Annotated in this window: 49 protein-coding genes (2 of these 49 only partly in view); 11 read left to right on the top strand and 38 right to left on the bottom strand. The window is 62.4% G+C overall.

Translation table 11 applies throughout. From position 1 onward, the window contains the following. On the bottom strand, positions 1-832 hold the 5' portion of the coding sequence (hemE, locus tag HDG39_RS03045) for a uroporphyrinogen decarboxylase (protein ID WP_184003099.1). Its footprint begins 269 nt before the window's first position; the window shows 832 of its 1101 coding nt (coding positions 1-832); its start codon is at positions 830-832; its stop codon lies beyond the left edge, outside the window. Positions 833-1123: 291 nt separating this feature from the next. Between hemE and HDG39_RS03040 the strand changes: the two genes are divergently transcribed. Then, positions 1124-1915: a transporter substrate-binding domain-containing protein gene (locus HDG39_RS03040; RefSeq protein ID WP_184003097.1), complete on the top strand. Its 792-nt coding sequence runs from the start codon at positions 1124-1126 to the stop codon at positions 1913-1915. Positions 1916-2727: 812 nt separating this feature from the next. On the opposite strand, the gene HDG39_RS03035 is transcribed toward HDG39_RS03040, so the two are convergent. From HDG39_RS03035 to HDG39_RS02910, 26 genes are all read right to left on the bottom strand, one after another. Then, a complete protein-coding gene (locus HDG39_RS03035; protein WP_184003095.1) occupies positions 2728-4458 on the bottom strand; it encodes an AMP-binding protein in 1731 nt (576 codons plus the stop codon). A gap of 226 nt (positions 4459-4684) precedes the next feature. Then, positions 4685-5110 carry a F0F1 ATP synthase subunit epsilon gene (locus HDG39_RS03030; protein ID WP_008917918.1) on the bottom strand — a complete coding sequence of 142 codons (426 nt, stop codon included), beginning with the start codon at positions 5108-5110 and terminating at the stop codon, positions 4685-4687. Positions 5111-5268: 158 nt separating this feature from the next. Beyond that, complete coding sequence (atpD, locus tag HDG39_RS03025; RefSeq protein ID WP_026225520.1) at positions 5269-6663, bottom strand: F0F1 ATP synthase subunit beta; 1395 nt, start codon at positions 6661-6663, stop codon at positions 5269-5271. A gap of 100 nt (positions 6664-6763) precedes the next feature. After that, positions 6764-7648 (bottom strand): F0F1 ATP synthase subunit gamma, encoded by an 885-nt coding sequence (atpG, locus tag HDG39_RS03020; protein WP_026225521.1) that lies wholly within the window; start codon positions 7646-7648, stop codon positions 6764-6766. Positions 7649-7788: 140 nt separating this feature from the next. Continuing rightward, on the bottom strand, positions 7789-9330 hold the full coding sequence (gene atpA / locus HDG39_RS03015) for a F0F1 ATP synthase subunit alpha (RefSeq protein ID WP_184003093.1): 1542 nt from the start codon (positions 9328-9330) through the stop codon (positions 7789-7791). Positions 9331-9386: 56 nt separating this feature from the next. Beyond that, complete coding sequence (locus HDG39_RS03010) at positions 9387-9926, bottom strand: F0F1 ATP synthase subunit delta (protein WP_184003091.1); 540 nt, start codon at positions 9924-9926, stop codon at positions 9387-9389. 2 nt (positions 9927-9928) lie between these two features. Next, positions 9929-10399: a F0F1 ATP synthase subunit B gene (locus HDG39_RS03005; protein WP_018418855.1), complete on the bottom strand. Its 471-nt coding sequence runs from the start codon at positions 10397-10399 to the stop codon at positions 9929-9931. Positions 10400-10535: 136 nt separating this feature from the next. Then, a complete protein-coding gene (atpE, locus tag HDG39_RS03000; protein ID WP_007180033.1) occupies positions 10536-10805 on the bottom strand; it encodes a F0F1 ATP synthase subunit C in 270 nt (89 codons plus the stop codon). An 81-nt stretch (positions 10806-10886) separates the two neighbouring features. Then, on the bottom strand, positions 10887-11738 hold the full coding sequence (gene atpB, locus HDG39_RS02995) for a F0F1 ATP synthase subunit A (RefSeq protein ID WP_026225522.1): 852 nt from the start codon (positions 11736-11738) through the stop codon (positions 10887-10889). A 165-nt stretch (positions 11739-11903) separates the two neighbouring features. Next, positions 11904-12449, bottom strand: a complete 546-nt coding sequence (locus HDG39_RS02990; RefSeq protein WP_184003089.1) for an ATP synthase subunit I — start codon at positions 12447-12449, stop codon at positions 11904-11906. A 575-nt stretch (positions 12450-13024) separates the two neighbouring features. Next, positions 13025-13912: a ParB/RepB/Spo0J family partition protein gene (locus HDG39_RS02985; protein ID WP_018418858.1), complete on the bottom strand. Its 888-nt coding sequence runs from the start codon at positions 13910-13912 to the stop codon at positions 13025-13027. Between the two features lie 18 nt (positions 13913-13930). After that, the gene (locus tag HDG39_RS02980) at positions 13931-14722 is read right to left on the bottom strand and encodes a ParA family protein (protein ID WP_090802387.1); all 792 of its coding nucleotides are present in this window, start codon (positions 14720-14722) and stop codon (positions 13931-13933) included. A 71-nt stretch (positions 14723-14793) separates the two neighbouring features. Continuing rightward, positions 14794-15477 carry a 16S rRNA (guanine(527)-N(7))-methyltransferase RsmG gene (gene rsmG, locus HDG39_RS02975; protein WP_184003087.1) on the bottom strand — a complete coding sequence of 228 codons (684 nt, stop codon included), beginning with the start codon at positions 15475-15477 and terminating at the stop codon, positions 14794-14796. Continuing rightward, positions 15474-17432 (bottom strand): tRNA uridine-5-carboxymethylaminomethyl(34) synthesis enzyme MnmG, encoded by a 1959-nt coding sequence (mnmG, locus tag HDG39_RS02970; protein WP_184003085.1) that lies wholly within the window; start codon positions 17430-17432, stop codon positions 15474-15476. Before mnmG ends, rsmG begins: the two co-directional genes overlap by 4 nt. Positions 17433-17605: 173 nt before the next feature. After that, a complete protein-coding gene (locus HDG39_RS02965; protein ID WP_184003083.1) occupies positions 17606-18382 on the bottom strand; it encodes an ABC transporter ATP-binding protein in 777 nt (258 codons plus the stop codon). After that, positions 18382-20166 (bottom strand): branched-chain amino acid ABC transporter ATP-binding protein/permease, encoded by a 1785-nt coding sequence (locus HDG39_RS02960; protein ID WP_184003081.1) that lies wholly within the window; start codon positions 20164-20166, stop codon positions 18382-18384. The genes HDG39_RS02965 and HDG39_RS02960 overlap by 1 nt, the downstream gene beginning before the upstream one ends. 4 nt (positions 20167-20170) lie before the next feature. After that, complete coding sequence (locus tag HDG39_RS02955; RefSeq protein ID WP_184003080.1) at positions 20171-21226, bottom strand: branched-chain amino acid ABC transporter permease; 1056 nt, start codon at positions 21224-21226, stop codon at positions 20171-20173. A 220-nt stretch (positions 21227-21446) separates the two neighbouring features. Next, positions 21447-22607 (bottom strand): ABC transporter substrate-binding protein, encoded by a 1161-nt coding sequence (locus tag HDG39_RS02950; RefSeq protein ID WP_184003078.1) that lies wholly within the window; start codon positions 22605-22607, stop codon positions 21447-21449. Positions 22608-23028: 421 nt separating this feature from the next. After that, complete coding sequence (locus HDG39_RS02945) at positions 23029-24195, bottom strand: ABC transporter substrate-binding protein (protein ID WP_184003076.1); 1167 nt, start codon at positions 24193-24195, stop codon at positions 23029-23031. A 557-nt stretch (positions 24196-24752) separates the two neighbouring features. After that, complete coding sequence (locus tag HDG39_RS02940) at positions 24753-25724, bottom strand: branched-chain amino acid ABC transporter permease (protein WP_018418868.1); 972 nt, start codon at positions 25722-25724, stop codon at positions 24753-24755. Then, complete coding sequence (locus HDG39_RS02935) at positions 25724-26608, bottom strand: branched-chain amino acid ABC transporter permease (RefSeq protein ID WP_184003074.1); 885 nt, start codon at positions 26606-26608, stop codon at positions 25724-25726. The genes HDG39_RS02940 and HDG39_RS02935 overlap by 1 nt, the downstream gene beginning before the upstream one ends. Before the next feature lie 189 nt (positions 26609-26797). Then, complete coding sequence (locus HDG39_RS02930) at positions 26798-28012, bottom strand: ABC transporter substrate-binding protein (protein ID WP_184003072.1); 1215 nt, start codon at positions 28010-28012, stop codon at positions 26798-26800. A gap of 62 nt (positions 28013-28074) precedes the next feature. Continuing rightward, entirely contained in the window at positions 28075-28833 is a 759-nt protein-coding gene (locus HDG39_RS02925) for an ABC transporter ATP-binding protein (protein ID WP_184003070.1), read from the bottom strand. Continuing rightward, positions 28830-29609 carry an ABC transporter ATP-binding protein gene (locus tag HDG39_RS02920; RefSeq protein WP_184003068.1) on the bottom strand — a complete coding sequence of 260 codons (780 nt, stop codon included), beginning with the start codon at positions 29607-29609 and terminating at the stop codon, positions 28830-28832. Before HDG39_RS02920 ends, HDG39_RS02925 begins: the two co-directional genes overlap by 4 nt. Before the next feature lie 289 nt (positions 29610-29898). After that, positions 29899-31614: a GMC family oxidoreductase gene (locus tag HDG39_RS02915; protein WP_184003066.1), complete on the bottom strand. Its 1716-nt coding sequence runs from the start codon at positions 31612-31614 to the stop codon at positions 29899-29901. Between the two features lie 139 nt (positions 31615-31753). Then, on the bottom strand, positions 31754-33307 hold the full coding sequence (locus HDG39_RS02910) for a CoA-acylating methylmalonate-semialdehyde dehydrogenase (RefSeq protein ID WP_260327492.1): 1554 nt from the start codon (positions 33305-33307) through the stop codon (positions 31754-31756). 145 nt (positions 33308-33452) lie between these two features. Between HDG39_RS02910 and HDG39_RS02905 the strand changes: the two genes are divergently transcribed. Beyond that, entirely contained in the window at positions 33453-34352 is a 900-nt protein-coding gene (locus HDG39_RS02905) for a LysR family transcriptional regulator (RefSeq protein ID WP_184003064.1), read from the top strand. A gap of 236 nt (positions 34353-34588) precedes the next feature. Then, complete coding sequence (locus HDG39_RS02900) at positions 34589-35125, top strand: class IV adenylate cyclase (RefSeq protein WP_018418876.1); 537 nt, start codon at positions 34589-34591, stop codon at positions 35123-35125. An 86-nt stretch (positions 35126-35211) separates the two neighbouring features. Here the strand turns inward: HDG39_RS02900 and HDG39_RS02895 are convergent, their stop codons facing one another. Beyond that, positions 35212-35703 (bottom strand): Lrp/AsnC family transcriptional regulator, encoded by a 492-nt coding sequence (locus tag HDG39_RS02895; RefSeq protein ID WP_090805519.1) that lies wholly within the window; start codon positions 35701-35703, stop codon positions 35212-35214. Positions 35704-35853: 150 nt separating this feature from the next. Here HDG39_RS02895 and phhA point away from each other — a divergent pair, with 150 nt between their 5' ends. Both phhA and HDG39_RS02885 read left to right on the top strand, forming a co-directional pair. Continuing rightward, positions 35854-36744, top strand: a complete 891-nt coding sequence (gene phhA, locus HDG39_RS02890; RefSeq protein ID WP_184003062.1) for a phenylalanine 4-monooxygenase — start codon at positions 35854-35856, stop codon at positions 36742-36744. 116 nt (positions 36745-36860) lie between these two features. Continuing rightward, positions 36861-37151: a 4a-hydroxytetrahydrobiopterin dehydratase gene (locus HDG39_RS02885; protein WP_184003060.1), complete on the top strand. Its 291-nt coding sequence runs from the start codon at positions 36861-36863 to the stop codon at positions 37149-37151. A gap of 104 nt (positions 37152-37255) precedes the next feature. Here HDG39_RS02885 and HDG39_RS02880 read toward each other — a convergent pair whose 3' ends face one another. After that, complete coding sequence (locus HDG39_RS02880) at positions 37256-37480, bottom strand: DUF3717 domain-containing protein (protein ID WP_018418880.1); 225 nt, start codon at positions 37478-37480, stop codon at positions 37256-37258. Positions 37481-37629: 149 nt separating this feature from the next. Between HDG39_RS02880 and HDG39_RS02875 the strand changes: the two genes are divergently transcribed. Then, complete coding sequence (locus HDG39_RS02875; RefSeq protein WP_184003058.1) at positions 37630-38316, top strand: response regulator; 687 nt, start codon at positions 37630-37632, stop codon at positions 38314-38316. Positions 38317-38483: 167 nt separating this feature from the next. Then, complete coding sequence (locus tag HDG39_RS02870) at positions 38484-39998, top strand: sensor histidine kinase (protein WP_184003056.1); 1515 nt, start codon at positions 38484-38486, stop codon at positions 39996-39998. Positions 39999-40088: 90 nt separating this feature from the next. On the opposite strand, the gene HDG39_RS02865 is transcribed toward HDG39_RS02870, so the two are convergent. The 7 genes from HDG39_RS02865 to mnmC all read right to left on the bottom strand — a co-directional run bounded on the left by HDG39_RS02865 (position 40089) and on the right by mnmC (position 49452). Continuing rightward, positions 40089-40622 carry an SET domain-containing protein gene (locus HDG39_RS02865; protein WP_184003054.1) on the bottom strand — a complete coding sequence of 178 codons (534 nt, stop codon included), beginning with the start codon at positions 40620-40622 and terminating at the stop codon, positions 40089-40091. 213 nt (positions 40623-40835) lie between these two features. Continuing rightward, on the bottom strand, positions 40836-41948 hold the full coding sequence (locus HDG39_RS02860) for an NADH:flavin oxidoreductase/NADH oxidase (RefSeq protein ID WP_184003052.1): 1113 nt from the start codon (positions 41946-41948) through the stop codon (positions 40836-40838). Between the two features lie 109 nt (positions 41949-42057). Then, positions 42058-42771, bottom strand: a complete 714-nt coding sequence (locus HDG39_RS02855) for a glutamine amidotransferase (protein ID WP_184003050.1) — start codon at positions 42769-42771, stop codon at positions 42058-42060. 142 nt (positions 42772-42913) lie between these two features. Then, on the bottom strand, positions 42914-43552 hold the full coding sequence (locus tag HDG39_RS02850; RefSeq protein WP_026225525.1) for a MarR family winged helix-turn-helix transcriptional regulator: 639 nt from the start codon (positions 43550-43552) through the stop codon (positions 42914-42916). A gap of 571 nt (positions 43553-44123) precedes the next feature. Beyond that, positions 44124-45239 carry a YbdK family carboxylate-amine ligase gene (locus HDG39_RS02845; RefSeq protein ID WP_184003048.1) on the bottom strand — a complete coding sequence of 372 codons (1116 nt, stop codon included), beginning with the start codon at positions 45237-45239 and terminating at the stop codon, positions 44124-44126. A gap of 87 nt (positions 45240-45326) precedes the next feature. After that, positions 45327-46532: a cation:proton antiporter gene (locus tag HDG39_RS02840; RefSeq protein WP_184003046.1), complete on the bottom strand. Its 1206-nt coding sequence runs from the start codon at positions 46530-46532 to the stop codon at positions 45327-45329. 952 nt (positions 46533-47484) lie between these two features. Continuing rightward, positions 47485-49452, bottom strand: coding sequence for a bifunctional tRNA (5-methylaminomethyl-2-thiouridine)(34)-methyltransferase MnmC2/FAD-dependent 5-carboxymethylaminomethyl-2-thiouridine(34) oxidoreductase MnmC1 (gene mnmC, locus HDG39_RS02835; protein ID WP_184003044.1), 1968 nt, complete (start codon positions 49450-49452; stop codon positions 47485-47487). 447 nt (positions 49453-49899) lie between these two features. Here mnmC and HDG39_RS02830 point away from each other — a divergent pair, with 447 nt between their 5' ends. Next, positions 49900-50178: an HU family DNA-binding protein gene (locus tag HDG39_RS02830; RefSeq protein WP_018418891.1), complete on the top strand. Its 279-nt coding sequence runs from the start codon at positions 49900-49902 to the stop codon at positions 50176-50178. 99 nt (positions 50179-50277) lie between these two features. Here the strand turns inward: HDG39_RS02830 and HDG39_RS02825 are convergent, their stop codons facing one another. Both HDG39_RS02825 and HDG39_RS02820 read right to left on the bottom strand, forming a co-directional pair. Beyond that, positions 50278-51648 (bottom strand): GTP-binding protein, encoded by a 1371-nt coding sequence (locus tag HDG39_RS02825; RefSeq protein ID WP_184003042.1) that lies wholly within the window; start codon positions 51646-51648, stop codon positions 50278-50280. 145 nt (positions 51649-51793) lie between these two features. Next, positions 51794-52237: a lytic transglycosylase domain-containing protein gene (locus HDG39_RS02820; protein ID WP_090802338.1), complete on the bottom strand. Its 444-nt coding sequence runs from the start codon at positions 52235-52237 to the stop codon at positions 51794-51796. 496 nt (positions 52238-52733) lie between these two features. Here HDG39_RS02820 and gspD point away from each other — a divergent pair, with 496 nt between their 5' ends. The 3 genes in view from gspD to gspF are tightly spaced (at most 4 nt apart) and all read left to right on the top strand, a layout consistent with a single transcriptional unit that may run on beyond the window. Further along, entirely contained in the window at positions 52734-55127 is a 2394-nt protein-coding gene (gene gspD / locus HDG39_RS02815; protein ID WP_184003040.1) for a type II secretion system secretin GspD, read from the top strand. Further along, positions 55124-56644, top strand: a complete 1521-nt coding sequence (gene gspE, locus HDG39_RS02810; RefSeq protein ID WP_184003038.1) for a type II secretion system ATPase GspE — start codon at positions 55124-55126, stop codon at positions 56642-56644. The genes gspD and gspE overlap by 4 nt, the downstream gene beginning before the upstream one ends. A 4-nt stretch (positions 56645-56648) precedes the next feature. Then, positions 56649-57671 carry the 5' portion of a type II secretion system inner membrane protein GspF gene (gspF, locus tag HDG39_RS02805; RefSeq protein WP_184003034.1) on the top strand. Its footprint extends 195 nt past the window's final position, so 1023 of the gene's 1218 nt are visible here — the first part of the coding sequence; the start codon lies at positions 56649-56651; its stop codon lies off the right edge, out of view.

Below are 57671 nucleotides of genomic sequence, written 5' to 3'. Positions count from 1 at the left end.
TCCAGTCGAGGCCCACCGCGTCGACGCCGCTCGCGGCGATGTCGTCGAGCCACAGGCCGCCACCCTTCGTGAATGCGATTACGGGCACTTTTTCGCCGTCGTGTTCGCGCTTCAGCTGACTGACCACCTGCTCGATGTAGCGCAGCGAAAAGCGCTGATAGATGCCATCGGCGAGCGCTCCGCCCCATGTGTCGAAAATCATCACCGCTTGCGCGCCGGCTTCGATCTGCGCGTTCAGATATGCCGCGACCGAGCGCGCGTTGACCTCGAGAATCCGTTGCAGCAGATCGGGACGCGCGTACAGCATCGATTTGACGGTGCGAAAGTCCGCCGATCCGCCGCCTTCTACCATGTAGCACGCGAGCGTCCACGGGCTGCCTGAGAAGCCGATCAGAGGCACGCGCTGGCGGCCTTGAGCGTCCTTCAGCGCCGAACGGATTTCACGCACGGCGTCGGTCACGTAGCGCAGTGTCGCGTCGATGTCGGGCACCGCGAGGCGCGCGACATCGTCTTCGGTGCGCACTGGACGGGCAAATCTCGGCCCTTCGCCGTTGACGAACTCGAGACCGAGGCCCATCGCGTCGGGCACGGTCAGGATGTCGGAGAACAGGATCGCGGCGTCGAGCGGATAGCGATCGAGGGGCTGCAAGGTGACTTCCGTCGCGAAAGCCGGGTTCTTCGCGAGACCGAGGAAACTGCCCGCGCGGCCGCGCGTGGCGTTGTATTCCGGCAGATAGCGGCCAGCCTGCCGCATCAGCCAGACTGGCGTGTAGTCGGTGGGCTGGCGCAGCAACGCGCGCAGAAAAGTGTCGTTCAGGAGTTGATGGGCCACGTTGCGTGCGACTGAAGAGCTGAGGGCAAAGGAGCATTTTACCGGAGGCGGCTCCGGACATCGCGCGTCGCGGCGTAATCAATGTTGCGACGGCGCGTCGTGGGAAGCGGGCGGGAAGCAGCTCGGACGCACCTCGATCAGCTACCGGCCGCCACTGCGCGCACTGGTCAGGGTCGCTGCTTTCCGCTGCCCGGGTCGCCCTGGCTGAACGGCCGATGTTCAAGCCCGCGCTGCCAAGCTACTATCCGACAGCTTTACCGATGAATTACACACTACACACCGGGAGACTCGATGAAGAAGGCAGCACTCGCAATGCTCGGCGCGCTCGCCGGCGTCCTGATGCACGTCGGCGTAGCCAGCGCGCAAAACGCCACGCCCGCGCCGTCCAGGCTCGACGACATCATCAGCCGCGGCACGCTGCGCGCTTGCACTACCGGCGACTACAAGCCGTATTCGTTCTACAGGGGCGATGGCCACTTCGAGGGCATCGATATCGACATGGCGGAATCGCTCGCGAAGTCGCTCGGCGTGCAGGTCGAGTTCGTCAAGACGTCGTGGTCGAACCTGATGAACGACTTCGTCGCAAAGTGCGACATCGGCATTGGCGGTGTGTCGCCGACGCTCGAGCGCCAGAAGCATGCGTTCTTCACACAGGCTTACATGATCGACGGCAAAACGCCGATCGTCCGTTGCGACGAGGTCAACAAATATCAGACGGTCGCGCAGATCGATCAACCGTCCACACGAGTGATCGTCAATCCGGGGGGCACCAACGAGAAGTTCGCGAAGCAATACTTCACGCACGCGAACGTCACCGTTTATCCGGACAACGTGACGATCTTCAAGCAGATCCTCGCGGGCAAGGCGGACGTGATGGTGACGGATGCGTCGGAAACGCTGCTGCAGCAGAAACTCAATCCCGGCCTCTGCTCGGTGCATCCGGACAAGCCGTTCCAGTACGGCGAGAAGGCCTGGTTGCTACCGCGCGGGGATGTCGCGTTCCAGCAATACGTCGATCAGTGGCTGCATCTCGCTCGAGCGACCGGCGAGTATCAGGCTATCTCGGACAAGTGGTTGAAGTAAGCCGACCGTGTCCGTTGGAGGCCGTCAGCTGCCGACTGATCGCAGGGGCGGCCTGCGCAGGCCTGGAAATTGGTGCCGGCGATGATGTAACGAGGGGCGACGTCGTCGGGTTAATAACTGTCCGGATCAGGTCGAGGGTGCAGCGATGCGCCCCTTTCCAATACGCCGCACGTGCGGATTCGCCTTGCTGCATTGCATCACAGGTTTTTCATCGGATTGCGACGTATTTCGGGGCAGGGTCACAGCGCTGGTTCCGCAGGAAATTCGTCGCTCGAACGCTGCAGACGCAACCATTTCACGCTGATGAGTGACCCAATTTCTGCTGCACCAGGCGTCATGAATGGTATCAATCATGCGTATTAAATTGCGGCGTAGTCATCGGTAATAACTACGATTTAACGGTCTCATTTTGGCAATAAATCCCGCAGCGCCTTATCTGGCGGGCGTTACAACCTGAAACACTTTGTTACCGCGTTCATAGGGTAATTCGCCCACAATGCCCTCAACGGTTTCAACACGGATGTGGCTGTGTGCGTGGTGTGAGCGGATACGATGCACTTGCCGGTCGGCGCTTGCCGAAGCCCTGTGAAGGGGCATCCCTGCTGGGGCCGTCATCGACGCAGGGTCGTCGTGACAACCGTCCCATCTTTGGTCTCCTCGCGCTAACCCCGTAGCGTGTGGTTTTTAGCGGGCTCCAGGCCCGCTTTTTTTTCGCCTGCTCAAACGTTTGCGCGCGACGAATCCTCGCCGCGCAACTCCTGTTCTATCGCACCTATTTGGCATATTTGGCTGCGCAGTGCGCTGCGGCAGCGTCATGCCGTCTTGTCCTCTCTGAGTTTCAACTCGCCGATCATCCGTTCGCGCATCACGAATTTTTGCACCTTGCCGGTCACGGTCATCGGCAGTTCATCGACGAAGCGGATATATCGCGGCACCTTGTAGTGCGCAATCTGTCCCTGGCAGAACTGCTGGATTTCTTCTGCGGTCGCCTGTTCGCCGGTCCGCAGCACGATCCACGCGCATACTTCTTCGCCATACCTGGTATCGGGCACGCCGAACACCTGCACGCTCTGGATCTTCGGGTGGCGGAACAGAAACTCCTCGATCTCGCGCGGATAGATGTTTTCGCCGCCGCGAATCAGCATGTCCTTCAGCCGGCCAACGATGTTGCAATAGCCTTCGGCGTCGAGCGTCGCCAGGTCGCCCGTGTGCATCCAGCCGTCGACGATACTTTCGTGCGTCTTCGCGTCGTCCCCCCAGTAACCGAGCATCACCGAGTAGCCGCGCGTGCATAGCTCGCCCGTTTCGCCGACCGGCGCGATATTGCCGAGCGGATCGACGATTTTCACTTCGAGATGCGGCTGGATGCGCCCGACTGTCGTCGTACGCTTGTCGAGCGGATCGGTCGTCGAGCTCTGGAACGACACTGGGCTGGTTTCCGTCATGCCGTAGGCGATCGTGATCTCGCTCAGGTGCATCTTCGAGACGACCTTCTTCATCGTCTCGATCGGGCACGGCGAGCCCGCCATGATGCCGGTGCGCAGCCGCGAGAAGTCGTATGAGGCGAAGGTCGGATGGTCGAGTTCTGCGATGAACATCGTCGGGACGCCGTGCAGGGCGGTGCACTTCTCCTCCGCGGTCGCGGTGAGTGTCGCGGCCGGATCGAAGCCCTCGCCCGGAAACACCATGTTCGCGCCGACCGACACGCACGCGAGCACCGCCAGCACCATCCCGAAGCAGTGGTACAGCGGCACTGGAATGCACAGGCCGTCCTGCTCGCTGAGCCGCATCGCCATCGCGATATAGCGCGCGTTGTTCACGACGTTGCGATGCGTCAGCGTCGCGCCCTTCGGATTGCCCGTCGTGCCGCTCGTGAACTGGATGTTGATCGGCTCCCGGCACGACAGCGTCGCGCCGATCGCATCGAGCCGAGTGGCGTCGAACGACGCACGGCCACGCTCGATCACGTCGGAAAAGCTCAGCATGCCTGGCGTCTCCGTGTCGCACATGCGGATCACGTAGCGCAGTTCCGGCAGCCGCGCGGCATGCAGTTCGCCCGGCGGCTGCGTCGCCAATTCGGGCGCGAGTTCCTGCAGCATCTCGAGGTACATCGACGTCTTGAAGCGCTCGGCGGTGACGATCGCCTTGCAACCGACCTTGTTCAGCGCGTATTCGAGTTCCGCGAGCCGGTAGGCAGGATTGATGTTGACGAGGATTGCGCCGATGCGCGCGGTCGCGAACTGCGTCAGCAGCCACTCGACGCGGTTCGGCGACCATATGCCGACGCGATCGCCCTTCGCGATGCCGAGTGCAAGCAGCCCGGACGCAAGCACATCCACTTCCTGTGCGAATTCGCTCCATGTCCAGCGGATGCGCTGCTCCCGAAACACCACGGCCGGCCGATCGGGAAAGCGCGCCGCGGTGTCGCGCAGAAGCTCGCCGACGGTCGCTTCGCTCAACGGATTTTCAGTCGACCCGCGCACATACGACAGTCCATCCGCGGGTTCGACGAGCGCACCTTCTCCTGGGCTATGCGTTGCCATGGTGTTGTCTCCGTGAGCGCAAGCGCGCTCGATTGAAATGAATTTGAAATCGATTGTGCACCGGCGCGTATCCGGCCGGCATTAAGTCTTACCCGCACCGCGTCGCATCGACCGCCACGACCGTCCGCATCTCCATCCTCTGGATTTTGCCGACCTTTACGTAAACGTCAACTAGATATCAAAAAAAAGCAGCCGCGCGGGCTGCTTTCTTCTACTACGAGCTGCTTTAGTGCTGGCCGCGCAGCTTGCGCAGACGCTGGATTGCCGCGAGTTGCGCCGTCGCGTACGCGAGTTCCGCCTGTGCGGTCGCGTACTCGAGGTTCGAGCCCGTGTTCTGCAGCGCCTCTTCCGCACGCTTGCGTGCGTCTTCGGCCTTGGCTTCGTCGAGATCCTTGCCGCGGATCGCGGTGTCGGCGAGAACCGTCACTGCACCCGGCTGGACTTCGAGGATGCCGCCGGCGACGAACACAAACTCTTCTTCGCCGTTTTCAACTTCGATGCGCACCGCACCCGGACGGATCCGCGTGATGAGCGGCGTGTGGCCCGGCAGAATGCCGAGTTCACCCGCTTCGCCTGGCAGCGCGACGAACTTCGCCTGGCCTGAGAAGATTTCCTCTTCCGCGCTGACGACGTCTACTTTAATGGTTGCCATATGTGTCGACTCCTGTCGACGAGAGTTAGCGCTTTAGTGCTGACTCCCGTCCCATGCAAGGCGGGTTGAGCGTAATGAGAGACGCTGGCTTTGCGCAACACGACCGTTTTGGCGGCCGTGATGCGCGAGGTCGGCGCCCGCTTCGTTACACCCGACCTTTACTGGATCTTCTTGGCTTTTTCGAAGGCTTCGTCGATCGTGCCGACCATGTAGAACGCTTGCTCCGGCAGGTGGTCGCACTCGCCTTCGACGATCATCTTGAAGCCACGGATCGTTTCCTTCAGCGGCACGTACTTGCCCGGCGAACCCGTGAACACTTCGGCGACGTGGAACGGCTGCGACAGGAAACGCTGAATCTTACGAGCGCGCGCGACGGCGAGCTTGTCTTCCGGCGCGAGTTCGTCCATGCCCAGAATCGCGATAATGTCGCGCAGTTCCTTGTAGCGCTGCAGCGTTTGCTGCACGCCGCGCGTGATCGAGTAGTGCTCTTCGCCGATCACGTGCGGGTCGATCTGACGCGAGGTCGAATCGAGCGGATCCACCGCGGGGTAGATACCGAGCGAGGCGATGTCACGCGACAGCACGACGGTTGCGTCGAGGTGGCCGAAGGTCGTAGCCGGCGACGGGTCGGTCAAGTCGTCTGCAGGGACGTACACGGCCTGCACCGACGTGATCGAGCCAGTCTTGGTCGACGTAATACGCTCTTGCAACTTACCCATTTCTTCAGCCAGCGTCGGCTGATAGCCCACTGCCGACGGCATACGGCCGAGCAGTGCCGACACTTCGGTACCGGCCAGCGTGAAACGGTAGATGTTGTCGACGAAGAACAGCACGTCGAGGCCTTCGTCACGGAAGTGCTCGGCCATCGTCAGGCCGGTCAGCGCGACGCGCAGACGGTTGCCCGGCGGCTCGTTCATCTGGCCGTACACCAGCGCGACCTTGTCGAGAACGTTGGAGTCCTTCATTTCATGATAGAAGTCGTTCCCTTCGCGGGTACGCTCGCCCACACCGGCGAACACGGAGTAACCGCCGTGTTCCTTCGCGATGTTGTTGATCAGTTCCATCATGTTCACGGTCTTGCCCACGCCGGCGCCACCGAACAGACCCACCTTACCGCCCTTCGCGAACGGGCAGATCAGGTCGATAACCTTGATGCCGGTTTCGAGCAGTTCGGTCGACGGCGACAGTTGGTCGAACGCCGGAGCCTTCTGGTGGATCGCACGCGTGGTGTCGCTCGAGATCGGGCCGGCTTCGTCGATCGGACGGCCAAGCACGTCCATGATACGGCCGAGGGTCGGCTTGCCGACCGGCACGCTGATCGGGTTGCCCGTGTTCTTGACGATCGTGCCGCGGCGCAGACCATCCGAAGCACCCAGACAGATGGTACGGACCACGCCGTCGCCCAGCTGCTGCTGGACTTCGAGCGTCAGTTCCGAACCTTCCAGAATGAGCGCGTCGTAGATCTTCGGCATGGTTTCACGCGGAAATTCCACGTCGATCACCGCGCCGATGCACTGTACGATCTTGCCTTCTACCAAAGCAGTAGTACTCATCGCTTTTCCTTTAGATACCCAATTCTTCACTCGCGCAAAGGCGCAGTTTCTCCGATGGGTGCGCCGCTCGGGCGCACACGCAACGACCTGCCGACCGGGGTCAGACGGCCGCCGCTCCACCGACGATTTCCGACAGTTCTTTCGTGATCGCGGCCTGACGGCTCTTGTTGTAGACCAACTGCAGATCGTTGATGACCGTCTTCGCGTTGTCCGAAGCGGCTTTCATCGCGACCATGCGGGCCGACTGCTCCGATGCCATGTTTTCCGCGACGGCCTGATAGACCAGCGCTTCGACATAACGCACCAGCAGTTCGTCAACCACTGCCTGCGCATCCGGCTCGTAGATGTAGTCCCACTGCGTGCTCGGCGTCGTACCGTCTTCTTCCGTGCGCTCGAACTGGTCCGCCGACAATGGCAGCAGTTGCTCGATCACCGGCTCCTGCTTCATCGTGTTGACGAAGCGCGTGTACGCGAGGTACACCGCCGAAATCTTCCCTTCCGAGTACAGGTCGAGTTGCACCTTCACAGCGCCGATCAGTTTTTCCAGATGCGGCGTATCGCCCAGTTGCACGACGTTCGACACGACTTTCGCCTGCAGTCGGTTCAGGAAGCCCAAGCCCCTGCTGCCGATCGCGGTTGCCTCGATCGTCTTGCCCTGGCCTTCCAGTTCCTTGAACTTCTGCACCGACGCACGCAGCACGTTGGTGTTCATCCCGCCGCACAGACCTTTATCAGTCGTGACGAGGATGACGCCGGCCGCCTTCGCGCCTTCGTTCGACACCATGAACGGGTGACGATACTCCGGGTTCGCACGGCTCATGTGCGCGGCGATATCGCGGACCTTGTCGGCATACGGGCGAGCAGCGCGCATGCGCTCCTGAGCGCGGCGCATCTTCGATGCGGCCACCATCTCCATCGCTTTCGTGATCTTGCGCGTGTTTTGCACGCTCTTGATCTTGCCGCGAATTTCCTTCATTCCAGCCATTGCTTGCTCCTTTGTCGGCCCGAGTTAGCGCTTTAGCGCTTACTCGGGTCCCATGCAATGCGGCCGAAGTAGCGCGGGAGCATTCGCATGCGGCCCGCGCCGCTTCAAGGTCCGTTTATGCCTTGCGGATCACTCGCGGATCAATAAGCGCCGGACTTCTTGAAGTCTTTGACGGCCGTGTGCAGCAGGCCTTCGTCGTCCTTCGAGAGTTCCTTGGTATCTTCGATACGCTTGACCAGGTCAGCATGGCTCGACTTCAGGTGGTCGCGCAAGCCCTTTTCGAACGGCAGGACTTGAGCAACTTCGAGGTCGTCGAGATAGCCGTTGTTCGCCGCGAACAGCGACACAGCCAGTTCCCACACCTGCAGCGGCTGATACTGCGGCTGCTTCAGCAGTTCCGTCACGCGGCGGCCGCGCTCGAGCTGCTTGCGGGTCGCTTCGTCGAGGTCCGATGCGAACTGCGCGAACGCAGCGAGTTCACGGTACTGCGCGAGGTCTGTACGGATACCGCCCGACAGCTTCTTCACGACCTTCGTTTGAGCCGCGCCACCCACACGCGACACCGACACGCCAGCGTTAATTGCCGGGCGGATACCTGCGTTGAAGAGGTCGGTTTCAAGGAAGATCTGGCCGTCGGTAATCGAGATCACGTTCGTCGGAACGAATGCGGTCACGTCGCCTGCCTGCGTTTCGATGACCGGCAATGCCGTCAGCGAACCGCTCCTGCCCTTCACTTCACCATTGGTGAACTTCTCGACGTACTCTTCCGAGACGCGAGCAGCGCGCTCGAGCAGACGCGAGTGCAGATAGAACACGTCACCCGGGTAAGCTTCACGGCCCGGCGGGCGGCGCAGCAGCAGCGAGATCTGGCGGTATGCCCAAGCCTGCTTGGTCAAGTCGTCGTAAACGATCAGCGCGTCCTGGCCGCGATCGCGGAAGTATTCGCCCATCGTGCAGCCGGCGTACGGCGCGAGGTATTGCATTGCGGCCGAATCCGAAGCCGAAGCGGCCACGACGATCGTATATTCGAGCGCGCCCGATTCTTCGAGCTTACGCACCACGTTCACGATCGACGAAGCCTTCTGGCCAATCGCGACGTAGATACAAACGAGGTTCTTGCCCTTCTGGTTGATGATCGCGTCGACTGCGACCGCGGTCTTGCCGCACTGACGATCGCCGATGATCAGCTCACGCTGGCCACGGCCGATCGGCACCATCGCGTCGATCGACTTCAGACCGGTTTGGACCGGTTCCGAAACCGACTTACGCCAGATCACGCCCGGTGCAATCTTTTCGATTGCGTCGGTCTTCTTCGCGTTGATCGGGCCTTTGCCGTCGATCGGGTTGCCGAGTGTGTCGACCACACGGCCGAGCAGTTCCGGACCCACCGGCACTTCGAGAATGCGGCCCGTCGTCTTGACGATGTCGCCTTCCGAAATGTGTTCGTACTCACCCAGAATCACGGCGCCGACCGAGTCGCGCTCGAGGTTCAGCGCGAGACCGAAGGTGTTGCCCGGGAATTCGAGCATTTCGCCCTGCATCACTTCCGACAGGCCGTGGATGCGCACGATACCGTCGGTCACGGAGATCACGGTGCCCTGGTTGCGAACGTCTGCGCTCGCTTCAAGGCCCTGGATCCGGCTCTTGATCAGCTCGCTGATCTCAGAGGGATTGAGTTGCATTATTCGCTCCTGATAGTCAATTCTGTTGCGTGCCAGCCGCCAAAACGCGAAGCGCTTCAGGCCGTCAGGGCCGTTTGCATGCTGGCGAGCCGCGCGCGGACCGAGGTATCGAGCACTTCGTCGCCGATCGTCACGCGTACGCCGCCGATCAGCGAGTGATCGACTTCGACCGTCGGTTTCAGCTTACGCCTGAACTTGCGTTCGAGGCTTGCGACGAGTTCGTTCAACTGCGCACCTTCGAGCGGGAATGCGCTGACGATCAGCACATCTGCTGCCCCTTCGCGGGCGTTCTTCAACTCTTCGAACTGCGAGGCGATTTCCGGCAGCAGCTGCAGGCGATGGTTGTCCACCAGCATCTGCACCAGATTCTTCGCTTGCGCGTTGTCCTTGAGCGGCGACTTGACCGCAGCCAGCAGCAGATCGCTTACCTGGGCGCGGCTCACTTTCGGGCTCGAGGCGATCGACAGCACTTCGGGCAGACGCGCAACCTGTGCCAGCTCCTGCACGAGCGTGGACCAGGCGGCGATGTCACCAGCTTCGGCCACGCCAAACAGCGCTTCCGCGTACGGACGGGCGATGGTTGCAAGTTCGGCCATGATCAGAGCTCTGCTTTCAGTTGATTCAGCAGGTCAGCATGAGCTGCCTGGTCGACTTCGCGCTTCAGGATCTGTTCAGCGCCCTTCACAGCGAGTGCAGCGACTTCGCCACGCAGCGTCTCGCGCGCCTTCACGACTTGCTGGTCCGCGTCGGCCTTCGCCTGCGCAATGATGCGGGCGGCTTCCGACTGCGCCTGAGCCTTGATTTCGTCGGCGACTGCGACCGCCCGCTTTTCAGCGTCGGCGATGCGTTGCTGGCCGTCATTGCGAGCCTGAGCCAGTTCCTGGTCGACGCGCTTGTGAGCGGCTTCGAGTTCCTGCTTGCCCTTTTCCGCGGCGGACAGACCGTCGGCGATCTTCTTCGCGCGCTCGTCGATGGCGTTGATCAGCGGCGGCCACACGAATTTCATCGTGAACCACGCGAGGATCAGGAACACGACCATTTGCGCAAACAGGGTTGCGTTGAGATTCACGGTGTTTCCTTAAACGTTGCTTGTTCGGAAAGTGAAACGGCAAGGCGCTCATCGATTCTGCTCGATCAGCGCCCCAGTACCCGTTCCGCCCTGCGCCTTTACCTGTTATAGCTCAGGCGCAAACCTCCGAGGAACCTCAGCCTGCCAGCTTCGAGAGCAGCGGGTTCGCAAACGCAAACAGCATTGCCACACCAACGCCAATCAGGAACGCCGCATCGATCAGACCAGCCAGCAGGAACATCTTGGTTTGCAGCGGGTTCATCAGTTCCGGTTGACGGGCGCACGCTTCAATGTACTTGCCGCCCATCAGACCGATACCGATACAGGCGCCGATAGCACCCAGGCCGATGATGATGCCGATACCGATGGCGGTCAGACCCTGGATGTTGGCGATGAAAGCTTGCATGATCACTCCTTTGTGAAAAGTCTTTTAGAACTGGTTGGAACTGGGATTTGAAAAACTACGATTCTTTGCCGACAGCGCAGGTTAGTGCGTGTCGTGTGCCTGGCCGATGTATACCAGCGTCAGCATCATGAAAATGAACGCCTGCAGCAGAACGATCAGGATGTGGAAGATCGACCACACTGTGCCGGCGACCACGTGGCCGATGAAGCCAAGCACCGTCGTGTCCGCGCCGAAGCTCCAGAGGCTGCCGAGCAGGGCAATCAGCAGGAACAACAGTTCGCCCGCGTACATGTTGCCGAACAGCCGCATGCCGAGCGAGACCGTCTTCGCGACGAACTCGATGATGTTCAGTGCCAGGTTCGGGATCCACAGAAGCGGATGCGCGCCGAACGGAGCGGACAGCAGTTCATGCACGAAGCCGCCAGCGCCCTTGATCTTGAAGTTGTAGTAAATCATCAGCACGAACACGCCGAGCGCGATGCCGATCGTGCCGTTCAGGTCGGCGGTCGGCACGATGCGGTGGTGCGGGATGGCTTCGGACAGACCCAGCCAGCCGATCACACGGCCCGGCAGGTCGACGGGAATGAAGTCGAGCGAGTTCATCAGCGCGACCCAGACGAACACGGTCAGCGCGAGCGGCGCGATGAAGGTGCGCGAGCCATGGATCATGGCCTTCGATTGATCCTCGACCATTTCGACCAGCATTTCGATCGCGCATTGGAAGCGGCCCGGCACGCCGGCCGTTGCCTTGCGGGCTGCCAGATGCAGCACGAAAATCGTGACGAGGCCGCACACGATCGACCAGAAAAGGGTGTCGAGATTCCACACATGGATGTCGAAAATCGACGTCTGGTGTGCGGTGGAAAAGTTCTGCAAGTGGTGCGCGATGTACTCGGACGGATCCATTGCGCGCGTGCCTTCGCTAGCTGCCATATCGTTAAAGCCACCCAAATTGTCGAAAATCGTTCGAGGCCGCTCCCGCCGGAATACTGTGTTGCGGGAACGCACCGGGTGCGGGCCCTGTCTCATCCGCACACCCGTGCCGGCGCTACGCGCCGGCCTTAAATTCTTTTTGCTGCTATTTTTTGTGCTGCTACCTTAGCGCCACGCCAAGGCGATCCAGTAAGTCTTCAGCGCGATGAGGTAGGTCACGAGCAGCGGAATCCAGCGTACGTCGTGATACCAGAAGGCGATTGCGACAAACATCGCAATCGTTGTCCCCATCTTGAGTGCTTCGCCGATCATCCAGCTCATCACGGTCTCGGCGCCGCCCTGCTTTTTCAGTCGTGCCGCGAACAACGCGCCCGGCACCCAGCAGATCGCCCCCCCGAGGAACGCGGACAGCGCAGCAGCGCCCGGCGGCTTGTAGAACAGCCACCACAACAGCGTTGCAACCAGGGACAAAACCATTTGCGCTGCGACGACCTTGAACGGCGTCACGCGCGATGGACGACCCACGCCGGGACCAAACAGCTTTTCCGCCTCGGCCCGCGTGAGCGGAACGATATTGTTATCTTCCTGCGCGTCATCCCACGCTTCGTCCGGATCGAACCGCCGACTGGAGGACATCTCGGGTGCGGAGCGTTCAGCGCGGTGTCTGTCGTCACCATTCTCCGGCGACAGATTCGACGTTTTGACCGCCATCGCAATGTTCCGAAAGTCTCGTTCAGCCCGCGAGTTTACGCAGCGCTTACGGGGTTGCCGTGCAATTAAATCCGGGCGATTGTAAGCGATAGTTGCAGGCAATTCAAGACTTTAGGTCAGCCTATAACCGCGTGAAACTTCCCTTCACGATGCGGTAGAACGTACGCTAACGACGCGAAACACGTCAAATGTAAGGCGGGCGAGGGGCGGCAAAACCCGTGCGGGCGGTCGCGTGGATCGAAGCTCGTTGGCGGTGCGTTTCGACGCTGCGGCAGACGTCTCGAAAATGCAACAAATGCCTCTTTTCTAAGGGCTGAACGGGACAGCTCTTCTATTGAGCTGAATCAACCTCACGGCAATTTTCGATGATGATCGCGCCGCTTTTGACAGCGGCTCGTCAGGATTATTATCGCGCGGATGTGGAGTGCCTGAAGCTAGGATTCCTGATTATTCGTGCATCGGTTGTTTTGGAATCCACAGCAGTCGCTCGCACCGAGGTTGACCAACTCGCGGCAGTGCTCATGCACAGGCCGCCAGCCGTTCATCACCCTTGCCTGCTGAGCGCCAATCTGCGCTCAGACGTTCGCGTTCCCGCGCAAACGAACCAGGATGCCTTCCAGCGCGTCGAGATCGCCGAAGTCCACCAGCACCTGGCCGCGACCGCGTCGGCCGAGCTTGATTTTCACCGTCGCGGACAGCAGGTCCGACAGTTCCTCTTCCAGGCGTCGCGTGTCGCGGCCGCCGTCCGGATTCGCGCGGGCCTTGACCGCCGGCGTCACCTTCGTGGTCATCGCAACCAGCTTTTCCGTCTCGCGCACAGACAGGCGCTTGTTGACGACCTGGTTGGCCAGCGTGATCTGCGTCGCAGCGTCGACGGCGAGCAGCGCACGAGCGTGGCCCATGTCGAGATCGCCGGCGAGCAACATCGTCTGTACCGGTGTCGCAAGATTCAGCAGACGCAGCAGGTTCGACACCGCGCTGCGCGAACGTCCCACCGACTCTGCCGCCTGCTCATGCGTGAAATTGAATTCGTCGAGCAGGCGCTGGATACCTTGGGCCTCTTCGAGGGGATTCAGATCCTCGCGCTGGATGTTTTCGATCAGCGCCATCGCCGCGGCGGCCTGGTCGGGCACGTCCTTCACAAGCACCGGCACCTCGTCGAGGCCTGCGAGCCGCGCCGCGCGAAAACGCCGCTCCCCCGCGATGATCTCATAGCGATCCGCCGCGATCGGACGCACGAGAATCGGCTGCATCAGCCCTTGCGCGCGGATGCTGGCCGCAAGCTCCTGCAGCGCGCCTTCGTCCATGCGCATGCGCGGCTGGTATTTGCCCGCCTGCATCTTGCCGAGCGGCAATACGTTCGGCGCGCCGTCGATCACCGCTGCCTCGGTGATATCGGCGGTGCCGCCGAGCAATGCCTCCAGACCACGGCCCAGTCCCTTCTTTCTTGCTACTGCGTTCATCGTGCTTCCTCGATCCGCTTAGGATGCCTGGGGCGCGTCATTCAGCGCGCGCACCCGCTCAATCATTTCGACGCCGAACTGCACGTACGCCTGCGCGCCTCGCGACGCCCTGTCGAACACCACACCGGGCAGCCCGTAGCTGGGCGCCTCGGCCAATCGCACGTTGCGTGGAATCACGGCGTCGAAGACCTTGTCGCCGAAGTGCTCTTTCAATTGATCCGAGACTTGCTGTTGCAACGTGATGCGCGGATCGAACATGACGCGCAGCAGACCGATCACCTTGAGGTCGCGATTCAGATTCGCGTGGACCTGCTTGATCGTGTTGACGAGGTCGGACAGCCCTTCGAGGGCGAAGTATTCGCACTGCATCGGAATGACGACGCCGTGCGCGGCGCATAGTCCGTTGAGCGTCAGCAGTGACAAAGCCGGCGGGCAATCGATCAGCACGAAATCGTACTCGCCCTCGACCCCGGCGAGCGCCGCCTTCAGTTGACGCTCGCGATTCTGCATGCTGACGAGTTCGACCTCGGCGCCCGCGAGCTCACGGTTCGCGGGCAGCACGTCGTATCCGACCGCCTCGGGCCGCACGCGCGCATCGGCCACCGACACGTTGTCCACGAGCACCTCGTAGACCGTGTTCGTACATTCGGCCTTGTCGATACCGCTGCCCATCGTGGCGTTGCCTTGCGGGTCCAGATCGATGAGAAGGACTCGCTGTCCCTGCGCTGCCAGGCTCGCGGCCAGATTGACTGTGGTGGTCGTCTTGCCGACGCCGCCCTTCTGGTTCGCAACGCAGAAGATTTTTGCCATCGTTGGTGTGTCCCTTTTGCTGCTTGGATGAAGTGAAAATCGTCGAGGGTGCTTACAGGCCGCGGCGGCCATCAGCTTTCGGGGTCCACTCGCACCTCGATCAGATGCCGCTCGGCGTCCAGCGACGGCACGTTCAGCCGGATAATCTGCTCCACGTGAGCGCCCGCCGGCAGACGCGCGATTTCGGCATCCGGCCGCACACCCTTCATCGCCAAGATCGCGCCCTGCTCCGCAACCAGATGACGGGCCAGTGTAACGAAATCCGAGAGTTCTGCGAACGCGCGCGAGACGATTACGTCGAACTTTGCCGGTACTTCGGCGCCAGGCCGCAGCGTCTCCACCCGACCGGTCACAACCGATAGGTTCGCGAGGCCCAGTTCGGCCTTCGCCTGCGACTGAAACGCAGTCTTCTTATGGACGATGTCGTTCGTCGTGATGATCCAATCGGGCAGCACGATCGCGAGCACGATGCCCGGCAGCCCCCCGCCCGAACCGACGTCGAGCGCCGACGACGGCCCGCGCGGCGCCAGATGCGGCACGATCGATAGCGAATCGAGAATGTGCTGGATTAGCATCTGCCGCGGATCGCGGATCGCTGTCAGGTTGTAGACGCTGTTCCACTTCGCGAGCAGCGTGACGTAATCGAGCAGCTTGCGCTGCCGCGCGTCGCTGAGTTCGAGACCAAGTTCACGAACACCGTCCGCCAGCAATGACGCCAAGGCCTGCTGGTCGATTCCCCTCTGCGCTGCCGTCATTGAACCACCGGCGTGCTGTCGGCGCCGGGCTCGGCGGACCTCGACGGACGACGCCCGAGGCCGCGCTTGAGATGGACCATCAGCAGCGAGATCGCGGCAGGCGTGACGCCCGAAATACGCGACGCCTGTCCGATCGTTTCCGGCCGGAACTGCATCAACTTCTGGCGAGCTTCGAACGACAGCCCACGCACCTCGGTGTAGTCCAGCCCTTCAGGCAGACGCGTGTTCTCTTGCGCCTCGTTGCGTTCGATCTCACCGGCCTGTCGGTCGATATAGCCCTGATATTTGACGCCGATTTCGATCTGTTCCTTGATTTGCGCGAGTAGCACGGGGTCTTCCGCAAGTGCTTCGGGCGCGCTACAAGTGCCGTCACGCAGCCCGCAGACGCCGTCGTAGCTGACGCCCGGACGACGCAGCAGGTCCGCGAGACTGTATTCGTGGTCGATTGGCTTGCCAAGCAAAGCGGTCGCCTCTTCTGCCGATAAGGTCCGAGGATTAACCCAGGTTGAACGCAAGCGCTGTGTTTCACGTGAAACAGCATCACGCTTGCGACTGAAGGCGTCCCAGCGGGCGTCGTCGACCACGCCGAGCTCGCGCCCGATCTCCGTCAGCCGCATATCGGCGTTGTCTTCGCGCAAGCTCAGACGGTACTCCGCGCGGCTCGTGAACATCCGGTACGGCTCGGACACCCCGCGCGTGACTAGATCGTCCACGAGCACGCCGAGATAAGCTTGGTCGCGACGCGGACACCATGCTTCCTTGCCCTGCACGAACAGACCGGCGTTGATGCCGGCCAGAGTGCCCTGTGCAGCTGCCTCTTCGTAGCCGGTCGTACCGTTGATCTGTCCGGCGAAGAACAGGCCACTGATCACCTTCGTTTCTAGCGATGCCTTCAGCCCACGCGGATCGAAATAGTCGTACTCGATCGCGTAGCCCGGCCGCAGGATATGCGCATGCTCGAGGCCGCGCATCGAACGCACCAGCTCGAGCTGCACGTCGAAGGGCAGGCTCGTCGAAATCCCGTTCGGATAGAACTCGTTGGTCGTCAGACCTTCCGGCTCGAGGTAGATCTGATGCGATTCCTTCGACGCAAACCGGTGAATCTTGTCCTCGATCGACGGGCAATAGCGCGGCCCCACTCCCTCGATCACGCCCGTGTACATCGGCGAACGATCGAGACCGCCGCGGATGATGTCGTGTGTCCGTTGATTCGTATGCGTGACCCAGCACGGCACTTGGCGCGGGTGCTGCTCGACACGCCCGAGGAACGAGAACACCGGCACCGGGTCCAGATCGCCGGGCTGCTCTTCGAGCTGCGAATAGTCGATCGTGCGACCGTCGATTCGCGGTGGCGTACCGGTCTTAAGCCGGCCCTGCGGTAGCTTCAGCTCTTTCAACCGCACCGACAGCGAAACCGCAGCCGGGTCGCCCGCGCGTCCACCGGTGTAGTTGTTCAACCCCACGTGAATCTTGCCGTCGAGGAACGTGCCCGCCGTCAGCACCACCGCGCGAGACCGGAAACGAATACCCACTTGCGTGATGGCCCCGACCACGCGGTCGCCCTCGACCATCAGATCGTCGACGGCCTGCTGAAATAGCCAGAGGTTCGGCTGATTCTCTAGACGATGGCGGATCGCGGCCTTGTACAGCACGCGGTCGGCCTGAGCACGCGTCGCGCGGACCGCCGGTCCCTTCGACGAATTTAGGATCCGGAACTGGATGCCGCTTTCGTCGGTGGCGGCCGCCATAGCGCCACCTAGCGCGTCAATCTCCTTGACCAGATGGCCTTTGCCAATGCCGCCAATCGACGGATTGCAGCTCATCTGACCAAGGGTCTCGATGTTATGGGTCAAAAGCAGCGTTTTGTTGCCCATGCGCGCCGACGCCAAAGCAGCTTCGGTGCCGGCATGACCGCCGCCGACGACGATTACGTCAAATTCTGTGGGAAAAAACATCGCGGGATCTCACGCCAGATCGTCGCGTGAGCCTTCAAAGGAAATGTATGGGCGAATTATAACGGGTTCAGTTGCGGCCCGAATTTCGTCCCCATGGTGAAACAATAAAAAAGCGGTGTGTTTCACGTGAAACACACCGCTTCCAGAAACAGCGATCAGCGATAAGTGCAGGCTTATGCCACCTTTTTGGCAAGACCGAGATAGGTTTCGATCACCCGAGGATTCTGCGCGAGGTCAGTTGCCCGTCCTTCCAATGCCAACTCGCCGGTTTCCAGCACGTAGCCGTAGTCCGAGATCTGCAACGCAGCGCGCGCATTCTGCTCGATCAGCAGCGTCGCGACGCCGGTCTGCCGCAAGGCGCTGATGATGTGAAAGATTTCCTTCACGATCAGCGGCGCGAGACCGAGGCTCGGCTCGTCCAGCATCAGCAGATCGGGCTTGCCCATCAGGGCGCGGCCGACCGCGAGCATCTGCCGCTCGCCGCCGGAAAGCGTGCCGGCCGCCTGCTTGCGCCGCTCCTTCAGCCGCGGAAACAGTTCGAACACCGGTTCCAGCTGATCGAGAAAGTTGCGCTCCCCTGCTCGCTTGCGCCGGTAGGCGCCAAGCAGCAGATTGTCCTCGACGGTCATGGAAGCGAAAAGCTCGCGCTTTTCCGGCACCAGGCACATCCCAAGCGCAACGCGTTTTTCGACCGGCATCGCGCTGACGTCGTCGCCCTGATAGGAAACCGCGCCTTTCGCATGACCGGACGTCGGCAACGCGCCCATGATCGCATTCAGCAGCGTCGACTTTCCAGCGCCGTTCGGTCCGATCACGGAGACGATCTGCCCCGCCCGTACCTTGATCGCCGCATTGTGCAGCGCTTCAACCTTTCCGTAGCGGACGGACAAATGGCTCACTTCGAGAATCGGCCCTGCCGCCGCCACGCCGGTCGTTGTCATGTTGTCCATCATTCCACCCCACCCAGATACGCTTCGAGCACCGCCGGATCCTGCTGGACTTCCTGCGGCAGGCCCTCTGCGATCCGCGTGCCGAACTCCATCACCACGAGCCGGTCCGTCAAATTCATCACGAAATCCATATCGTGCTCGACGAGCAGTACGCTCATCCCTTCTGTCTTCAGTCTGCGCAGCAGTTCGGCGAGCTGAAGCTTTTCCTGATACCGCAGACCAGCGGCCGGTTCATCGAGCAATAGCAGTGTCGGATCGCAGCACAGGGCGCGCGCAATTTCGAGAATCCGCTGTTGACCAAGCGCGAGGCTGCCCGCTTCGTCATACATGTGCTGTTCGAGGCCGACGCGACGAATCTGCCGAGCGGCTTCGGCCATCAACCGTGCCTCTTCGGAGCTGTTCAGCCGCACGACACTGCGCCACACGCCCGCATGGCCACGCAGATGCGCACCGATCGCGACGTTCTCGAGCAGGCTCATACCCGGCAGCAGCTTCACGTGCTGGAACGTGCGGCCGATGCCGCGCTTGACGATTTCACGTGAACTCAGCGCATCGATGCGCTCGCCGCGGAACGTGATCTCGCCGCTAGTCGCCTGCAGCACACCGGTCACGAGATTGAAGGTCGTCGACTTGCCTGCGCCGTTCGGTCCGATCAGCCCGATGATCTGCCCTGCTTTGACGTCGAAGCTGACGTCGTTCACCGCGACGAGACCGCCGAACTGCTTGCGCGCCTTATTCACCGTCAACAGGTCTTCGCCGGTCTGTGGCTTGTTGCGCTGCGGCAGAGGATCCGCGTGATCCGCGAGATGCGCCCGCGGGCCACGCGGGAAAAAGCGCGCGACGAACGGCCATACGCCCTGCCGCGCGTACTGCAGAAGCAGCACCATGATGATGCCGAACACGATCACTTCGAAGTTGCCGTTCTCGCCGAGCAGTTTTGGCAGCAGCGTCTGCAAATAATCCTGCAGCACGGTCAGGATCGCTGCGCCGAGCACCGCGCCCCAGACGTGCGAGACGCCGCCCACCACCGCCATGAACAGGAATTCGATGCCGTGATTCAGTCCAAACGGTGTCGGATTCACGGCGCGCTGCAAGTGCGCGTACAGAAAACCCGAGACCGATGCAAGGACCGCCGCATAGACGAAAATCACGACGCGCATCCAGCCGGTGTTGACGCCCATCGCCTCGGCCATCAGACCACCGCCGCGCAACGCGCGGATTGCGCGACCCGGCCGGCTATTAAGCAGATTCTGAACAGAGACGACCGCGCCGAGCACGACCACCCAGATCAGGTAATAGATATGGCGGCCGGACTCGAGATTGATCCCAAAAACATTCAACACCGGGATGCCATTGATGCCGTCGTACTTGCCGAGCATGTCGAGATTGCCGAACAGGTAGAACAGCGCGAGCCCCCACGCAATCGTGCCGAGCGGCAGAAAGTGGCCGGATAGGCGCATCGTCACGAGACCGAGCATCAGCGCAACCAGCGCAGTGACGATCATGCCCGCGATCAGTGCGAGCCACGGCGACACGCCGAAGTTCGTCGTCAGATACGCGGTTGCATACGCGCCGATACCAACGAACGCGGCCTGCCCGAAGCTCGTCATTCCGCCGATACCCGTCAACAGCACGAGGCCGATCGCGACGATCGAATAGAGGCCGATGTAGTTCAGCAGCGTGACCCAGTACTCGGGTACATGGATCGGATGCGGCAGAACCGGCAAAGCGAACAGCACCACGAGGAACAACCAGAAGAACTTCATTTGCATGATTCGTTTCATCGTGTCACTCCTCTTCCTCTTCGGAGTGCGGGCTCGCAAGACTACGCCACAACAGCACCGGGATGATTAACGTGAATACGATCACTTCCTTATAAGCACTAGCCCAGAACGACGAATACGACTCCAGCAGACCAACGAGAATCGAGCCGGCCGCCGCCAGCGGATAGCTGACCAGACCGCCGATGATCGCGCCCACGAAGCCCTTCAAACCGATCAGGAAGCCCGAGTCGTAGTAGATCGTCGTGAGCGGTGCGACGAGGATGCCGCACAGTGCGCCGAGCCCCGCCGCAAGCGTGAACGCGAGACGTCCCGCCTGCGTCGTGCCGATGCCGACAAGCCGCGCGCCGAGCCGGTTCACCGACGTCGCGCGCAACGCCTTGCCCGAGATCGAGCGATCGAAGTACAGATACAGCGCGCCGATCAGCACGACCGCGGTGCCGATTACCCACAGGCTCTGGCCGGAGATCGACAACGTGCCGATGTTGAACGTCGCATCGGAAAACGCGTTGGTGCGGGAGCCTTCGGCGCCGAACATCACGAGGCCGAGACCGACCATCGCGAAATGCACGGCCACCGCGATGATCAACAGCACCAGCGTGGTCGCCTCCGCGATCGGCTCGTAGGCAAGGCGATACACGAACGGACCCATCGGAATCACGATCAGCAGCGTCAGCGCGATCTGCACGATCATCGGCAGCGGCTGCAGGAAGATGCCGTGCGTGAGCGCGTAGACCGCGATCGGAAACAGCAGGTACTTCCCCGCCAGCACGGGCAGCGTGCGCGCCGCGTGACGACGCCGCTCAGCATGCCGCAACACGGCCGCCGTCTCGACGACGAAGCATGCCGCGCCCATCGCCATCAACAGCCAGCACGTGGCCGGAAACTTCTGCGTTTGCAGTGCGGCGAGCGTCAACGCACCGTACGAAACGAACTCCCCTTGTGGGATGAAGATCACCCGCGTCACGGAAAACACCAGCACCAGCGCAAGCGCGAGCAGCGCGTAGATCGCGCCGGTCGTGATGCCGTCCTGCGCGAGGATCGCCGCAATTGATAGATCCATACTTCCTCGTCCTGAAGCGTCGAAATCGAAAAACCGGGAAACGGTCGCGACGGCGCGGTGCGAAGCCGGCCATCGATCTGCATGTCTGAAAAGACAACCGCCGCGCCGGGACGCGGCGCGGCGGTCGATGCCATTGTCGTCGAACACAATGGCAATGCGGCGTCATGCACCGCATGATTGCGCGAGAGGCGCGTACCGCTACATGTTTGTGTAAATAGTCTTAGTTGTTCTGCAACTTCCACTTGCCGTCGACGATCTGCACGATCACGCGTGCGCGCTGGTCGAGGCCGTTGTGGTCGTTCGCGGTGGTGTTCATGATGCCGTGCGACACTGGCAGCTCCTTGATGTTTTCGAGCGCGTTGCGCAGCGCCACGCGGAACTCCGGCGTGCCCGGCTGGGCGGTCTTCAGCGCGACCGGAATCGCAGCTTGCAACATCTGGCCGGCATCCCATGCGTGGCCGCCGAAGGTCGCGACCGAACCCGCGCCATAAGCCTTCTCATAGGCGTTCTTATAAGCTTCCGACGACTTCTTCACCGGGTTCGAATCCGGCAATTGATCGACGACGAGAATCGGACCGGCCGGCAGCAGTTCGCCTTCGCAATCCTTGCCGCACACACGCAGGAAGTCGTTGTTCGCGACCCCGTGAGTCTGATAGATCTTGCCCTTGTAGCCACGCTCCTTCAGCGTCTTGGCCGGCAGCGCCGACGGCGTGCCCGAGCCCGCGATCAGCACCGCGTCGGGATTCGCGCCCATCGTCTTCAGCACCTGGCCCGTCACCGATGCATCGGTGCGGTTGAAGCGCTCGTTCGACACGATCTTCAGGTTGTGCGCTTTCGCGGCGGCGTCGAACGTCGTGTTCCAGCTGTCGCCGTATGCGTCCGAGAATCCGATGAAGCCGACCGTCTTCACGCCGTGATGCTGCATGTAATCGGCGATCGCGTCGGCCATCAGACTGTCGTTCTGAGGCGGTTTGAATGCCCATGCGCGCTTCGCATCCATCGGCTGGATGATCGCGGCCGATGCCGCGAGCGAGATCACCGGTGTCTTGCCCTCAGCGGCCGGATCGAGCATCGCGAGCGAATTCGGCGTGACGGTCGAGCCGATGATCGCGTCGACGCGGTCTTCGTCGATCAGCTTGCGCGTGTTCTGCACGGCCTTGCTGGTGTCCGACCCGTCGTCGAGGATGATGTACTGCACGCTCTTGCCGCCGATCTCCTTCGGCAGCAACGCGATCGTGTTCTTTTCAGGAATCCCGAGCGACGCGGCCGGCCCCGTCGTCGACAACGTGACGCCGATCTTCACCTGCGCGAATGCAGCCCCCGCGCCGCACATCAGCGCGATCGCGATGCCGGTGCGCACCCAATGCCGTGTCTTTTTCATTGCGAGTCTCCAAACGCTTTGAAAAGCGCCTATCTATAAACCGGCTTGCTCGGCCGGGTGTTTGAATCTAGTGAGCGGGTTCAGGTGTGCCAAGCATGGTTTTCCCTGCTCGGCACGCATAGCTTCCCCCGCTGCGTTGGGTACCGCTCCTCTTTCGTGTCGCGCGAGTGCGCATTCGCGTCATACGCCCCGTTTCTGTGCCGCGGCTTTATTCCAATCAGGCATTTCATAGACCACTAATATGTTAGTAGTTTGCGTTCTGCATTATCGACGGTCAAGAGAGCGTGCGCCAAATGCGGGTTTGTCCTGAAGCAGCGAAACCACATTTTTGCGCGATGCAGACACCCGGCCCGGGTAATAAAAAAGACGCGTCAACTGCACGCGTCTTTTTCGATGAGGTCCCGTGGCGCAGAGCCTTCGCTCAGTCGCCGGCGAGCTTCCACTTGCCGTCGACGATCTGCACCATCACGCGCGCCCGCTGATCGAGACCGGCATGGTCGTTCGCGCTCATGTTGAAGATGCCATGCGACGCGGACAGATCTTTCGTGCCTTCGAGCGCGGCACGCAGCGCCTCGCGGAATGCCGGCGTGCCTGGCTGCCCCTTCTTCAACGCGAGCGGGACCGCATGCTGCAGCAGCAGACCCGCGTCCCACGCGTGACCGCCAAACGTCGACACCGTCCCCGCGCCATACGCCGTTTCATACGCATGCTTGTACGCGAGCGCGCTCTTCTTCACCGGATTCGCCTCGGGCAGTTGCTCGGCGACCAGCAGCGGGCCAGCGGGCAGCCATGTGCCTTCGCAATCCTTGCCGCACACGCGCAGGAAGTCGTTGTTCGCGACGCCGTGCGTCTGATAGTACTTGCCCTTGTAGCCGCGCTCCTTCAGCGTTTTCTGCGGCAGCGCGGCCGGCGTGCCCGCACCGGCGATCAGCACCGCGTCCGGGTTCTGCGACATCACCTTCAGCACCTGGCCCGTGACCGATGCATCGTTGCGCGCGAAGCGCTCGTTCGCGACGATCTTGATCTTCGCGAGGTCGGCGGCTTTGCTGAATTCCTTGAACCAGCTCTCGCCGTACGCGTCGGAAAAGCCGATGAACGCGACCGTTTTCACGCCGTGATTGGCCATGTGCTGCGCGATCGCCGTGGCCATCAGAATGTCGTTTTGCGGCGTTTTGAAGACCCATCCACGCTTCGCGTCCATCGGCTCGACGATGCCCGCAGCCGCGGCCAGAGAGATCATCGGCGTCGAGGTTTCGGCGGCGACGTCGATCATGGCGAGCGAGTTCGGCACGACGGTCGAGCCGATCAGTGCATCGACGTGGTCTTCGCTAGTGAGCTTGCGGGCGTTCTTGACCGCCTGGGTGGAATCGGTTGCGTCGTCGAGGACGATGTAGTCGATCTTCTGGCCCGCTACTTCTTTCGGCAGCAGCCCGATGGTGTTCTTTTCCGGAATGCCGAGCGATGCGGCCGGTCCTGTTGCCGACACGGTGACGCCGATTTTCACGTCCGCGAATGCATGGCCGCTCCATGCAGCCGAGACCCCTGTGGCGACCAATGCCGCGCTGATCCAACGCAATGCCGACTTCATCCTGCTCCTCTATTAACCCCGTTATTCAATTGCAATTAAATCCGCGGATTTAATTGCCAACCCAGTGGTCGGTGAATAGCGAGTGTAGCGGACGCAAGCGCCGTGCTGCAAGCGTTTCGCAGGCTTGTGACGTTACATGCAGCGGTTCGCGGAGAATAAAAAATGGCGCGCGAAATAGCCCAAAGATCAAGTCAAAAAATTCGATAAACACAAATAAAAAAGCGCTGTTGGATATCAATCCAACAGCGCTTTCTTCTGGGCACTGAGTGCCTCAATTGTCTCCTCGTTCTCCACCTGCAAATTCGGGGTGCATCAGAACTGCGTGAAGATTAAACGACCACCCCAGCAGTCACAACTAGCAATTACCCTAGTGGTGCACTGCGGCACCGGATTGGGGCATGTAGGGCGCATTTCGTCACATGGTTTGTCGCAGGTTCGCCCGAGCCCTTGATCCAGCGGACCTTCAGCACGAGCCGCAATTAGATCGGACGTCGAAGCAATTTGGTATCGCACTGCATCAAGCGAGCGACCACGCGGCCGGGATCAAACAGACGATCTCAAGCCCGCAACGGTCGCACTCGCGCGACGATCTCACCGACGATGCCGCGCCGGAACGCCAGCACACACGCGATGAAAATCAGCCCCGTGACGATCGTCACCGATTCGCCGAGCGAGCGGAACCAGTCGATGCCGGTCATCGACGCGAGTGCCGCGCCGATATCGCCGAGCCTGTCTTCGAGCGACACGATCAACGCGGCGCCGAGCAACGGCCCGAACAGCGTGCCCATGCCGCCCACCAGCGTCATCAGGATCACGAGGCCGGACATCGTCCAATAGGCATCGCTGAGCGTTTCGAAGCCTTGCACCAGCACCTTCAGCGAACCCGCGAGACCCGCAATGCCGGCCGACAGAATGAATGCGAGAAGCTTGAAACGGTCGGTGTCGTAGCCGAGCGACACCGCGCGCGGCTCGTTTTCCTTGATCGCGACGAGCACCTGCCCGAACGGCGAATGCACGATCCGCACGATCAGCAGGAAAGCCGCGACGATCACCGCGAGCACGACGAAATATAGCGCGACATCCGAAGAGAGATCGAGCACGCCGAACAGCTTGCCGCGCGGCACGCCTTGGAGACCGTCTTCCCCGTGCGTGAACGGCGCCTGCAGGAACACGAAGTAGACCATCTGCGCGAGCGCGAGCGTCACCATCGCGAAGTAGATACCCTGACGGCGAATCGCGAAGAAGCCGACGACGAGCCCAAGCAGCGTCGCCGCCGCGGTGCCGCTCAGCACGCCGAGCTCCGGCGAAAAACCGAGCGTCTGCATCGCATAGCCGGTCACGTAACCGGCCGACGCGAGAAACATCGCATGACCAAAGGACAGCAAGCCCGTATAGCCGATCAGCAGATTGAAGGCTGCCGCGAACAGCGCGAAGCACAGCACCTTCATCACGAAGAGCGGATAGATGCCGAGCACCGGAACCGCGAGCAGCACGATCAGCAGCAGACCGTAGAGCACTTTTCTCTGCATCATTTTTCCCTGCCGAAAAGACCCGCCGGACGCACGAGCAGCACGAGCGCCATGATCACGAAGACGACGGTCGCCGACGCCTCGGGGTAGAACACACGCGTGAGTCCCTCGACTACGCCGAGCATCAGGCCGGTCAGAATCGAGCCCATGATCGAGCCCATTCCGCCGATCACGACCACCGCGAACACGGTGATGATCATCGACTGGCCCATCAGCGGCGACACCTGAATCACCGGCGCGGCGAGCACGCCGGCAAACGCCGCGAGCGCGACGCCGAAGCCGTAGGTCAGCGTGATCATCAGCGGCACGTTGACGCCGAACGCCTCGACGAGCTTCGGGTTTTCGGTGCCCGCGCGCAGATACGCGCCAAGCCGCGTCTTCTCGATCACGAACCATGTCGCAAAGCACACGGCCAGCGACGCGACCACCACCCATGCGCGATAGTTCGGCAGATACATGAAGCCGAGATTGGTCGCGCCCGACAGCGCCGACGGCACGTCGTACGGTTGGCCCGACGAGCCGTAGATCGAATGGAATACGCCTTCGATCACGAGTGTGAGGCCAAACGTCAGTAACAGGCCATACAGATGATCGAGCTTGTAAAGCCAGCGCAGCATCGAGCGCTCGATCGCGACGCCGACCAGTCCGACGATCAGCGGCGCGAGCACGAGCATCACCCAGTACGGCAGATTGAAATACGACAGCCCCATCCACGCGAGCATCGCCCCGAGCATGAACAGCGCGCCATGCGCGAAGTTGATCACGTTGAGCAGGCCGAAAATAATCGCCAGCCCGAGGCTCAGAATCGCGTAGAACGAGCCGTTCACGAGCCCGAGCAGAAGCTGGCTCAGCATCGCCGGTAGCGGAACGCCAAAGATGTCCATTGAAGCCCTTAGCCCTTCAAGCCATCGTCAAGGTGAGATCGGTGACGCACGATCCGGCCGGCACGCGACGAGCGGCGACGCTGCCCATCACGTGCGGCATCTGAAACGGTTCGCCGCCAGCGCGTGCCCCTGCACCGCCGGCGGTTCTCTCAGGTCTGCGCGGTCCTCGACCGCTTACTGCGGCCGCGCTTACTTCCACAGCGCGCAGCGGGTCTGCGCCTTGGTCGTGAAGACCTGATCGCCCGGAATCGTCGCAGTGATCTTGTAGTAATCCCACGGCTCTTTCGATTCGGCCGGCGTCTTCACCTGCATCAGGTACATGTCGTGGATCATGCTGCCGTCCTGACGGATGTAGCCCTTCGCGTAGAAGTCGTCGATCTTCGTCTTGTGCAACTGCGCCATCACCTTGTCCGGATCGGTCGAGCCCACCGCCTGCACTGCCTTCAGATAGTTCATCGCCGCCGAGTAGTCGGCAGCCTGCAGGCTCGACGGCATCTTCTTCATCTTGTCGAAGTAGCGCTGCGACCACTTGCGCGTGTCGGCGTCCTTGTTCCAGTACCAGCTGTCGGTCAGCACCAGACCTTGCGTCGTTTCGAGACCGAGGCTGTGCACGTCGTTGATGAACATCAGCAGCGCGGCGAGCTTCATCGTCTTGGTGATGCCGAATTCCTTTGCGGCCTTGATCGCGTTGATCGTGTCGCCGCCCGCGTTCGCGAGGCCGAGGATCTGTGCCTTCGACGCCTGCGCCTGCAGCAGGAACGACGAGAAGTCCGACGCCGACAGCGGATGACGCACCTCGCCGAGCACCTGGCCGCCGTTCGCCTTCACGACCTCCGCGGTCGCTTTTTCGAGCGCCTTGCCGAATGCGTAGTCTGCCGTCAGGAAGTACCAGGTCTTGCCGCCCTGCTTCGTCACGGCCGAGCCCGTGCCGTTCGCGAGCGCGGTCGTGTCGTATGCGTAGTGGATCGTGTACGGCGTGCATTGCTCGTTGGTCAACGTATCGGCGCCGGCGCCGACGCTGATATAGACCTTGTGCTTCTCGCCCGCGACGGTGTTAGTCGACAGCGCGGTCGCCGAGTTCGTGCCGCCGATCACCATGTCCACGCCGTCGCGGTCGAACCACTCGCGAGCGCGCGATGCCGCGATGTCCGCCTTGTTCTGGTGATCCGCGTACAGCACCGTGATCGGCTTGCCGTTGACCTTGCCGCCGAAGTCGGCGACCGCCATCCGGATCGCCTCAAGACCGCCCTGCCCGTCGATATCCGCGTACAGGCCCGACATGTCCGTGATGAAGCCGATCTTCACGGCATCGTCGGCCGCTTGCGCGCTGCCCAGCGTCAGTGCGGTGCCGGCGGCGACCGCGAAACAGAATGAGGCAACTCGCGCGAGTGGGTTCTTTTTCATGCATGTCTCCTGGTTCTTCGCTTGTGGTTATCAGAGGCAGTCGGGCGCGCGTGTGTCCGTGTCTATACGCCCAGTAAATCATGCAGCACCGGCATCTTGCCTTCGAGCTCGCTAGCCCCGAAATGCTCGACGATCATGCCGTGCTCCATCACATAGAAACGATCCGCGAGCGGCGCGGCGAAGCGGAAGTTCTGCTCGACCATCACGATCGTGTAGCCGCGCGCCTTCAGCGTAACGATCATGCGCGCGAGCGCCTGCACGATCACGGGCGCGAGCCCTTCCGAGATTTCGTCGAGCAGCAGCAGATTCGCGCCGGTGCGCAGAATCCGCGCGACCGCGAGCATCTGTTGTTCGCCGCCCGAGAGCCGCGTGCCCTGACTCATGCGCCGTTCGTGCAGATTCGGGAACATCGCGTAGATTTCCTCGAGCGACATCATGCGCGCCTTGTCGCCGACGGGCGGCGGCAGCAGCAGATTTTCCTCGCACGACAGGCTGGAAAAAATGCCGCGCTCTTCCGGGCAATAGCCGATGCCGCAATGCGCGATGCGATGCGTGGGCAAGCCGACGGTTTCGCGTCCGTCGATACGGATCGAGCCGGTACGGCGACCCGTGAGGCCCATGATCGCGCGTAGCGTCGTGGTGCGGCCCGCGCCATTGCGCCCGAGCAGCGTCACGACCTCGCCGCGGCCGACCGCCAGATCGACGCCGTGCAGAATGTGGGATTCCCCGTACCAGGCTTGCAGTCCCGCGATGTCCAGCGCGGGTGCGCCGCTTTTCGTTTGGTTCGCTTCGAGGCCTTCGTGCTCGACCGTCGTATTCATGCGTGGGCTCCGGCCAGCGCCGCGTCGGCGCTGCCCATGTAGGCTTGCATCACGAGCGGATTCTTCGACACTTCCGCATAGCTGCCCTCGGCGAGCACTTCACCCCGTTGCAGCACGGTGATCGTGTCGGAGATACCGGCGATCACATTCATATTGTGTTCGACCATCAGGATTGTGCGGCCGGCCGACACTTTCTTGATCAGCGCGGTCACGCGGTCGACGTCCTCATGACCCATGCCTTGCGTGGGCTCGTCGAGAAGCATCAATTCCGGCTCCATCGCGAGCGTGGTCGCGATTTCGAGCGCGCGCTTGCGGCCGTAGGCGAGCTCGACCGTCAACACATCGGCGAAATCGGTCAGGCCGACCTGGGTCAGCAGATCCATCGCGCGATCGTTCAGACGGCGCAACGTACGCTCGCTCCTCCAGAAATGAAACGCGGTGCCGAGCGAGCGCTGCAAGCCGATGCGCACATTCTGCAATGCCGTCAGATGCGGAAATACCGCGGAAATCTGGAACGAACGGATGATGCCGCGCCGCGCGATCTGAGCCGGCCGTTCGCCGGTGATATCGACACCGTTGAAAACGATCTGGCCCGCGGTGGGTTCGAGAAATTTGGTGAGCAGATTGAAGCAGGTGGTCTTGCCCGCTCCATTGGGGCCGATCAGCGCATGGATCGAGCCACGGCGCACGCGCAGGTTCACGCCGTTCACGGCGACAAAGCCTTTGAACTCGCGGGTGAGGCCGCGCGTTTCGAGAATCGTATCGCCGAGAATCATGTTCCCTTCCATACGGAGTAAGGCGAAGCACTACGATCTTTCCGCGCGAAGCTCTGCGCGACTTGTTATTTTTGCGGCACCCCGTGCCACTCGTTGGCGTGCTGCACCAATCCGGACGGTGAGCCATGGCGCGGCACGCAGCATGGCTGCCATTGTCGCGCCAATGATGCAGCGCAATCATTGGGATTTGCACTTAGGGAACGAGGCCCGCGCCGTGCGTATGTGACGCGCGGTTCACACGCTTCACGTAAGCGGCGGAAAACCTCACCGATGCGCTCACCGAGTCATGTCACACAACTGACATCGACGCGTCAACACCGGTATGCGCGGCCATGCTGCCGCTCACGCGCGCGCGACGATCCTCGCGGATCATGTCGCTGGCGCGCTCGGCGATCATCAGCGTCGGCGAATTGGTGTTACCTGACGTGATGTTGGGCATCACCGACGCATCGACGACACGCAAGCCTTCGACTCCGATAACTCGTAGCCGGTTGTCGACGACCGCGGCGGGATCGTCGGTCGTGCCCATGCGGCAGGTGCCGACCGGATGGAAGATCGTCGTGCCGACCGCGCCCGCGGCCTGCTGCAATTCTTCTTCACTTTGATACTGGAGGCCCGGCAGGATCTCCCGCGGCTGATAGCGCGCGAGCGCGGGCGCCGCGACGATGCGACGCGTCAGACGTAGCGCGTTCGCCGCGACGTGGCGATCGTAGTCGGTCGACAGATAATTCGGCGCGATCAACGGTGGTGCGGAAGCATCGGCCGACGCAATATGAATGCTGCCGCGCGACGTGGGGCGCAGCTGACACACCGAAGCCGTGAACGCATTGAAGCGATGCAGCGGTTCCCCGAAGCGATCAAGCGACAAAGGCTGCACGTGATACTCGAGATCGGGTCGCGACAGCGAGCGATCGTCGGCGTCGGACTTCGCGAACGCGCCGAGTTGCGATGGCGACATCGACATCGGTCCGCTCTGAAACAACGCGTACTGCATGCCGATCATCAGCTTGCCCCACCAGTGCGCGGACATCGTATTCAGCGTGCGCACGCCCTGCACCCGATACGCCATGCGCAGTTGCAGATGGTCCTGCAGATTTTCCCCGACACCGCGCAGATCCTGAACGACCTCGATGCCGAGATTCTGCAGACGCGCGCCATTGCCGACACCGGACAATTCGAGCAGTTGCGGCGAGTTGACCGCGCCGGCGGAAAGGATCACTTCACAACGCGCTTTGGCGAGATAGTCGACCTCGCCGCCACGATATTCGACTTCGGTGCAGCGGCGGCCATCGAACACGACACGCTGCGTGTGGGCACCGGTGATGACAGTGAGGTTCTCCCGCTTCAACGCGGGCCGCAAAAATGCCTTCGACGCATTCCAGCGAATGCCACGCTTCTGGTTGACGTCGAAGTAGCCGACACCGGTGTTATCGCCGCGATTGAAATCGTCGGTGGCGGGGATGCCGGTTTGCTGCGCGGCTTGCGCGAACTCTTCGAGAATCTTCCATTTGAGGCGCTGCTTCTCGACGCGCCACGGTCCGCCCGCGCCGTGCGCTTCGTTGGCACCGCCGTGGTGATCCTCGCTGCGCCTGAAGACCGGCAGCACCGCGTTCCAGGACCACTTGCCGTCGTTCGTCACACGCGCCCACTCGTCGTAGTCTTCCCGCTGACCGCGCATGTAGATCATGCCGTTGATCGACGAACTGCCGCCGAGCACACGCCCGCGCGGATACGACAGCGTGCGGCCGTTCAGACCCGGCTCGGCCTGGGTCTTGTACAGCCAGTCCGTGCGCGGATTGCCGATGCAATACAGGTAGCCGACCGGCACGTGAATCCAGTGATAGTCGTCCTTCCCCCCGGCTTCGAGCAGCAGCACGTGGATGTCGGGATCTTCGGTGAGCCGGTTCGCCAGCACGCAGCCGGCGGTACCCGCGCCGACGATGACGTAGTCGAACTCGCCTTCGAGTCGCCGTGCGGCGCGATGCGTACTGTCGGTATGACTCATCGTTCAGTCTCCCAAGCATTTTTGCGGCGCATGCGTGGCTGCTGGATCGCTTCCACGCGTGCGCCGCGAAGCGCTTTTATTGCGCTTTTATTGTTTTCCTGGCGCGCTTGCCGACTTGATGCCGCGCAAAGCCGCCAGCTTATTTGGCGACCGGCATCGTGAATTCGGCGCCCTTCGCGATGCTGTCAGGCCAGCGCTGCATGATGCTCTTGTAGCGCGTGTAAAACCGCACGCCTTCCTCGCCGTACGCATGATGATCGCCGAACAGAGACCTCTTCCAGCCGCCGAACGAATGCCAGGCCATCGGCACCGGAATCGGCACGTTGATGCCGACCATGCCGATCTCGATCTGCCGGGAAAACGCGCGTGCAATGCCGCCGTCGGACGTGAACAGCGACACGCCGTTCGCAAACTGATTCGCGTTGATCAATTCGACTGCGGAGGCGAAGTCGGGCACGCGCACGACGCATAGCACCGGCCCAAAAATCTCCTCGCGGTAGATCTTCATGTCGGGCGACACGTCGTCGAACAGCGTGCCGCCGAGGAAGAAACCCTTCTCGTGCCCCGCGACCTGATGACCGCGCCCGTCGACGACGAGCTTCGCGCCCGCGGCGACGCCGGCGTCGATATAGCCGAGCACCTTGTCGCGATGCGCGCCGGTGACGAGCGGCCCCATCTCGGCGGCCGCTTCCATGCCGTTGAGGATCTTCAGGCTATTCACGCGCGGCGCCAGACGCTCGATCAGCTCGTCGGCGATATGCCCCACCGCGACCGCCACCGAAATCGCCATGCAGCGCTCGCCGGCCGAGCCGTAGGCGGCGCCGATCAGGGCGTCGACGGCCTGGTCGAGATCGGCGTCGGGCATTACGACGAGGTGATTCTTGGCACCGCCCAACGCCTGCACGCGCTTGCCGTGCTTCGTACCTTCGGTGTAGATGTATTCGGCGATCGGCGTCGAGCCGACGAACGACAGCGCGCTGACTTCCGGATGCACGAGCAGCGCGTCGACCGCGACCTTGTCGCCGTGCACGACGTTGAACACGCCGTCCGGCAGGCCCGCTTCCTTCAGCAGTTCGGCGAGCCGGTTCGACGCGGACGGATCGCGTTCGGACGGTTTCAGCACGAAGGTGTTGCCGCACGCGAGCGCGATGGGGAACATCCAGCACGGCACCATCATCGGAAAATTGAACGGCGTGATGCCCGCGACCACGCCGAGCGGCTGCCGCAGATTCCAGTTGTCGATGCCGCCGCCAATCTGATCGGTGAAATCGGTCTTCAGCAGATTCGGGATGCCGCACGCGAATTCGACGATCTCGATGCCGCGCATCACCTCGCCCTTGGCGTCGGAAAACACCTTGCCGTGCTCGCGCGTAATCAGTTCCGCGAGCTCATCGTGATGACGGTCGAGCAGTTCCTTGAACTTGAACAGCACCCGCGCCCGTTTGATCGGCGCGGTTTCGCTCCAGGCGGGAAACGCGGCTTTGGCGGCAGCGACCGCGGCGTCCACCTCGGCGACGCTCGCGAGCGGCACGCGCGCGCTGACGCTGCCGAGCGCCGGATTGAAGACGTCGCCGAAGCGTCCGCTCGTGCCTTCGACGGTCTTGCCGTTGATGAAATGGCTCAGCGCGCGTGCACTCGCCGCGCTGCGTGCGGCTTCGTCCTGCGCGGTTGCGTCGGAATATGTCTCGCTCATCTCGTTCCTCTTTCCTGTGAAATCTTCCGCTTCGCGCTCGATGCCGCGCGCACAAGCGTGCTGAACAACAAGCGTACGGCCCTTACGAGCGACAAATCCAATGAGTAATGCTCAACTGCGCTATAAGCCACGCTAATATCAGCATATGGAACTGACTCTCCTTAGGGCCTTCGTCACTGTCGCACGCGAGGGCAACCTTACGCGTGCCGCGGTGCAACTGCATCTGACCCAACCTGCCGTCAGCCTGCAAATCAAGCACTTGCAGGAGACGCTCGGCGTGACCCTGTTCACGCGGACTTCGCACGGACTCGCGCTGACACGCGACGGCCAGGCGCTGCTGCCGCATGCCGAACGCGCACTCGGCGCGGCAGCCGACGTGCAGCGGGCGGCGCAGACGCTGCGCCAGGAAGTACGCGGGCGTCTGCGCATCGGCACCATTCTCGACCCGGAGTTTTTGCGCCTCGGCGGTTTCCTGAAGCAGCTCGTCGAGACCTGGCCCCAGATCGAAACCGCGCTGCGCCACGGCATGTCGGGCTGGGTGCGCGAACAGATTTGCGCGGGCGAGCTCGACGTCGGCTATTACATTGGCCTGCCCGCCGACGACGACACGCGCGACGGCGCCACGTTTCACGCGGTCACGCTCACGCATTTCCAGTATCGCGTGCTCGCGCCGGCGGGCTGGAAAGATCGCGTGAAGGGTGCGCGAGACTGGCGCTCGCTCGCGGCGCTGCCGTGGATCTGGACGCCGCCGGCGTCCGCGCATAACCGGCTGCTGTCGCGCTGTTTCGGCGAAGCGGGTGTGAAGCCGGTCAAGGTGGCCGAGGTGGACCAGGAGCCGTCGATGCTCGATCTGGTCAAATCGGGCGTCGGTCTCACGCTTGCGCGCGACGCGACCGCGATCGCCGAGGCGCATGCGCACGCGCTGACGATCGTCGATGGCATAACGGTGCCGACGCAGCTGAGCTTCATCACGCTCGACGAGCGCAAGGATGAGCCAGCGATCGCGGCGGCGTTGAAGCTGATCGAACAGCAGTGGGCGATTTGAGCGGGGACGGTCTGACGCGTTGCGATATGAGTCTCGCTAATGCCCGCCCTCTCCCACTTGCCCGCCGAGCTGAAACCGCTCCGTCACGAAGATTTTGCTAGATTGTCGGTTTGCGCTCGCGCAGCGCCATCGCAGCTTTCCGTTCCGCCTGGCTTCGTCCTTCCCGGCGGCGTCCGCCCGGCAACACCAGCAATTCCGGAGCCGCCGGTCACTTCCCCCATCCACAGGAGCCTGACATGGCACGCAACATCGAAATCAAAGCCCGCGCCCAGCATTTCGACCAACTGCGCGAGCGCGCCGCACAGCTTGCGACGGACGCGCCGCTGATCTTCCGCCAGCAGGACTTTTTCTACGACGTGCCGCGCGGCCGCCTGAAGCTGCGCCAGTTCGACGACGGCACGCCGGCCGAGCTGATCTTCTATCAGCGTGACGACCGCGACGGCCCGAAGGCGTCGTACTACACGCGCAGTCCGGTGACGAATCCCGAAGCGATGCATGCGCTGCTCGCGACCGCGCTGACCACGCGCGGCATCGTCTCGAAAGAGCGGCACGTATATCTGAGCGGGCGCACGCGGATTCATCTGGATCGCGTCGACGGTCTCGGCGATTTCGTCGAACTCGAAGTGGTGCTCGCGCAGGACGACGATGAAGAAGGCGGCCACGCGGAAGCACAAGCGATGTTCAAGAGCCTCGGCGTATCGGAAGCGGATCTGGTGCCGGTCGCGTACGTCGATTTGCTGAACGCCGACGATGAGCCGAAGCGGGCGGCATAAAGATCCCGTCACCGCAGGGGCCGCGGCACGGCATGCGCGGCTCCCTCTTCCTGTCAGTCGGCACTGCCGGCAACGGCTTCAAACCCTCAAACCGCCGCCGCCCCCGGCGCCAGATGCCCGAGCGGCAACGGCCCGTTGCGCTTGAACGTGGTCAGCACGATATTCGAGCGCACGCTATCGACACCCGGCACGCGCATCAGCTTCTTCATCACGAAGGTCGACAGGTAATTCAGATCCGGCGCGACGATGCGCAGCAGATAGTCGGCATCGCCGACGACCGCGTGACATTCGAGCACTTCGGGCAGCAAGTCGATCTGCTGCTGAAACTGCTCGATGATCGAATCGCCGTGATGCTTCAGCTTCAGGCTCGTGAAAGCGGTGACGCCGAGCCCAAGCTTTTCGGGTCGCAGCACGACGCGATAGCCATCCACCACACCGACCTGTTCCAGCCGTTGCAGGCGTCGCCCGATCTGCGACGGCGACAGCGGTACCTGTTCCGCCAACTGCTGATGCGTGGCGCGACCGAAGCGCTGCAGCACGTCGAGCAGCGCGAGATCGAAGTGGTCGAGTTCAAGCATGGTGATATCCCGCATTAATCCGCAATTTAACGCACGATTATCGCATATCGAAATGCTTACACGCGAAACATGCGCCCCTTCCGCACGTGCTCCGCTCTACACTCGCATACACCCATTTCATGCAATTCGTCTTTTTACAGCAGCCTCGCCATGTCCACCGCCAGCACTGCCAAACTCAAGGAACAGTTCGACGCCGGTCTCGAGACCCGCGCCGACTTCACGATCGATCAGCCGCTTGAGCGCTACGGCACGGTTGACCATGCGGTCTGGCAACAACTGTACGCGCGCCAAACAGCCTTGCTCGAAGGCCGTGCCTGCAATGAATTCCTCGCGGGCGTCGAGCGCATCGGCCTGCCGTCCGAGCGCGTGCCGTCCTTTGAAGACGTCAACGCGAAGCTCACGCCCGCAACCGGCTGGCGCATCGTCGCGGTGCCTGGCCTCGTACCGGATCAGGTATTTTTCGAGCATCTGGCGAATCGCCGCTTTCCGGTCACGTGGTGGATGCGCCGCCCCCACCAGCTCGACTACCTGCAAGAGCCCGACTGTTTTCACGATCTGTTCGGCCATGTGCCGTTGTTGATCGACCCGGTGTTCGCGGACTACATGCACGCGTACGGCCGCGCCGCGCTCGCTGCCAAGGACGCGGGCGCGCTGCCGCTGCTCGCGCGGCTCTATTGGTACACAGTGGAGTTCGGGCTGATCCGCGATGACGCGAGTCCGAACGGCGTGAAGATCTACGGCGCGGGCATCGTCTCGAGCAAGGCGGAGACGCTGCATAGCCAGCGAAGCGCAGCGCCGAACCGACTCGGCTTCGCGCTGGAACGCGTGATGCGCACGCGTTATCGCATCGATACGTTCCAACAAACCTATTTCGTCATCGATGACTTCGCGCAACTTTTCCACGTCGCGCAAACCGACTTCACGCCGCTGCTGACGAAGCTCGCCAGCGCACCTGCCTACGCGGCGGGCGACGTGTTCGACGGCGACTGCGTGATTACGCGTGGAACCCGCGAGGGTTGGAACACCGGCGGCGACGTTTGAACGAAAAGCCATCGCAAACCGATCCGGACCAGCGTGCGGCGAGCGTTGCGCAACCATGAAAAAATGACGGATTCGTCCGCCTGCTGGCGAACGAGTTCGACGAGCGAGGTAACACCATGATTCAGAAACTGACGTCCGACGAGCGAACCCAGCAACTGGCGAAACTGAAGCGCTGGCAAAGCGTGGCTGAGCGTGATGCGATTCGCCGCGCGTTCGAGTTCGCCGACTTCAACGAGGCCTTCGGCTTCATGACGCGCGTCGCGATCAAGGCGCAGGAAATGGACCACCATCCCGAGTGGTTCAACGTGTACAACAAGGTCGACATCACGCTGTCAACCCATGAAGCGAACGGCGTGACCGAACGCGACATCGCGCTTGCCGCATTCATCGATGGTATTACTACGTAATACAAATAATTACGGGCTTTTATGCGTGTTTATGCATAACTCTCCGCGTAATCAGGCGACCTTGAAAGGACAATGCAGGCAATTCCCTAGGCAAACCTTCAGTTCTACAGGCTATCCTTAAGTTGAACGTAAGCTTCCCAGGCCTGCCTTGCAATCGGGTCGAAACGATCGAGTGATAGAGACTGCTGACGCTGTACAATCAGCAGCGCATACGGCTTGGAGAGCGCGCTTGCCTCCTTGCACAGAACGTGTTCGTCGCCGCTTGAAGGTGAGCGGGTGCGCCAGAAGTTGATCGCGGCTTCCAGTTCGTGAATGCTGATCTCGGACATGACTTCGTGATGGCTGGCACGGTGCTTCGATTCGGCTCGACAGGTGCTTCGTGGCACGTCTGCCGCCGCTTCGCACGCTGGCTGTGTAGCAGGCGCCCCGGCGAACCGCTTGCCCAAACGCCTAAACCCATTGTACTTGAGCGAAATCCATGCGCCTCCTTCTGATCGAAGATGACCGCCCCATCGCACGCGGCATCCAAAGCAGTCTCGAACAAGCCGGCTTCACCGTCGACATGGTCCATGACGGCATCTTTGCCGAGCAGGCCCTCACGCAAAATCGCCACGAACTCGTGATCCTCGATCTGGGTCTGCCGGGCATCGACGGCATGACGCTGCTGTCGCGTTTCCGCCAGAGCAACCGTCACACGCCTGTGATCATCCTTACCGCGCGCGACGAACTGAACGACCGCGTGCAAGGCCTGAACTCAGGCGCGGACGACTACATGCTGAAGCCGTTCGAGCCGGCCGAGCTCGAAGCGCGTATTCGCGCGGTGATGCGCCGCAGCGGTCCGCACGGTGACATGCCGCGTCCGGAAGTGTCGCTGGGCGGCGTGCGGCTGTCGGGCGTCGACCGCCGCATCTTCAACGACGACAAACCGCTCGAACTGTCGCCGCGCGAATTCGCGGTGCTCGAAATGCTGTTGCTGCGTCACGGCCGCGTCGTCAGCAAGGCGCAACTACAGGATCATCTGACGCACTTCGGCGGCGATCTCGGTGATACCGCGATCGAAGTCTACGTTCACCGCGTGCGCAAGAAGCTCGAGAGCTGCCGTGTCGAAATCGTCACCGTGCGTGGCTTTGGCTACCTGTTGCAGGAAATTCGCCAGGCCGCATAATCGTCGTGAAGGCCGCGCATTGCGTCGCGGCCTGACGGCGCCGCAGCGGCGCCGCAGATCGGCTGTGCCCGCAGCGCGTTGTGCGGGGCTCCGGACCGTCTCAAGGCGGTTCGCGCCATTACTACCGCAGTTGCCACCGCAGTCACAACCTTCCCGCGCGTTCGATCATGCACCAGCCGGCCGCCAATAGTCTGCGCCGCACGCTGCTGCGGCGCCTCGCTGCTCCCCTGTCGCTGCTCGCGCTGATGAGCGGTCTGATCGCTTACTGGCTCGCATGGCAGTACACGCAGCACGTGGTCGACCGTTCGCTCGCGGACCTCGCGACCGCGATCTCCAAACAGATCCAGATTGCCGGACCGGAAGCGCCGATCACGGTGCCACCGCTCGCGCAGGCGATGTTCTCCGACCCGGTCGAACATCTGGTCTACCGGATCAGCACCGGCGACACCGAAATCGCCGGCGACCACAATCTGCCGCTGCAAGGCACCAACGTGCGCCGCATGCATTACGCGTACGTGTTCGAGACGCAGCACGAAGGCGTGGCCGTGCGGGTCGCTCAGGTGCGCGTCGATCAGCCGAGCGGTAATCCGATCGTCGTCGAAGTCGGCCAGCCCGTGCATCACCGCTTCCGCATCGCCGCCGAGTTCCTCATCGCGATCATGATGCCGTTATTGCTGCTGCTGCTAGCCGGCTGGGTGATCGTGTGGCGCGTCGTCAATCAGCAGCTCAATCCGCTGACCGCGCTCGCCGATTCGCTGAACCGGCAAACGCACACGTCGCTCGAGCCGGTCGACGAAACCTATGTACCGGTCGAGATCCGTCCGCTGACGGGCGCGCTGAACGCGTTGCTCGATCGTCTGAAAGCCGCCCTGGATGCGCAACGTAAATTCATCGCCGATGCCGCGCATCAGTTGCGCACGCCGCTCACCGCCGTGAAGCTGCATGCGGAGCAGGCGGTCGTCGCGCGCGATCCGCAGCAGACGCTCGCTGCCGTGCGCGAACTGCGCGCCGCGGCCGATCGCGCCGTGCGGCTGTCGAATCAATTGCTGTCGCTCGCGCGCGCCGAGCCGGGCGAACAGGCGGCCCGCTTCGTCAATGTCGACATGGCCGCGCTCGCGTTCGACACCGGCGCCGAATGGGTGCCGCGCGCGCTACCGGTACACGTGGACCTCGGCTTCCAGCGCCTCGACGATCCGTCGAACGATGACCCGCTGATGGCGCGCGGCAACCCTGTGCTGCTCCATGAAGTGATCGCGAATCTGCTCGATAACGCGCTGAAGTACGTGCCGCCTTCGCGGGCCGACGGCGGGCGTATCACGGTCACAGTTTCGCAGACCTTGATCGACGATCTGCGCATGGCCGAGATCGTCGTCGAAGACAACGGCCCGGGCGTGCCGCGTTCGCAGCAGGCGGATCTGTTCAAGCGATTCTTCCGCGGCGACGGGCAGACCGAGGCGGGCGTCGACAGCGGCGCGGGTCTGGGCCTCGCGATCGTCCACGACATCATGGTGCTGCATCATGGCAGCGTGCGTTACGAGGACGCACCGGAGGGCGGCGCACGCTTTATCGTCAGGATTCCGTTGCTGCCGCCCGGTGCGTCGGCAGGCGCTGCCACCGCCAACGATGCCAACGCACGGCGCGCCACGAAAAAACCGGCGCACTCGGCGCCGGTCGATTTGTAGGAAGGTGGGGGCTCGCCGGGCTGCCGCGGCCGTGCTCGACCGAGCGCTTCGATCAGCGCAAACAGCTACCGCCGCGCACCGGCCCGCGGCTCATTTCTTCTTCGATTTCTTCGCCGATTTGCCCGACTTCTCCCCCTTGTCGGCGCCTTTGCCCGACTTGCCGCCGCCCTTGCCCTTCTGCGGCGGCGCCAGCATCGTGCCGCGGCACTTGCGCGCACCGCAGCGGCATTCGTATTCCTTTTTCAGCTTCTTCGTCTGACGCGCGTCGATCACGAGGCCGTAGTCGTAAAAGACTTCCTCGCCCTCCGCGATATCGCGCAGCGCATGCACGTACACGTGTCCGTCGATTTCCTCGGCTTCGCAGTTCGGCGCGCATGAATGATTGATCCAGCGCGCGCTATTGCCGTTCACCTTGCCGTCGATGACCTTGCCGTTATCCAGCGCGAAATAAAACGTGTGATTCGGTTCAGCCGGATTATGCGGATGGCGGCGCAACGCCTCTTTCCAGGTAATCCGCTCGCCCTTGTATTCGATCAGTCGCTCGCCGGCCGCGATCGGTTCGAGAGCAAACACGCCTTTGCCGTGCACACCCGAACGGCGCACGGCGATCCTGCGTGAATTCATTGAATGAATCCTTGTGAAGAACTGGGGAATCAAATCTGGCAATCGTCAGGCGCGTCGTGCGCGCGGCTTTTTTCTGACGCGAATAGCAAACGCGGCGCCCTGCGAGCGCCGCGTCGACTTGCGACGCGCACCGCGCCACAACCGGCATCCTACACGCTGTCCACGGCTTCCTTCAACCGTCAGCCGATGCGTTCGTTCAACGCGCGGCGGACGTCACCGTTGACCGAACGTAATGTCGCCGAACAGCGCTTTGTGCTCGCGCGGTTGCGAACGCCAGTACTGCGGCGGCGCTTCGACGGTCGCACCGAGGTTAGCGGCGGCATGCCACGGCCAGCGCGGGTTATAGAGCAGCGCGCGAGCCAGCGCGATCAGATCGGCATCGCCCGCTTCGATCAGTTGCTCGGCGTGCAGCGGATCGGTTATGAGACCGACGCCGATCGTCGTCAGACCGGTTGCGTGCTTGACCGCCTTCGCGAACGGAATCTGATAGCCCGGCTCGAGCGGAATTCGCTGCAGCGGCGAGACACCGCCCGACGACACGTCGATCCAGTCGCAGCCGCGCTTTTCCAGCTCGTGTGCAAACGCGATCGTGTCTTCGAGCGTCCAGCCGCCTTCGACCCAGTCCGTCGCCGACACGCGCACGCCAACCGGTTTGTCGGCAGGAAATGCGGCACGCACGATGTCGAAAATTTCGATCGGAAACCGCATGCGGTTTTCGAGCGAGCCGCCGTAGTCGTCGGTGCGCTGATTGGCGATCGGCGACAGGAACTGATGCAGCAGATAGCCATGCGCGGCATGCACTTCGAGCGCATCGATGCCAAGACGCGCGGCGCGCCGCGCGGACGCGGCGAACGCCTCGCGAATCCGGTTCAGGCCGGCGACATCGAGCGCGAGCGGCGGCTCCTCGCCCGGCTTGTGCGGCAACGCCGACGGCGCATGCGGCAGCCACCCGCCTTGCGACACCGTAATCAGCTGGCCGCCTTCCCACGGCACGTGGCTCGATGCCTTGCGGCCCGCGTGCGCCAGTTGCATCGTCACGATGATGTGCGAATGCCTGCGGATCGCTGCCAGCACCGGCACGAGCGCCTCTTCGGTCGCGTCGTCCCACAAGCCGAGATCGCCGGGGGTGATGCGCCCGTCCGGCTCGACGGCGGTGGCTTCGATGCACAGCATGCCCGCGCCGGACAGCGCGAGACCGCCGAGGTGAATCATGTGCCAAGCGGTCGCTTCGCCGCGTTCGGCGGAGTACTGGCACATTGGGGAGACGACGATACGATTGGGAAGCGTCACGCTACGCAGCGTGAGCGGAGAGAAAAGCGCGCTCATGGATTACGCCCAGTGAAAGCCCGAGAGCGATCGAGCATAGCACCGCACGTGGTTTACTGCATGAACGTGGCACCTGGCTGGCCGCTCACGTCGCCATTCGGCTAGCCATTCAGGCTTTCGTCTCGACGTGATCGAGCCATTCGCCGAACATCCGGCACGCGGCGGCTTCGAGCACGGGACCGTATCGGCCGGTGTCGGCGCGCAACTGACGCGCGTCGATGCCGTGGCCCGAGAGTTCGTTCGCATTCCCTATCAGCCAAGGTTCGAACCGATCGGTGCGGATCTCGGGATGACACTGCAAACCCAGGACATAATCGCCCCATGCGAAGGCCTGATTCTCGCAAGCCGGAGTCGATGCCAGACGGGTCGCGTTGGCCGGCAGATCGAAAGTGTCGCCGTGCCAATGCAGCATCGAGGTATGAGCGCCATCGAGATGACGCAGCGGCGAGGCGCGGCCGGCATCGGTCAGCTTGAGCGGCGTCCAGCCGAGTTCGGCCTGAGCCGCGGGGTAGACGCGCGCACCGAGCGCCCGCGCGATCAGTTGTGCGCCAAGGCAGATACCGAGTGTAGGCAGACAGGCCGCGATGCGTTTTTCGATCAACGACAGCAGCGGTGCGAGCGTGGGGTACAGCGCGTCGTCGGTAGCGCTGATGGGGCCGCCCAGCACGACCATCAACGACGCGGCAACGGGATTGGGCGCCTCGATACGGGCGACGCCCACGTCGAGATAACGGACCGGACGGCCGCGCTCGCCAAGCACGAGCTCGAGACTGCCCAGATCCTCGAAGTGCACATGGCGGATCGCGAGTACTTCCCGATTCATCGGCCTGCCCTATCTTCAGGTTGACTAACGACTTGCCGCCAACGACTTTATCCTTGCACGGCACCAGCCGGCAAGCAGGCGGCGCATACCGCCCGCCGTCGCCGGCCCGGCCTTGTTAGCGGATTGCCCCGGAAGACGCCGGTTATTGGGCGAAGATCTTCCAGGTCTTCTTCTGGGTGGCGACGTCCGCCGTTTCATGCACGGAGCAGTCGAGACGCACATCGGTGTCCAACATGTTCAGGTCGAGCAGCGCGCAGTGATGCGGCGTCTTCTTCGGATTCTTGCTCGGCTGGAAATGCGTGCAGCTCAGGCACATACGATGCGACGGAATCGTGTTTTGCGCTTCGAGCTGATAGATGGTCTTGAGCAGCGTGCGATAGAACACGGACTGCTCGTCGTCACGCAGCGTACCGACCGCCTTCGAGAGGAAGTCCGGCCATTGCGCGGCGCGTTTGGCAGCGGTGCGGCCACGCGAGGTCAGACGTACCGCGAGCGCGCGACCGTCGTCGAGTGCGCGACGCTTTTCGACGAGGCCCTTGGTCTCGAGCGTGCTGACCGCATCGCTGGTGGTCGCGGCGGTCAGCGCCGTTTCACGCGCGATTTCGCCGAGACGCATCGGCCCCTTACGTTGCATCAACAGCACGAGGATCTCGCCCTGGGTCGGCGTAAGGCCCGCGCCTTCCGCCCATTCCCAAGCCTGGCTTCGCATCGCCGTGCTCAATCGCAAGAGGCTGTGGGTCACTCGCCCCTTAGCCTGTTCTCCGTATACGCCTTCGCTCATAATCTTCGATTCGTTTATTTACCGCTTTGGTGCAATGCCGGCGGCTGCCTGCCGGGGTACACCCGTTGCGTGTGTGGGGTAGCTTCGTCCAACCGCGGATGAAACCGTTTGTACTATCTCAAAAATACACCGTCTTGGAAGCCGAAGGCGGCGAAAAACGATATTCTATGCGACAGCGGCTAATCGTACAGCTAACTTATCCAACGCGAGCTGTGGATAAGCAGGGGAAAACGTTTGGACAGCCTGTGTACCGTTTTGCAACAAGCATTTGCAGCGTGTTGAACGTTTCCTCGGTTGCGCTTGCCAGGCGTAGCCGGAGCCCGTTTTAGAGCCCAGTTATCATTTCCCCAGCGCATTGACTTTGCAGGAAATTATTCAGTTGTCCACAGCCTTTGGCAATGCCTGCTTACGACTACTACGCTGGTATACGTAAACTTTCGAAAAATCTGAAGGGTTGCGCGCGCGAAAACTCATAAAAATTTTCTTACCAAAAAAAAACCCGCACGCGGCGGGTTTCGTCGGAACGTCGCCTACCTGGCGCACGCAAACGGTTTCATGAAGCTCTTCGCGACTAGGCGCGCCACTGCAGACACTGCTGGCGTACCGCTTCGTGCAAGGACTTTTCCTGCGCAAACACACTGCGCAGCCACGTCGCGTCGTTGACCTGACCGCGCGCGATCGCGCCGACTTCGGCCAGCGCATTCACCGAGCCGAGCGCTTCAGCATGCGGTCGGATCTGTTCGAGCGTTTCGAGAATATCTTCGGAAATCGTCTTGCGTTCACCGGTTTGCGGATTGATGCAGGTGCCACCGAGTCCGAAGCGGCAGGCTTCGAAACGGTTGAACGTGTAGACCAGATAGTCGTCTTCCTGCGGCATGATCGGCTTATCGAGCAACAAATGACGCGCGAGCGTCTGGATGTAGCAGGCGATCGCCGCGGCGCGATCCACCGAAAACGGCGTATCCATCACGCGGACCTCAATCGTGCCGAAGCCCGGCTTCGGACGGATGTCCCAGTAGAAATCCTTCATGCTGTTGACCACGCCCGTGTGGACCATCTTCGAGAAATACTCCTCGAAGCTGTCCCACGTCAGCACGAACGGCGCGCGGCCCGACAGCGGAAACGCGAACACGGAATTCAGTCGTGCCGAATGAAATCCGGTATCGACGCCCTGTACGAAAGGCGACGACGCGGACAGCGCAATGAAATGCGGGATGAAGCGCGACATCGAATGCAGCAGATACAGCGCGCTGTTCGGATTCGGGCAACCGATGTGCACGTGCTGGCCGAACACGGTGAACTGCTTCGCGAGATAGCCGTATAGCTCGGAAATATACTGAAAGCGCGGCGTATCGACGATCTGCCGCTCGCTCCATTGCTGGAAAGCATGGGTGCCGCCACCGCACAGACCGACGTTCAGATGATCGGCTGCGGATACCAGCGTGTCGCGAATCTTGCGCAGATCGGCGACCGCCTGTTCGTGCGACGTGCAGATGCCGGTCGACAGCTCGATCATGCTTTCGGTGATTTCCGGCGTGATATTGCCGGGGATTTTTTCGTCCTTGATGAGGCGCAGCAGATCCGTGCCGGCTTTGGTCAGATCATAGTCGTGCGTATTGACGATCTGCATTTCGAGCTCGATACCGAACGTGAACGGTTTCGAGTCGATGAAGGGTTCGAGTGACATGGCGTCCCCTGAGTCAGGTCGTTTGAGGCGAAGGAATTGAAAGACGGATTCGTGAAACACGCATGGCAGCCCACGCGCGTTTCACGCTTACCCCTCGCGCCGCTCGGCGACGAGCGCGAGGCTGCGATAGACGAGCCACGGCCCGAGAATCTGCAGCACGAAAATCGAGCACATGACGATTGCGCGCAGCTGCGGATCGAAGTTCGGATACAGGTTGTACGTGTCGTCGACGAGCAGATACGCGAGCGCCGACATCGGTGACAAGGACAGGCCGAGCGCGATGCCCTGCTTCAAGTTCAGACCGCTCGGCTTCGCGAACGCCAGCACGCCGACCAGCTTCGCGACGAGGCGAGCAACGATCAGACCCAGCGCGGCAAGTCCGCCCAACGCGATGTGCTTCCATTCGAACGACGTCAGCGTCAACACGAACAGGATCACCGTCAGCAGCCAGCCCGCGGTGCCGAAATGCTCTGGCCACAACTGCGGACGCACTTCGTGATTCTTCACGATGATGCCCGCGGCGAGCAGCGCGAGAATCGTCGACAGCTTGAACAGATGCGCGATGGCGATCGCGAGCAGCACGAGACCGAACAGCGCCACGAACGAATGCTCGTCCTGCATGTTCAGGCGCCGATAGAAAAACGTGCAGGTGCGCGCGAGCAGATACGCGAGCACGAGCGAGCCGACCAGCAGGTACAACGGCTGCAGGATGGTCGCGAACACGTTGCCGTAAACCTCCTGATGCAGCCAGCTCGACACGAGCTTTTCGATCACGACCGCGTACATGCTGTTCAGCGCGGTCAAGGTCAGAAGACGCTGCGTGACCTGGCCTTCCGCGCGTAGTTCGGTTTTGAGCTGGATCACCATCGCGGGCGATGTCGCCATCGCGATCGCGGCGAGTACGGTCGCGACCATCAGCGGCACGTGCAGAAACAGCAACACGGGCAGCACCAGCACGAAAGTCAGCGTGGCTTCGGCGACGCTCGACAGAATCAGCCACGGATTACGACGGATCCAGCGCAGATCGAGCCGGCTGCCGAGTTCGAACAGCAACAGGCCGAGCGCGACGTCGAGCAGCGGCCGCGCGGCGCTCGCGGAATCCGCATCGATCACGCCAAAGCCTGCCGAGCCGGCCACGAGTCCGATCACCGCATAGCCGGAAATGCGCGGTAAACGCCACGCGCGATAACAAAGCTCGCCGCACAGACCGGCGGCAAGCAATGCAAGACCCGCCCAGAAAATGGCGTCGGGCGAAAGCGGCCACGCTGGCAAAAACGAAAACGCCGAATTCATCGTAATGGGTTCTCCTTGGCAGCAACGGCAGACAACACGAACTGGCGCACACGCACGCCGTCGCGAGCGCACCGGGAGCGCTCGTTGTCGCAAGCGCTTCGCGAAATCAGCGTTGCGAGGTTTCAATGATCGGATGATCGGAATGCGCTGCGGCCGCGAAAAACCGCACGGAGTCGGGCACATTCACAGGATGCGACAGTAGCAACAGGCACGGTGAAGGAACGCCGTCGACCTTGAATCAGATTCTGTTTGACCGGCACCGTTCCATTGCTGCGCGTGCCGTCAGTTGCCGTGGCACGACGCGAAAAAGAACGGGGATTGTGCCATAGCTTTTTCCGCGTTAACCGAAAAGACGTTAACTCGCAGGCAAAACGGTAAAAAAGTACGTTATTTTCTCAATGAACGGAAAAAGCGACCTTTTTCCGAGGTATCGCGTCAGTTTCGACTACCTCGCGAACGGCGAATCCGCTCCCGGGCGTTACCGCTGCGTCGGTGATTTCGATGCGCGGTTTTGTCGGTTAACGCAGCGCCTTGAGCGATCCGTTTTAGGCGAACTCAAATGAAATTCACTGGCCCGATAGGCAGGGCGTTAGCCCCCGTCTTTGCTGTTTACTTGTTTACCGTATGTATACGTAGTAACAGTTAACAAGCTGCCTCGGTTTCTGTGGATAACCTGCGTTTACCGAAACAAATCATCGACTTCCCGGCCGCATAACCGGATGCACAGCATGTGCGGCGGCTGCCGGTATACGCGAGCAACTTTTCGCACTTTTTCGCGGTGTCCGAGTTACCCCGTTTACGTCCACAACGGTTCCACACGACTTGCGCCGGTTAACCGCGCGGTTATCCACAAGTTGCGGTGGATAAGCCGGAGTCCTGGTTTAACCAGGTTTACAGGCGGGCGGAGTTGACGTGCCGGGCGCAGAGATAAGTTCGCGATGGTCGAAGCCGGTTAACCGATCGTTCCCTGCCGCAACGACCGCAGCAGAAAACGCGCAGGGTCGATGTCTTCGGCGAGATCGCGTTCAAGCGGCCACGGCTCGCCTTCGATCTGCGAGGCGATCAGTTCAGCGCCGAGCGCGGCCCACACCAGCCCGCGAGAACCATAAGCAAATGCGCCGTACAGACCGTCGAGGCGCGGCAGATCGAGCGGCCATGCGCCGCGCAGGCGGGCAGCGTCGCGGGCGGCAGCGGCTTCGTCGGCGAGCTGGCCGATCATCGGCATGCGATCCGAGGTGACGCAGCGAAACGCAACGCGTCCGGCGAGCGAGGTCAGCGGCGCGGCATCGAGTGCGCTTGCGAACGACGGCAACATCTGCGCGACGCGCTCGATATTCTCGCGATGACCGTCCGCGCGCAGCGACGTGTCGGGGTCGTCGAGTTCATAGGTCGCGCCTGTCAGCGTGACATCGTTCGCGAGCGGCACGGCGTAGCCCTCGCCGATCACCGGCAGCGCGAGCGGCGCGACGGTACCCGCCGGCAGCAAGCTCAACTGGCCGCGAATGCTGCGTGTCGGCGCATGACGCAAGCCAGCGATGCGCGCAGCTTCATGCGCACCGGCGACGATCACGACCGGCGCTCGCGCGACCACCTTTCCCGCGATATCGAAGACGGTCCACTGATCGCCGAAACGTTCGAGCCGCGCGACGTCGACCCCGAAGCGTCGTTCGAGCAAGCCGCCTGCCGATGCGAATTGCGCCGTGCACAGCGAAGCAGGATCGATCCAGCCGCCGCGCGGAAAGAACCAGCCGCCACGCGCGAGCGGCACGCCGGCGAGTCGCTCGGCATCGGACGCGCACACCGGCGTCACGTAGTCGGACGGATAGCGGAACGCGCCGATGGCCTCGCCGATTGCGCGCGCCTCGTCGTCGTCCGCGGCGATCTGGAGCAGACCGCGATCGCCGCGCGCGAGCCGATGCCCTGCACTTTCGAGTGCGGCCCAACGATTGAGCGCGTACAGAAAGCCCGCCCGCGTGACGCGCGACGCGACGCTGTCGTCGCGCGAAATCATTGGGTGGAATACGCCGGCTGGATTGCCTGACGCATCCTGTGCAACCGACGCATGCCGCTCGAGCGAAGTCACGCGCCAGCCGCGCGCCGCGAGCCGCTCGATCACCGCGCAGCCGGCCAGTCCCGCGCCGATCACGACCGCGTGACGTTCGTCGTGCCCGAACGGCGCGGGCGGCTCATAACGGCGCACACGCCAGCGCGGCGCGAAGCGACCGACCAGCATCGCGCGTTTCCAGCCGAAGCCGTCGACCTTGCGATACTCGAAGCTGCATTGCGTCAACGCGCGTTTGACGTCGCCCGCGCTGCTATAGGTGGAGAAGGTCGCGTCATCGCCCGCGACGCGCGCGAGCGACTTGAAGATCGCCGGGCTCCACAGCTCAGGATTTTTCGCGGGCGCAAAGCCATCCAGATAGAATGCATCGGCACGCAGCCGCAATGTGGGCAGGCTGTCGAGCGCATCGGCGAAGATCAACGTCAGCACGACGCGGCCACCTTCGAATTCGAGCCGGTGCGTGCCGGGCACGAGCATCGGCCAAGCGTTCGCGAGCGTGTCCGCGAGCTCGGCGATCAGCGGATCGGAGATCGTCGTTGCGTGAAGGCGGCGCAGATCGGCGGCGCTAAACGGATGCTTTTCGGTCGACACAAAATGCAGCCGCTCGCAGCGAGCCGGATCGGCGCGCCATGCGGCCCACGTGACGAGAAAGTTGATGCCGATGCCAAAGCCGGTTTCGAGCACGGTGAACGTACGGCGGCTCTGCCATCTTTCGGGCAATTCGTTGCCGCGCAGAAAGACATAGTGAGCCTGCTCGAGCGCGCCGACGGCGCTGTGATAGATGTCGTCGTAGTGTGGTGAAAAGGGGCTGCCATTGTCGCGGAAAGCGAGGACGGCGGGGATCAGCGGATCGGTCATGCGCGACGGGAAAACACGCTCAAAAGGTCGCTCGAAAGAGCGGGTTCGATGGTTCGAGCCGGCGCGCGCTGCGCGCGCGTCGCCGTAAAAAACCCATCAGGACGCATCTAGACACTTTGCTGCGTTGGCAAAAACCAACGCTAACCCCCCGCCAGGACTGGGTTTCAGCCCTCGTTTAGGGGGTGCTGAGGGGCAAAATTTCGATTTCCTTGCAAGAACGGCCCGAAAACCGTGCAATTCCTCGAAACCCTTATCCTGATTGGGTTTGCGCTGCGCTATCATAGCAAGCGCCGCGAAGGGAGCGGCAGCACGGCTGCCGAACAGTGTTCTGTCCGGCGCGGGAGATCTTCAGGATCAGGGCCGCAGCTGCTCGACGGCGCGGTGCGCGCACGTATAATCGGCGCGGTCGCGCTGTTCGTATCAACCTAAACTCAGAAAGGAACCTTAATGAACAAACAGGAACTGATCGACGCTGTCGCAGGACAGACGGGCGCCAGCAAGGCTCAAACCGGTGAAACGCTGGACACGTTGCTTGAAGTGATCAAGAAGTCTGTGTCGAAGGGTGAGGCGGTCCAGTTGATTGGCTTCGGTAGCTTTGGTTCGGGCAAGCGCGCAGCGCGTACGGGTCGTAATCCGAAGACCGGCGAAACTATCAAGATCCCGGCTGCCAAGACCGTCAAATTCACGGCAGGCAAGGCGTTCAAGGACTCGGTCAACAAGCGCTAGGCAGATTCCTGCCGGGCAGTTGACACCCGCGAGAAAAACCCGCCAGCGGCGGGTTTTTTTTCGTCCACGCATTGTGGTTCAAGCGCGGGGGTGCTTCGTTCAGTCATGACGATGTGCGTTCTCGCCGTGGTCATGTCCGTAATGTTCGCAGTCGTCGCCGTGCCCGTGATGATGATGGCCGCGATCATGATCATGATCATGATCGTGGTCATGATCGTGGTCATGATCGTGGTCGTCGAACTCCCACGCCGGGAACGGATCAGGGAACTGCTGCCAGGCTTGCGGCCCGAGCGCGTATTCGTCGTCGGTGAGCAGACAGGCGTCGAACTTCGCGCGCCAGATGGCGGGGTCGATATTCACGCCGATCAGCACGAACTCCTGACGACGATCGCCGATGCTGGTATCGTCCGGCGCGCCGTACCAGTCGGCGGCGATTTCGGCCGCCAGCTCCTCGTCGCCTGCCGGCCATTCGCTGCGATCCTGCGCGGCCCACCACATGCCCGCCGGACCGTGCCGGCAAGCGCCACCAGCCTGCGATAGCGAACCGCCAATATCGTTGCGCGTCGCGAGCCAGAAGAATCCCTTGCTACGCAGTACGCCCTTCCACTCCTGATGCAGCAGCTCCCACAGCCGCTGCGGATGAAACGGCCGGCGTGCGCGATAGACGAAATGGCCGACGCCGTATTCGTCGGCTTCGCTGCGATGCATGTGGCCGTGTTGACCGCCGTGCTCGTGCTCGAGTGCCGCGAGCCAGCCCGGCGCATTCGACGCTTCGTCGAAATCGAAGCGTCCGGTGTTCACGATCTGATCAAGCGGCACGTCGGCGAAGCGGCTCACGAGCTGCACCGCGCGCGGGTTCAGGCGTGCGAGGATGCGCTGCAAACGCGCGAGCTCGTCGGCGCTGACGAGATCGATCTTGTTCACGACGAGCACGTCACAAAACTCGATCTGCTCGATCAGCAATTCGACGATCGTACGGTCGTCGTCTTCGTCGACCGTGATGCCGCGTTCGGCGAGCGCGTCGGCCGACGCGTAATCGCGCAGGAAGTTGAACGCATCGACGATCGTGACCATCGTATCGAGCCGCGCGACGTCGCCAAGCGACGCGCCTTCGTGGCCCTCGAATGTGATGGTTTCGGCACTCGACATCGGCTCGGCGATGCCGCTCGATTCGATCACGAGGGCGTCGAAGCGATTTTCGCCGGCGAAGCGACGGATTTCGTTTTGCAGCTCGTCGCGCAGCGCGCAGCAGATACAGCCGTTCTTGAGTTCAACGACCTGCTCGTCGACGCTCGACAGGTCGGCCGCCTTGCGCACGAGCGTCGGCTCGATATTGACCGCGGCGAGATCGTCGACGATCGCGGCGACGCGCAAACCGGCGCGATTCGCAAGGATGTGATTCAGGAGCGTGGTCTTGCCGGCGCCCAGAAAACCGGAGAGCACGGTGATGGGCAATAGCGGCTGGTTCATCGCGGTACAGAATACGGGAGGATTGAAAGGCGTGCCGGGGGCGGGGCCAAATGGTCGGCGTCGCTGCGACGGCGCGACAGCAGCATGAAGCCGCATTGTGCATTAAAACGGGCGCAGCCTGCGCGAGCGACAGCGCTGGGGAAGCCTACTGCGCGGGCATCAACTTCCAGCGGCGCAGAATCGCGGCGATCTGTTGCGAGTATTTGTCCCGCAACGCCGGCGTCTCAGAGTGGTATGCTCCGACCGCCTGCCAGGTATTGCCGTACTTGTTCATCTGGCGGCGCAGATGCCACGCCGCGATATATACGTTCTTGCACGGCTCCATCAGCGTGCCCTGCGAGATCCCGTACTGGGCGAGCACCGGCAGATGCACCGAATTGATCTGCATCACACCGTAGTCGGTCGAGCCGTTCGCGTTCTTGTGCTGCGCATCCGGCCGGTTGTGCGACTCCTGCCACGCGATAGCCCGTAAAATCAATGGGTTGACCTTCTGATACTTTGCCGCTTCGTCGAAGCAGTCGGCGCGCGCGGAGCCGGCTGCGACTAGCAGCGCGAGCGTGGCGGCGACGGTGACGAGCGGACTTTTCATCGGTCAACAGGACTAGATAAACCCGAGGTAAGAATCGGTAAGGCAGTTTGCCGGCCGCATTTCGGCCGCAACGGCAAGCTGGCCGGGCATTTGTCGAGCATCGGGGAAAACCCGCGTCAGCAAACACATAGCAGTGAGTCGAACGGCTCGTATCATACCGGCAGTCCGACCTTCGTCAAGTTGGCTAACCGACATAAGACCGTACAAAGCCGGGTAATGGCGTCTGTGTACGGTGCCGTTAGCTTTCAATTTAACAACAACCCTGCGATTCCTTAAGGATTCGCATGGGGCCCTTTGTTTTGTTTCAAATCCGACATGAAAAGCTGTTACTGTTCGTTTTTTTCGGACGTCGGGACGCTGGTGCTCGAAGCGAAACTCGCTTTTGGGGCCGGCTCACAGACCGACCGGGCGGTGGCTTGCTGCCAGGTCCGCATCGCATGACCGTCGGTGGCAGAGGCTGCCGGCATCGATATCACATTCCATGAGAAGAAATTGTATGGCTTTGCGTCGCGTGGCAACGGCGCTGCTGGTGGCTGGACTGATCACCGCGCACACAGCACAGGCAGACGTGACACTCAACTTCGTCAACGCCGACATCGACCAGGTCGCCAAAGCGATCGGCGCGGCGACCGGCAAGACGATCATCGTCGATCCGCGGGTGAAGGGGCAACTGAACCTCGTGTCCGAAAACGCGGTACCCGAGGATCAGGCTCTCAAAACCCTGCAGTCCGCGCTGCGCATGCAGGGCTTCGCGCTCGTGCAGGATCACGGCGTGCTGAAAGTGGTGCCCGAGGCCGACGCCAAGCTGCAAGGCGTGCCGACGTACGTCGGCAACGCGCCGACGGCGCGCGGCGACCAGGTCGTCACGCAGGTCTTCACGCTGAGGAACGAATCGGCCAACAACCTGCTGCCGGTACTTCGTCCGCTGATTTCGCCGAACAACACCGTCGCGGCCTACCCCGCCAACAATACGATCGTCGTCACCGACTACGCCGACAACGTGCGGCGCATCGCGCAGATCATAGCGGGCATCGATAGCGCGGCAGGCCAGTCGGTGGCGGTCGTACCGCTGAAGAATGCGAATGCGATCGACATCGCGCAGCAGATGAACAAGATGCTCGATCCGGGCTCGATCGGCAGCACGGACGCGACGCTGAAGGTGTCGATCGCGTCGGATCCGCGCACCAACTCGCTACTGATGCGCGCGTCGAACACCGCACGTCTCGCGGCGGCAAAGGAGCTCGCGAAACAGCTCGACGTGCCGACCGCGATGCCGGGCAACATTCACGTCGTGCCGCTGCGCAACGCGGACGCGACCAAGCTCGCGCGCACGCTGCGCAGCATGCTCGGCAAGGGCGGCGGCGAAGGCTCGTCGGGCGGCTCGAACGAGGCGAACTCGTTCAACCAGAACAGCAGTGGTGGTGGCGGCGGGGGCGGTCTGTCGAACGCCAGCAATTCGACCGGCACGTCGGGCACGCCACCGTTGCCGTCAGGCGGACTCGGCGGCAGCTCGATGAACTCGCCGATGGGCGGCGGCGCCTCAGGCTCGAATAGTAGTAGTGGCGGCTTTCTCGGCGGAGAGAAGGAGAAGAGCGAAGACCAGGGCGGCGGCATGATCACGGCCGATCCCGCAACCAACTCGCTCATCATCACGGCGCCCGAAGCGACGTACCGCAACTTGCGCGCGGTGATCGACCAGCTCGATGCACGTCGCGCGCAGGTGTATATCGAGGCGCTGATCGTCGAGCTCAACTCGAATACGAGCGGCAACCTCGGGATTCAGTGGCAGGTCGCGAACGGTAACTTGTTTGCCGGTACCAACCTTGCGACTGGCTCGGGCAACAGCATCATCAACCTGACGGCGGCCGCGGCCGCTGCCGGCTCGACCGGCGGTCTCGCCACGGCGCTCGGCAACGGAGCCCTGCAGCAGGGCCTGAACGTTGGCTGGATTCACAACATTTTCGGCGTGCAGGGTCTCGGCGCGCTGCTGCAGGCGCTGTCACAGACTGCCGACGCGAACGTGCTGTCCACGCCGAACCTGATCACGCTCGATAACGAAGAAGCGAAGATTATCGTCGGTACCAACGTGCCGATCCAGACCGGTTCGTACTCGAACCTGACGAGCGGCACGACGAGCGCGGCGTTCAACACGTTCGACCGTGTCGACGTCGGTCTGACGCTGCACGTGAAGCCGCAGATTACCGACGGCGGCATCCTGAAGCTGCAGCTCTACACGGAAGATTCGGCGATCGTGAACGGTACGAACAACGCGGCGACGAACCCGGCGGGCCCGGAATTCACGAAGCGTTCGATCCAGTCGACCGTGCTGTGCGATAACGGCGAGATCATCGTGCTCGGCGGCCTGATGCAGGACAACTACCAGGTCAGCAACAGCAAGGTGCCGCTGCTCGGTGACATTCCGTGGCTGGGCCAGCTGTTCCGCTCCGAGCAGAAGACGCGCAACAAGACTAACCTCATGGTATTCCTGCGCCCGGTCATTCTCGCCGATCACGACACCACCCAGGCCGTCACGGCGAACCGCTACGACTACATCCAGGGCGTGCAGGGTGCGTACCGTTCGGACAACAACATCATGAAGGATCACGACGATCCGGTCGTGCCGCCGATGCCGCTAGGCCCGAGCCAGGGCGGTGTGCCGGCGCTGAACCTGTTCGATCTGAACCAGATGCGCCGCCAGCAGATGATGCCGCAGCAGGCACCGCAACAGGTGCCTCAACAGGTACCGCCGCAGGCCGTGCCGCAAGCCAACGCGCAGCCCACGACGCAACCCGTGCCGCAAACGATGCCGCAAACCGTGCCGCAACCGGCGGTCGTCAATCCGGCCAGCGGCGTGGTACCGAGCACGGTGTCGCCGGGAGCGCATCCGTGACGCAGGCGTCCGCGCAAACCGCGCCATCGCAAGGTCTGTTGAACGGCGACGCCGCCGGCGAGCGCGCGGCGCCCTCGCCGCTCGCCGCCCGGCTCGTGCCGTACGGTTTCGCGCGCAGCGGCCAGATCCTGGTCGCGCATCAGTATGCCGATAGTCTCGAAGTCTGGATCAGCGAGCGCACGAGCGAAGCCGCGCTTGCCGAAGTCGCGCGCAACTACGGCGCGGTATCGGTCGTGCGCGTGCCCGCCGACGATCTCGCGCAGGCGATCAACCAGGCCTATGCGCGCCAGGACGGCAGCGCCGCGCAGGTGGTCGGTGAAGTGGAAGGCGAAGTCGATCTATCGCGTCTGATGCAGGACATTCCCGAGGTCGAGGATCTGCTCGAATCGGAAGACGACGCGCCGATCATCCGCATGATCAACGCGCTGCTCACGCAAGCGGCGCGCGAACAAGCATCGGATATTCATATCGAGCCGTTCGAGAATGCGTCCGTGGTGCGCTTTCGCGTCGACGGCACGCTGCGCGACGTGGTGCGGCCGAAAAAAGCGCTGCACGGCGCGCTGATCTCGCGGATCAAGATCATGGCGCAGCTCGACATCGCGGAGAAACGTCTGCCGCAGGACGGCCGCATTACGCTGCGCGTCGGCGGTCGTCCGGTCGACGTGCGCGTATCGACGCTGCCGACCGGCCACGGCGAGCGCGCGGTGCTGCGGCTGCTTGAAAAAGACGCGGCGCGACTGAATCTCGAAGCGCTGGGCATGGCATCCGACACGCTCGGCAAGTTCGACAAGCTGATCGGCAAGCCGCACGGCATCGTGCTCGTGACGGGCCCGACCGGCTCCGGCAAGACCACGACGCTGTATGCGTCGATGTCGCGACTGGAGACGGCGACCACCAACATCATGACGGTGGAAGACCCGATCGAATATGACCTGTCCGGCATCGGCCAGACCCAGGTCAACGAGCGGATCGGCATGAGCTTCGCGCGCGCATTGCGCTCGATCCTCCGTCAGGACCCGGACATCATCATGATCGGTGAAATCCGCGACCTCGAAACCGCGCAGATCGCGGTGCAGGCCTCGCTGACCGGCCACCTGGTGCTCGCGACGCTGCACACGAACGACGCGGCATCCGCCGTCACGCGTCTGACCGACATGGGCGTCGAGCCGTATCTGCTGGCGTCGTCGCTGCTCGGCGTGCTCGCGCAGCGGCTGGTGCGGCGTCTGTGCCCGGTGTGCCGCGACGAGCGCACCGAGGAAGACGGCAGCAAGCGCTGGCATCCGGTCGGCTGCGACCGTTGTGGCCAATCCGGTTACGCGGGACGGCGCGGCGTCTACGAGCTGCTGCTGATCGATGAAACGATCCGTTCGCTGATCCACCGCAACGCGGCGGACGCCGAAATTCTCGAAGCGGGCCGCGCGCACGGCATGCGCACGCTGCGCGAGGATTCGGAGCGCTGGCTCGCATCGGGACTGACGTCGCTCGAAGAAGTGATTCGCGTGACGGGCGGAGCATAAGCGCATGCCGGCATTCCGTTTCGAAGCGATCGACGCGGCGGGCAAGGCACAAAAGGGCGTGCTCGACGCCGACAGTGCACGCGGCGCGCGGACCAACCTGCGCTCGCAGGGACTCACTCCGCTCGTCGTCGAACCGGCGGCGTCGCGTACGCGCGGCGAGCGCAATCAGCGGCTCGCGCTCGGGCGTCGTCTGTCGCAGCGCGAGCAGGCCATTCTGACGCGGCAGCTCGCGAGTCTGCTGATCGCGGGCCTGCCGCTCGACGAAGCGCTCGCGGTGCTCACCGAGCAGTCGGAGCGCGACTACATCCGCGAGCTGATGGCGGCGATTCGCGCCGAAGTGCTCGGCGGTCATTCGCTCGCGAATGCGCTGCAGCAGCATCCGAAGGACTTCCCCGAGATCTACCGGGCGCTCGTCGCGGCCGGCGAACACACGGGCAAGCTCGGCCTGGTGTTGTCGCGGCTCGCCGACTACATCGAGCAGCGCAATGCACTGAAGCAGAAGATCGTGCTGGCGTTCACGTATCCGACGATCGTCACGATCATCGCGTTCGGCATCGTCACGTTCCTGCTCAGCTATGTGGTGCCGCAGGTCGTCAACGTGTTCGCGAGCACCAAACAGCAATTGCCGTTTCTGACGATCGCGATGATGGCGCTGTCCGGCTTCGTGCGCCACTGGTGGTGGGCGATGCTGATCGGCGTGATCGTGATCGTCTATCTGGTTCGCGCGACGCTCAGGCAACCGGGCCCGCGGCTCGCCTTCGACCGCTGGCTGCTGACCGCGCCGCTGATCGGCAAGCTCGTGCGCGGCTATAACACGGTCCGCTTCGCTAGCACGCTCGGCATTCTGACCGCGGCGGGCGTGCCGATTCTGCGCGCGCTGCAAGCCGCGGCCGAAACGCTCAGCAACAATGCGATGCGCGAGAACATCGACGACGCGATCGTGCGAGTGCGCGAAGGTACGTCGCTGTCGCGCGCGCTCGGCAACACGAAGACGTTTCCGCCGGTGCTCGTGCACCTGATCCGCTCG

This window comes from Paraburkholderia lebeckiae, assembly GCF_014201005.1.
Taxonomy (GTDB): domain Bacteria; phylum Pseudomonadota; class Gammaproteobacteria; order Burkholderiales; family Burkholderiaceae; genus Paraburkholderia; species Paraburkholderia tuberum.
This window is presented reverse-complemented; position numbering and strand designations above follow the sequence as displayed.

Bases quoted from the DNA above. Each gene is read 5' to 3' on its own strand.
- HDG39_RS02880 (WP_018418880.1), bottom strand. From the start codon at position 37,480: ATGTCCGAGATCAGCATTCACGAACTGGAAGCCGCGATCAACTTCTGG.
- atpE (WP_007180033.1), bottom strand. From the start codon at position 10,805: ATGCAAGCTTTCATCGCCAACATCCAGGGTCTGACCGCCATCGGTATC.
- mnmC (WP_184003044.1), bottom strand. From the start codon at position 49,452: ATGACCGATCCGCTGATCCCCGCCGTCCTCGCTTTCCGCGACAATGGC.
- HDG39_RS02955 (WP_184003080.1), bottom strand. From the start codon at position 21,226: ATGGATCTATCAATTGCGGCGATCCTCGCGCAGGACGGCATCACGACC.
- HDG39_RS02930 (WP_184003072.1), bottom strand. From the start codon at position 28,012: ATGAAAAAGAACCCACTCGCGCGAGTTGCCTCATTCTGTTTCGCGGTC.
- atpB (WP_026225522.1), bottom strand. From the start codon at position 11,738: ATGGCAGCTAGCGAAGGCACGCGCGCAATGGATCCGTCCGAGTACATC.
- HDG39_RS02980 (WP_090802387.1), bottom strand. From the start codon at position 14,722: ATGGCAAAAATCTTCTGCGTTGCGAACCAGAAGGGCGGCGTCGGCAAG.
- atpA (WP_184003093.1), bottom strand. From the start codon at position 9,330: ATGCAACTCAATCCCTCTGAGATCAGCGAGCTGATCAAGAGCCGGATC.
- rsmG (WP_184003087.1), bottom strand. From the start codon at position 15,477: ATGACGGCAGCGCAGAGGGGAATCGACCAGCAGGCCTTGGCGTCATTG.
- HDG39_RS03040 (WP_184003097.1), top strand. From the start codon at position 1,124: ATGAAGAAGGCAGCACTCGCAATGCTCGGCGCGCTCGCCGGCGTCCTG.
- HDG39_RS03030 (WP_008917918.1), bottom strand. From the start codon at position 5,110: ATGGCAACCATTAAAGTAGACGTCGTCAGCGCGGAAGAGGAAATCTTC.
- HDG39_RS02860 (WP_184003052.1), bottom strand. From the start codon at position 41,948: ATGAGCGCGCTTTTCTCTCCGCTCACGCTGCGTAGCGTGACGCTTCCC.
- HDG39_RS02855 (WP_184003050.1), bottom strand. From the start codon at position 42,771: ATGAATCGGGAAGTACTCGCGATCCGCCATGTGCACTTCGAGGATCTG.
- HDG39_RS02865 (WP_184003054.1), bottom strand. From the start codon at position 40,622: ATGAATTCACGCAGGATCGCCGTGCGCCGTTCGGGTGTGCACGGCAAA.
- HDG39_RS02950 (WP_184003078.1), bottom strand. From the start codon at position 22,607: ATGAAAAAGACACGGCATTGGGTGCGCACCGGCATCGCGATCGCGCTG.
- HDG39_RS02820 (WP_090802338.1), bottom strand. From the start codon at position 52,237: ATGAAAAGTCCGCTCGTCACCGTCGCCGCCACGCTCGCGCTGCTAGTC.
- HDG39_RS02830 (WP_018418891.1), top strand. From the start codon at position 49,900: ATGAACAAACAGGAACTGATCGACGCTGTCGCAGGACAGACGGGCGCC.
- HDG39_RS02945 (WP_184003076.1), bottom strand. From the start codon at position 24,195: ATGAAGTCGGCATTGCGTTGGATCAGCGCGGCATTGGTCGCCACAGGG.
- HDG39_RS02900 (WP_018418876.1), top strand. From the start codon at position 34,589: ATGGCACGCAACATCGAAATCAAAGCCCGCGCCCAGCATTTCGACCAA.
- HDG39_RS02845 (WP_184003048.1), bottom strand. From the start codon at position 45,239: ATGTCACTCGAACCCTTCATCGACTCGAAACCGTTCACGTTCGGTATC.
- HDG39_RS02840 (WP_184003046.1), bottom strand. From the start codon at position 46,532: ATGAATTCGGCGTTTTCGTTTTTGCCAGCGTGGCCGCTTTCGCCCGAC.
- HDG39_RS03035 (WP_184003095.1), bottom strand. From the start codon at position 4,458: ATGGCAACGCATAGCCCAGGAGAAGGTGCGCTCGTCGAACCCGCGGAT.
- mnmG (WP_184003085.1), bottom strand. From the start codon at position 17,432: ATGTTTTTTCCCACAGAATTTGACGTAATCGTCGTCGGCGGCGGTCAT.
- HDG39_RS02920 (WP_184003068.1), bottom strand. From the start codon at position 29,609: ATGATTCTCGGCGATACGATTCTCGAAACGCGCGGCCTCACCCGCGAG.
- HDG39_RS02875 (WP_184003058.1), top strand. From the start codon at position 37,630: ATGCGCCTCCTTCTGATCGAAGATGACCGCCCCATCGCACGCGGCATC.
- atpG (WP_026225521.1), bottom strand. From the start codon at position 7,648: ATGGCTGGAATGAAGGAAATTCGCGGCAAGATCAAGAGCGTGCAAAAC.
- HDG39_RS02965 (WP_184003083.1), bottom strand. From the start codon at position 18,382: ATGGACAACATGACAACGACCGGCGTGGCGGCGGCAGGGCCGATTCTC.
- HDG39_RS03010 (WP_184003091.1), bottom strand. From the start codon at position 9,926: ATGGCCGAACTTGCAACCATCGCCCGTCCGTACGCGGAAGCGCTGTTT.
- HDG39_RS02960 (WP_184003081.1), bottom strand. From the start codon at position 20,166: ATGAAACGAATCATGCAAATGAAGTTCTTCTGGTTGTTCCTCGTGGTG.
- HDG39_RS02985 (WP_018418858.1), bottom strand. From the start codon at position 13,912: ATGAACGCAGTAGCAAGAAAGAAGGGACTGGGCCGTGGTCTGGAGGCA.
- HDG39_RS02870 (WP_184003056.1), top strand. From the start codon at position 38,484: ATGCACCAGCCGGCCGCCAATAGTCTGCGCCGCACGCTGCTGCGGCGC.
- gspD (WP_184003040.1), top strand. From the start codon at position 52,734: ATGGCTTTGCGTCGCGTGGCAACGGCGCTGCTGGTGGCTGGACTGATC.
- HDG39_RS02825 (WP_184003042.1), bottom strand. From the start codon at position 51,648: ATGAACCAGCCGCTATTGCCCATCACCGTGCTCTCCGGTTTTCTGGGC.
- HDG39_RS02905 (WP_184003064.1), top strand. From the start codon at position 33,453: ATGGAACTGACTCTCCTTAGGGCCTTCGTCACTGTCGCACGCGAGGGC.
- HDG39_RS02915 (WP_184003066.1), bottom strand. From the start codon at position 31,614: ATGAGTCATACCGACAGTACGCATCGCGCCGCACGGCGACTCGAAGGC.
- HDG39_RS02895 (WP_090805519.1), bottom strand. From the start codon at position 35,703: ATGCTTGAACTCGACCACTTCGATCTCGCGCTGCTCGACGTGCTGCAG.
- HDG39_RS02935 (WP_184003074.1), bottom strand. From the start codon at position 26,608: ATGGACATCTTTGGCGTTCCGCTACCGGCGATGCTGAGCCAGCTTCTG.
- phhA (WP_184003062.1), top strand. From the start codon at position 35,854: ATGTCCACCGCCAGCACTGCCAAACTCAAGGAACAGTTCGACGCCGGT.
- HDG39_RS02990 (WP_184003089.1), bottom strand. From the start codon at position 12,449: ATGGCGGTCAAAACGTCGAATCTGTCGCCGGAGAATGGTGACGACAGA.
- HDG39_RS02885 (WP_184003060.1), top strand. From the start codon at position 36,861: ATGATTCAGAAACTGACGTCCGACGAGCGAACCCAGCAACTGGCGAAA.
- HDG39_RS02910 (WP_260327492.1), bottom strand. From the start codon at position 33,307: ATGAGCGAGACATATTCCGACGCAACCGCGCAGGACGAAGCCGCACGC.
- atpD (WP_026225520.1), bottom strand. From the start codon at position 6,663: ATGAGTACTACTGCTTTGGTAGAAGGCAAGATCGTACAGTGCATCGGC.
- HDG39_RS02850 (WP_026225525.1), bottom strand. From the start codon at position 43,552: ATGAGCGAAGGCGTATACGGAGAACAGGCTAAGGGGCGAGTGACCCAC.
- HDG39_RS02940 (WP_018418868.1), bottom strand. From the start codon at position 25,724: ATGCAGAGAAAAGTGCTCTACGGTCTGCTGCTGATCGTGCTGCTCGCG.
- HDG39_RS02925 (WP_184003070.1), bottom strand. From the start codon at position 28,833: ATGAATACGACGGTCGAGCACGAAGGCCTCGAAGCGAACCAAACGAAA.